The 42,054-nt window shown below is 69.9% G+C and carries 44 protein-coding genes and 2 tRNA genes; 21 read left to right on the forward strand and 25 right to left on the reverse strand.

Annotation, left to right across the window (positions count from 1 at the left end; translation table 11 throughout):
* Positions 1 to 55: 55 nt before the first annotated feature.
* Positions 56 to 141, forward strand: a tRNA-Leu gene (locus VG899_10015).
* Between the two features lie 185 nt (positions 142 to 326).
* On the opposite strand, the gene VG899_10020 is transcribed toward VG899_10015, so the two are convergent.
* The 3 genes from VG899_10020 to VG899_10030 all read right to left on the reverse strand — a co-directional run bounded on the left by VG899_10020 (position 327) and on the right by VG899_10030 (position 3,017).
* Positions 327 to 1,175 carry a hypothetical protein gene (locus VG899_10020; protein ID HWA66688.1) on the reverse strand — a complete coding sequence of 283 codons (849 nt, stop codon included), beginning with the start codon at positions 1,173 to 1,175 and terminating at the stop codon, positions 327 to 329.
* Between the two features lie 70 nt (positions 1,176 to 1,245).
* The gene (locus VG899_10025) at positions 1,246 to 1,431 is read right to left on the reverse strand and encodes a DUF6752 domain-containing protein (GenBank protein ID HWA66689.1); all 186 of its coding nucleotides are present in this window, start codon (positions 1,429 to 1,431) and stop codon (positions 1,246 to 1,248) included.
* The gene (locus tag VG899_10030) at positions 1,428 to 3,017 is read right to left on the reverse strand and encodes a class I SAM-dependent methyltransferase (protein ID HWA66690.1); all 1,590 of its coding nucleotides are present in this window, start codon (positions 3,015 to 3,017) and stop codon (positions 1,428 to 1,430) included. Before VG899_10030 ends, VG899_10025 begins: the two co-directional genes overlap by 4 nt.
* A gap of 93 nt (positions 3,018 to 3,110) precedes the next feature.
* Between VG899_10030 and VG899_10035 the strand changes: the two genes are divergently transcribed.
* The 5 genes from VG899_10035 to VG899_10055 all read left to right on the forward strand — a co-directional run bounded on the left by VG899_10035 (position 3,111) and on the right by VG899_10055 (position 7,042).
* A complete protein-coding gene (locus VG899_10035) occupies positions 3,111 to 3,803 on the forward strand; it encodes a methyltransferase domain-containing protein (GenBank protein ID HWA66691.1) in 693 nt (230 codons plus the stop codon).
* 130 nt (positions 3,804 to 3,933) lie between these two features.
* On the forward strand, positions 3,934 to 5,121 hold the full coding sequence (dcm, locus tag VG899_10040) for a DNA (cytosine-5-)-methyltransferase (GenBank protein HWA66692.1): 1,188 nt from the start codon (positions 3,934 to 3,936) through the stop codon (positions 5,119 to 5,121).
* Positions 5,122 to 5,171: 50 nt separating this feature from the next.
* A complete protein-coding gene (locus tag VG899_10045; GenBank protein HWA66693.1) occupies positions 5,172 to 6,020 on the forward strand; it encodes a hypothetical protein in 849 nt (282 codons plus the stop codon).
* Positions 6,020 to 6,481 (forward strand): very short patch repair endonuclease, encoded by a 462-nt coding sequence (locus tag VG899_10050; protein HWA66694.1) that lies wholly within the window; start codon positions 6,020 to 6,022, stop codon positions 6,479 to 6,481. Before VG899_10045 ends, VG899_10050 begins: the two co-directional genes overlap by 1 nt.
* Positions 6,482 to 6,559: 78 nt before the next feature.
* Entirely contained in the window at positions 6,560 to 7,042 is a 483-nt protein-coding gene (locus tag VG899_10055) for a DUF4262 domain-containing protein (GenBank protein ID HWA66695.1), read from the forward strand.
* A 20-nt stretch (positions 7,043 to 7,062) separates the two neighbouring features.
* On the opposite strand, the gene VG899_10060 is transcribed toward VG899_10055, so the two are convergent.
* Complete coding sequence (locus VG899_10060; GenBank protein ID HWA66696.1) at positions 7,063 to 7,524, reverse strand: GNAT family N-acetyltransferase; 462 nt, start codon at positions 7,522 to 7,524, stop codon at positions 7,063 to 7,065.
* Position 7,525: 1 nt separating this feature from the next.
* A complete protein-coding gene (locus VG899_10065) occupies positions 7,526 to 8,164 on the reverse strand; it encodes an alpha/beta fold hydrolase (GenBank protein ID HWA66697.1) in 639 nt (212 codons plus the stop codon).
* Positions 8,165 to 8,228: 64 nt separating this feature from the next.
* Between VG899_10065 and VG899_10070 the strand changes: the two genes are divergently transcribed.
* Positions 8,229 to 9,182, forward strand: coding sequence for a COX15/CtaA family protein (locus VG899_10070; protein ID HWA66698.1), 954 nt, complete (start codon positions 8,229 to 8,231; stop codon positions 9,180 to 9,182).
* On the opposite strand, the gene VG899_10075 is transcribed toward VG899_10070, so the two are convergent.
* A complete protein-coding gene (locus tag VG899_10075) occupies positions 9,141 to 9,680 on the reverse strand; it encodes a CAP domain-containing protein (GenBank protein HWA66699.1) in 540 nt (179 codons plus the stop codon). The two genes, VG899_10070 and VG899_10075, sit on opposite strands and share 42 nt — an antisense overlap.
* A gap of 10 nt (positions 9,681 to 9,690) precedes the next feature.
* Complete coding sequence (locus VG899_10080; GenBank protein ID HWA66700.1) at positions 9,691 to 10,182, reverse strand: CAP domain-containing protein; 492 nt, start codon at positions 10,180 to 10,182, stop codon at positions 9,691 to 9,693.
* Between the two features lie 99 nt (positions 10,183 to 10,281).
* Between VG899_10080 and VG899_10085 the strand changes: the two genes are divergently transcribed.
* The 6 genes from VG899_10085 (at position 10,282) to VG899_10110 (ending at position 15,026) form a co-directional block, all read left to right on the forward strand.
* Positions 10,282 to 11,142: a DNA-formamidopyrimidine glycosylase family protein gene (locus VG899_10085; GenBank protein HWA66701.1), complete on the forward strand. Its 861-nt coding sequence runs from the start codon at positions 10,282 to 10,284 to the stop codon at positions 11,140 to 11,142.
* Between the two features lie 256 nt (positions 11,143 to 11,398).
* A complete protein-coding gene (locus tag VG899_10090; protein ID HWA66702.1) occupies positions 11,399 to 12,757 on the forward strand; it encodes a cytosine permease in 1,359 nt (452 codons plus the stop codon).
* A gap of 7 nt (positions 12,758 to 12,764) precedes the next feature.
* Positions 12,765 to 13,226, forward strand: coding sequence for a hypothetical protein (locus VG899_10095; protein HWA66703.1), 462 nt, complete (start codon positions 12,765 to 12,767; stop codon positions 13,224 to 13,226).
* Positions 13,223 to 13,987, forward strand: a complete 765-nt coding sequence (locus VG899_10100) for a glycerophosphodiester phosphodiesterase family protein (GenBank protein ID HWA66704.1) — start codon at positions 13,223 to 13,225, stop codon at positions 13,985 to 13,987. The genes VG899_10095 and VG899_10100 overlap by 4 nt, the downstream gene beginning before the upstream one ends.
* Before the next feature lie 81 nt (positions 13,988 to 14,068).
* A complete protein-coding gene (locus tag VG899_10105; GenBank protein ID HWA66705.1) occupies positions 14,069 to 14,506 on the forward strand; it encodes a hypothetical protein in 438 nt (145 codons plus the stop codon).
* A gap of 82 nt (positions 14,507 to 14,588) precedes the next feature.
* Positions 14,589 to 15,026, forward strand: a complete 438-nt coding sequence (locus VG899_10110) for a hypothetical protein (protein ID HWA66706.1) — start codon at positions 14,589 to 14,591, stop codon at positions 15,024 to 15,026.
* Here the strand turns inward: VG899_10110 and VG899_10115 are convergent.
* Genes VG899_10115 through larB form a run of 6 tightly spaced genes read right to left on the reverse strand, consistent with a single transcriptional unit; the run spans position 15,023 to position 20,540 of the window.
* Positions 15,023 to 16,234 carry an arginine deiminase gene (locus VG899_10115; GenBank protein HWA66707.1) on the reverse strand — a complete coding sequence of 404 codons (1,212 nt, stop codon included), beginning with the start codon at positions 16,232 to 16,234 and terminating at the stop codon, positions 15,023 to 15,025. The genes VG899_10110 and VG899_10115 overlap by 4 nt on opposite strands.
* A gap of 7 nt (positions 16,235 to 16,241) precedes the next feature.
* Complete coding sequence (locus tag VG899_10120; GenBank protein ID HWA66708.1) at positions 16,242 to 17,285, reverse strand: alpha/beta hydrolase; 1,044 nt, start codon at positions 17,283 to 17,285, stop codon at positions 16,242 to 16,244.
* On the reverse strand, positions 17,264 to 17,968 hold the full coding sequence (locus VG899_10125) for a hypothetical protein (GenBank protein HWA66709.1): 705 nt from the start codon (positions 17,966 to 17,968) through the stop codon (positions 17,264 to 17,266). Before VG899_10125 ends, VG899_10120 begins: the two co-directional genes overlap by 22 nt.
* 15 nt (positions 17,969 to 17,983) lie before the next feature.
* The gene (locus VG899_10130; GenBank protein HWA66710.1) at positions 17,984 to 18,589 is read right to left on the reverse strand and encodes a TMEM165/GDT1 family protein; all 606 of its coding nucleotides are present in this window, start codon (positions 18,587 to 18,589) and stop codon (positions 17,984 to 17,986) included.
* The gene (gene larC / locus VG899_10135; GenBank protein HWA66711.1) at positions 18,586 to 19,770 is read right to left on the reverse strand and encodes a nickel pincer cofactor biosynthesis protein LarC; all 1,185 of its coding nucleotides are present in this window, start codon (positions 19,768 to 19,770) and stop codon (positions 18,586 to 18,588) included. The genes VG899_10130 and larC overlap by 4 nt, the downstream gene beginning before the upstream one ends.
* Positions 19,767 to 20,540 carry a nickel pincer cofactor biosynthesis protein LarB gene (gene larB / locus VG899_10140; GenBank protein ID HWA66712.1) on the reverse strand — a complete coding sequence of 258 codons (774 nt, stop codon included), beginning with the start codon at positions 20,538 to 20,540 and terminating at the stop codon, positions 19,767 to 19,769. The genes larC and larB overlap by 4 nt, the downstream gene beginning before the upstream one ends.
* Before the next feature lie 105 nt (positions 20,541 to 20,645).
* On the opposite strand from larB, the gene VG899_10145 reads away from it, so the two are divergent.
* The 4 genes from VG899_10145 to VG899_10160 all read left to right on the forward strand — a co-directional run bounded on the left by VG899_10145 (position 20,646) and on the right by VG899_10160 (position 24,315).
* Positions 20,646 to 21,146 (forward strand): DUF4446 family protein, encoded by a 501-nt coding sequence (locus tag VG899_10145; GenBank protein HWA66713.1) that lies wholly within the window; start codon positions 20,646 to 20,648, stop codon positions 21,144 to 21,146.
* A gap of 14 nt (positions 21,147 to 21,160) precedes the next feature.
* On the forward strand, positions 21,161 to 22,090 hold the full coding sequence (gene pheA, locus VG899_10150) for a prephenate dehydratase (protein ID HWA66714.1): 930 nt from the start codon (positions 21,161 to 21,163) through the stop codon (positions 22,088 to 22,090).
* A 160-nt stretch (positions 22,091 to 22,250) separates the two neighbouring features.
* Positions 22,251 to 23,516 carry a serine--tRNA ligase gene (gene serS, locus VG899_10155; protein HWA66715.1) on the forward strand — a complete coding sequence of 422 codons (1,266 nt, stop codon included), beginning with the start codon at positions 22,251 to 22,253 and terminating at the stop codon, positions 23,514 to 23,516.
* 4 nt (positions 23,517 to 23,520) lie between these two features.
* Entirely contained in the window at positions 23,521 to 24,315 is a 795-nt protein-coding gene (locus VG899_10160; GenBank protein HWA66716.1) for an HAD family hydrolase, read from the forward strand.
* A gap of 135 nt (positions 24,316 to 24,450) precedes the next feature.
* Here VG899_10160 and VG899_10165 read toward each other — a convergent pair whose 3' ends face one another.
* From VG899_10165 to VG899_10185, 5 genes are all read right to left on the reverse strand, one after another.
* Positions 24,451 to 25,362 carry an undecaprenyl-diphosphate phosphatase gene (locus VG899_10165; protein HWA66717.1) on the reverse strand — a complete coding sequence of 304 codons (912 nt, stop codon included), beginning with the start codon at positions 25,360 to 25,362 and terminating at the stop codon, positions 24,451 to 24,453.
* Complete coding sequence (locus VG899_10170; protein ID HWA66718.1) at positions 25,362 to 25,889, reverse strand: bacterial proteasome activator family protein; 528 nt, start codon at positions 25,887 to 25,889, stop codon at positions 25,362 to 25,364. The genes VG899_10165 and VG899_10170 overlap by 1 nt, the downstream gene beginning before the upstream one ends.
* Before the next feature lie 96 nt (positions 25,890 to 25,985).
* On the reverse strand, positions 25,986 to 27,194 hold the full coding sequence (locus VG899_10175; protein ID HWA66719.1) for a hypothetical protein: 1,209 nt from the start codon (positions 27,192 to 27,194) through the stop codon (positions 25,986 to 25,988).
* Complete coding sequence (locus VG899_10180; GenBank protein HWA66720.1) at positions 27,191 to 27,658, reverse strand: RNA polymerase sigma factor; 468 nt, start codon at positions 27,656 to 27,658, stop codon at positions 27,191 to 27,193. Before VG899_10180 ends, VG899_10175 begins: the two co-directional genes overlap by 4 nt.
* A 100-nt stretch (positions 27,659 to 27,758) precedes the next feature.
* Entirely contained in the window at positions 27,759 to 28,739 is a 981-nt protein-coding gene (locus VG899_10185; GenBank protein HWA66721.1) for an NAD(P)H-quinone oxidoreductase, read from the reverse strand.
* Between the two features lie 99 nt (positions 28,740 to 28,838).
* Between VG899_10185 and VG899_10190 the strand changes: the two genes are divergently transcribed.
* Entirely contained in the window at positions 28,839 to 30,053 is a 1,215-nt protein-coding gene (locus VG899_10190; GenBank protein HWA66722.1) for a helix-turn-helix domain-containing protein, read from the forward strand.
* Between the two features lie 10 nt (positions 30,054 to 30,063).
* On the opposite strand, the gene VG899_10195 is transcribed toward VG899_10190, so the two are convergent.
* From VG899_10195 to VG899_10225, 7 genes are all read right to left on the reverse strand, one after another.
* The gene (locus VG899_10195) at positions 30,064 to 32,034 is read right to left on the reverse strand and encodes a hypothetical protein (GenBank protein HWA66723.1); all 1,971 of its coding nucleotides are present in this window, start codon (positions 32,032 to 32,034) and stop codon (positions 30,064 to 30,066) included.
* Positions 32,034 to 34,052 (reverse strand): hypothetical protein, encoded by a 2,019-nt coding sequence (locus VG899_10200; GenBank protein ID HWA66724.1) that lies wholly within the window; start codon positions 34,050 to 34,052, stop codon positions 32,034 to 32,036. The genes VG899_10195 and VG899_10200 overlap by 1 nt, the downstream gene beginning before the upstream one ends.
* Positions 34,045 to 34,920, reverse strand: coding sequence for a hypothetical protein (locus VG899_10205; GenBank protein ID HWA66725.1), 876 nt, complete (start codon positions 34,918 to 34,920; stop codon positions 34,045 to 34,047). The genes VG899_10200 and VG899_10205 overlap by 8 nt, the downstream gene beginning before the upstream one ends.
* A gap of 43 nt (positions 34,921 to 34,963) precedes the next feature.
* Positions 34,964 to 35,509, reverse strand: coding sequence for a hypothetical protein (locus VG899_10210; GenBank protein ID HWA66726.1), 546 nt, complete (start codon positions 35,507 to 35,509; stop codon positions 34,964 to 34,966).
* 63 nt (positions 35,510 to 35,572) lie between these two features.
* Positions 35,573 to 36,526: an alpha/beta hydrolase gene (locus VG899_10215; GenBank protein HWA66727.1), complete on the reverse strand. Its 954-nt coding sequence runs from the start codon at positions 36,524 to 36,526 to the stop codon at positions 35,573 to 35,575.
* A 25-nt stretch (positions 36,527 to 36,551) separates the two neighbouring features.
* Positions 36,552 to 40,277, reverse strand: a complete 3,726-nt coding sequence (locus tag VG899_10220) for an ABC transporter ATP-binding protein (GenBank protein HWA66728.1) — start codon at positions 40,275 to 40,277, stop codon at positions 36,552 to 36,554.
* Between the two features lie 59 nt (positions 40,278 to 40,336).
* Entirely contained in the window at positions 40,337 to 41,167 is an 831-nt protein-coding gene (locus VG899_10225) for a hypothetical protein (protein ID HWA66729.1), read from the reverse strand.
* A 108-nt stretch (positions 41,168 to 41,275) separates the two neighbouring features.
* On the opposite strand from VG899_10225, the gene VG899_10230 reads away from it, so the two are divergent.
* From VG899_10230 to VG899_10240, 3 genes are all read left to right on the forward strand, one after another.
* Entirely contained in the window at positions 41,276 to 41,407 is a 132-nt protein-coding gene (locus VG899_10230; protein HWA66730.1) for a hypothetical protein, read from the forward strand.
* Positions 41,408 to 41,433: 26 nt separating this feature from the next.
* Positions 41,434 to 41,522, forward strand: a tRNA-Ser gene (locus tag VG899_10235).
* Between the two features lie 256 nt (positions 41,523 to 41,778).
* On the forward strand, positions 41,779 to 42,054 hold a 276-nt coding region (locus VG899_10240), incomplete at its 3' end, for a hypothetical protein (GenBank protein HWA66731.1).

Genomic DNA, 42,054 nt, shown 5'->3' on the forward strand with positions numbered 1-42,054 from the left:
GTGATCGTAACGGGAAGGCCTGATCAAACCTGCGTGCTAGCGTGAGCGTCCCCGCGGGCGAGTGGCGGAATGGCAGACGCGCACGGTTCAGGTCCGTGTGTCCGTAAGGACGTGGGGGTTCAACTCCCCCCTCGCCCACCAAATGCGATAGGCGACTACGCCGACCGAAGCGGCTCGATTCTGGCGAGGGCGTCAGCGAGCCGGTCGCGCTGGATTTCCAAGTCGTACCGTCCCTGGAGGTTCAGCCAGAAGCGGTCGGTCGTTCCGAAGAAGCGCCACAAGCGCAACGGTCACGCCGATGGCCGTCTGACGGTCGTAGAAGGTCGCTAGACGGCCGCCGGGTGAAGCGAGCGGGGTACCCGCACTGCCCGAAGCGCGATGCCGAGGGCGGGTCCGGCGGCGGCGACGATCGCGACCTGCGCCGACAGTACGACGGGCGACTCCATCCCGTCGTACTCCCAACCGGCGACTTGCGGCCAGCCGCCGCGATCGAGATAGACCAGCGCCATCAGCCCGATCGCGACCGCGAGCGAAGCGACGATCAAGGCACAGGTACGCCGGTTGGCATGCCGCACCGCGACGGTGCTTCCCGCTGCGAGCAAGGCCCAGCCGAGCGCCGGCAGTCCGCCGACCGACTCGAGCAGCGCCCACGAATGGTTCCAGCAGACGACGAAGCCGACCGCGGCAACGACGGTGAAAACCGCGGTGTCAGAGGCAAAGGCGAGAAGCGGCCGCGGCGGGCGCTCGCCGGCCGGCGGCGCCACGACCGCCAGCGTCCAGAGCAGCAGGAGGGCGAGCACGCAGCCCGCCACCACGACATGCCACCACCAGACGGTGTCCATTGATGTCGGCGCAACGAAGCTGCCCCGGATCGGGACGGCAACCAGCACCATCGGGCCGGCAGCCGTTGCGGCGAGCACCAACGCCGCCATCGCCGGATGCGCCTGGCGCCACAACGTCGCAGCCACCAGGACCGACGCGCAGCCGAGCAGCACCATCGCGGCGACGTGTCCGGTCAGGGAGTACGTCGGCAGTCCGGGAAACGCCGACACCGCAGTGTGCTGGGCGATCGCCGTGAGCGTCGCGACGTACGCCGCGAGCGCGAGCGCGCCAACGGGCCAGGCGAATGCGCGACGCTTGCTCACCCTCCCGGCGAACCAGCTATCCGTGCTCACGGCGACTCCTCTGCCTGCCCCTTCGGGTTATCGGAGGTTGCGGCAGGGTGCTTGAGCGTTGCGGAACTCCTCAGATCCGCTCGCGGTACTTCGCGAGGACTTCGTCGACTTTGTCCTGGTCGCAATCGTGCAGCGGGACGAGGAGCTCCGCGACGACGTCGGTGAGTTCGGCGATGCGCCGGTTGAGCGCGCGGTTTTCCTGCACCTCCTGCTCGAGCGCCTCGATGCGAGCCAGCAACTGCCGATGGCTTCTCATGCGACCGCCTTCCGGTTCGACTGCTTGGCCTGCCAGGACACGACCAGCCGGCAGACGTTGGGGTCGGGGTTGCCCCACGCGTCCGTGCCGGCAGCGACGCCGCGGTGTTCGATCGTGCCGCCGCGCTCAGTGATGTCTGCGCAGACCCGGTCGGCGTCGATGCGCCGCATCATGCCCTGCCGGAAGACCTTCGACGGGGGCAGGTTCTCTCCGGCGGCGGAGAACTCGAGGAACAGCTTGTTGTCGCGGCGCAGTCCCATCGCCGCGACGGTCCACAGCCACTCCCAGTGTTTCGGCGGCAGCGCGCCGAGCAGCTGTCGTACGTAGAGGTGGCGCGGGTCGCGGGCGAGTCTCGCACCGAGCCACATGGCGTGGCGAAGGTCCCCGACCTTGATGTTGAGGACCTCGTACGACCCGGGGAAGGTCTCGTCGAACTGGCTTGCGAGCGCGCGCAGCTGGTTGAGCGCCGAGCTCGCGAAGTCGGAGGCGAGCACCGGGTGTCCCTGTTCGACGAAGTAGGTCGCGTCGACGCCACGTGCCGACCCGAGCTCGACGATGCCGGCTCCCGCGCCGATGCGGTCATGAACCCAGCCGGCGAACTCCGATGGCGGCCGGGCTGCTTTGCCGGCGGGGGTGTTCCAGTGGTCGACCCAGGCCTGCACGTTGTGCTGAGCCCCGCGCAACCAGCCGTTGATCCGTCGTACGCCGGCCGGCGGGTTGTCGAACTGGAACGACGGGTCCGGCACCCGCCAGCCCGGCCCGTACAGGTATTCGAGCATCGCTTCGGGCCGCCGTGGTGCCGGGAACTCGCGGCCGAGCAACGTCACCGTGGTCGTCGGCAGCAGATCGTCACGGGTGAGGGCCCCGGAGCGGTTGGGCAACAGGTAGAAGATGCCGTCCACGAAGAACCCCGGGAAGATGTCGATCTGGCAGCGGCTGCCGTCGGCGAGATAGAGCGAGGCCTTGACGTCGTTCCCGCCCATCCGGATGACCGGCCAGCCCAGGTCCCGCAGCCCGCGTTCGATCCCGTACGACTCGAGGATCACGTCGGCAGGGCTGGCGTGCTTGGAGACGTAGGCGAGATCGACGTCGGAGTCGTGGCCGAGCATGCCGCCTTCGCGCACCGCGCCGAGCAGCGCGCCGAAGTTCAGGAACGCTTCGATCCCGCAGCGGTCGCGCAGATCGGTCAGGAGGCGCAGTACGCCGTCGAGGATCTCGCCGCGCTGGGTGTCGTCGCGTTCGCTGAACGCCCGCACCAGGTGGCCGGCCTTGTCGACCGACAGGGCGAAGCCGTCCTCGTCGACGAGGGCTACCCGGCCCTCGCCGTCGCCGAAGCTGATGTCGTCGTCGAAGTGGACGAGCCCGGCCACGTCGCGGACGAGCACGTGGGCAACGCCGTTCAGGTACGGCTTCATCACCGGTGGCCACGCGACGACGATCCGATCGCTGCGAGGGAGACGGTCACGCGCCGGGGTGAACGACCACGCAAAGCGCCCGTCCAGCTCGACGACGAGCGGATCGGAGCCTGCAACGTCGAGCACGACGCCGCGGTTGTTGACCGCCCGCACCGCACCTGCACCAGCCATCGGCAAGAAGGTCCTCGGTCGGGCCTGTCGGGAGCGGAAGTCGGGGAAATCGTTACGCAAACCAAAGATGACGCCGACATGAATAATAGGTAGATGGCAGTTGGCGCGCGGGATCTCGGCGTTCTCGCACCCGGATCGGAGCCCGACGCGAAGCGCGCCTACTGGGACGAGTTCTACGCAAGCAGCCGGCTGCGTGACGTGCCCGAGGAGCCGACGAAGTTCGCCCGGTGGGTGCGCAAGCGGATCGAGCCCGCGACGCGAATCGTCGAGCTGGGCTGCGGCAGTGGGCGTGACACCCTGTGGTTCGCCTCGAAGGGGTACGACGTCGAGGCCTTCGACTTCGCCTCCTCGGCGGTGGCCCGGGTCCGCGCTGCCGCCGCCGCGTTCGGCAGGACGATCCCGGTACGCGAGCTGGACCTCAGCCGGCACGACGACGTACACGACGCGGCGCAGGCCGTGTTAGCGGCGGGTGCGCCGCGCGTCGTCTACGCCCGCTTCCTGCTCCACTCCCTCGACGAGCGTGGCCAGGCGGGGCTTTTCCAGTTCGCGGCAACGGTGTTGCGGTCCGGCGGGCTGCTGTTCCTCGAGTTCCGTGCCCGTCAGGACGAGGCGGGACTGCACCTTTTCGGTGACGACCATTTTCGGACCTATCCCAAGGTCGAGGACGTCGTCGCCGCGATCGAGTCCCACGGCGGGCAGGTCCTCAAAGCCAAGACTCGGCAGGGGTGGGCGCCGTACCGCACCGAGGATCCGTTCGTGACGCGCGTCATCGCGCGATGGATCTGATCAGCCGCTCGACCGCATCCGGCGTGCAGGAGCGAATGCAACACGCCCACTGAGACTCTCGAGTTTGTCGGAGCTGGCAGCTACGGTCTGTTTCGAACGCGTGAGCGATACGGAACAGGCGGTGAGTTCGATGCGGGTCGTCGGCCTCTTCGCTGGTATTGGCGGCATCGAGCAGGGATTCGTCGAGGCGCTCGGCGGTGGCCTCGACACCCAGCTGTTGTGCGAGTCATGGCAGCCGGCGCAGGCCGTCCTGCGCGCCCGCTTCCCTGACGTCGAGATCCACCCCGACGTACGGGCGCTGTCCGCGCTGCCCGGTGGTTGCGACGTGGTGGCTGCGGGCTTTCCCTGTACGGATTTGTCGCAGGCGGGCCGCACGGCAGGAATCGAGGGGTCGCAGTCGGGACTGGTCTCCCATGTGTTCGACATCCTTCGGCTCGCTGCCACGCGTTCCAGGAACCTCCCGTGGCTTCTCATCGAGAACGTTCCGAACATGCTGGCGCTCGATCGCGGTGAGGCGATGCGCTATCTGACGGGCGAGTTGGCTGATCTCGGCTACCGCTGGGCCTACCGGGTGGTCGATTCGCGATCTACCGGCGTGCCTCAGCGTCGCCGACGGGTGCTGCTCGTCGCATCGAGGACGGAGGACCCGCGCGCGGTGCTTTTTGCTGACGACGCAGGCGCGCGCCCTCCTTCAGACCTCCATGACGATGCCTTTGGGTTCTACTGGACCGAAGGCCGAGGCGGACTTGGTTGGGCCGAGGATGCGGTCCCGACCCTCAAGGGCGGCTCCACGATCGGTATCCCGTCACCGCCGGCGATCTGGGTGCCCGGTGCGCCGGTCGGCCGTCAGCTGATCACTCCCGGCGTCGAGGACGCGGAGGTGATGCAAGGCCTGCCCCGCGGGTGGACGGCTTGCGCCGACCGTGAGGGTCTCAAGAACGGTCCGAGGTGGAAGCTGATCGGCAACGCGGTCACCGTTGGCGTGGCACGTTGGGTCGCCACTCGCCTCGCCTCTCCCGGGACATTCTGCGCGGAGTCACGCGAATGGACGGGGGTGGGGGCGTGGCCGAGAGCGGCGTGGGGTGAAGGTTGCTCGGTGAACGAGGTGGCGATCTCCGAGTTTCCACTCCGCGAGCCCTACCTGCACCTCCTCCAAGTCGTCTCAGCCGACGTTGCGTCGACCTTGAGCCATCGCGGGGCTTCGGGCTTCTGGCGACGGCTTCAGCAAGGCAACCTCGGACGAGCTCCTGGATTCCGAGAGGCCGTAATCGACCACATCGGTGCGACTGGCGCGGCGGTAGAGCCCGTTGCCGTCTAGAAAAGTCTGTACACACGCGCCCCTCACCCAGCGGCGTTAGCCTCGCGACCGTGAACGGTCCCGCCATTCTCGCCCGTTTCCTCACGGAGCCAGGGCCCCCCGACAAGTACGGGAACCGCTGGCAGTACCACTCTCGTTCGGACCGCCACTCGAAGGTCGGCTGCTGGGGCGTTGCCCTCGACCTTCTTGCCACGTCGTCATTGCTCAGAAGGCACGTCGAGGCCGGCAAGGTCATTTTGGGTGTGAACCACACGATGACCGACTTCGCGACGAGCCGTAAGAAGGACCTGGACCTCGTGATCGCGCGTCCTGCCGGCGATGTCGACGTACGGGCTCGAACGTTCGCCAGCTTGGCCGATCAGTATGGAATCGTGCTGACCGATCTCGAGCGGGGCGTGCTCGACGCGCTCCCGAGGTTTCCGGTCGGCCCGGCCGGCGCGGTGCTTGTCGCGCTCGAGGCGAAGGCCTGTATGACCGCGCACGTCAAGTCGTTGCCACGTCTTTACGACGAGCTCAACTCCTCCCACCTGTGTGTACACGGAGCATCGCGGCAGGCACTCGCCATTGGCTACGTCCAGATCAACAACGCGGACGAGTTCATTTCGCCGGTGCTGAACAACCGCGCGCTCGACGGGGGTGCGCCGGAGATCACCAGACACCGGCAGCCCGCCGATTCAGTCAGGGTCCTGACGAAGGTCGCTGAGATCCCGCGGCGGTCTGCATCGTCGGAGGTCGGCTTCGACGGTATCGGCGTGACATTGCTCGAACTTCGCAACGACGGAAGCCCGGTCGAGATAGTCGAACGCCCGCCGGCGCCGCCGCCAGGCGACTCGTTCCACTACGCAAGCATGATCGTTCGAATGGCCAATGAGTACGACACGACTTTCGCCAACATCTGATGCCTGACGTGACGGCACCCTCTTGCGCCGTTCAGAGTCGCATGCGGTCCCAGGCTCGGCGAGACACGAAGGCCGAGCTCGCATTGAGGCGTGAGCTTCATCGCCGGGGACTTCGCTATCGAGTCGATTGCGCGGTGATTTCCGGTTCGCGCCGGCGCGCGGATGTGGTCTTCATGCGCGCTCGGGTGGCGGTCTTTGTCGATGGGTGCTTCTGGCACTGCTGTCCCGTGCACGGCACATCACCCAAGGCCAACGCAGACTGGTGGTCGGCCAAGCTCGCGGCCAATGTCCGGCGTGACCGAGACACCGATGCGCGTTTGCGTGAGGAGGGTTGGACGGTCGTGAGGGTCTGGGAGCACGAGGACATGGCGGTCGCCGCCGAAGCGATCGGTGCGCGTGTGAAATCAGGTGCAACCCGCGACGCCTCGGCTGCGCTAGTTCTGTCCACCGCCGGCGGGTGACGATTCCGCCGTCCACCGGTTCCGAGGTCACAGTCTGCGTGATCGAGCCGCGTCGGTCCCGGCAGTCAGTCTCCCGGCATGAACGAAGCTCAAATCCAAGCCTGGCTCGACCAGGAGGATCGCCATACGTCGATACTCATTCGCAAGTACGGCTGGGCGCTGCAGCACGTCTGTGGCGGTCCTGACGACATCCCGTCGGCCTTCGCGTACACGATCGGGTTGTTCGGCTTCGGCCACCCGGAGCTTGTGGTGCTCGGATTGCCGACTGCGATGGCTGGAAGCCTTCTGAACCATCTCGGGGACCGGGTGCGCGGCGGTAACGACCTTGTGCCGGGCGAGTTGCTCAGCTTTCCGGCTTGGCCGCACCGGGTCATCGTCGAGGAGCTGCCCAATCCCGGCGACGTCGTGCTGGCCGCAAACCGTCACTACGGGCACCCTCCGTTCGCGTCCGTGCCGGCTTACCAACTCACCTATGACGACGAACAGGGTCGGTTTCCCTGGGAGGACGAGTACGCCGGATCGCCGAACGCGCAGCCGCGTCCTGGACGATGGTCCGCCTGATGCGTCACAGATGCAGGCGTCTACAGACGTCGCGTCATGAAGACGCTGTTCGGGTCCTCGACGTAGTCCCCGAACGGTCCGCACGGCTCGAAGCCGGCGCTGAGGTACAGAGCACGCGCGGGAGCGAAGAAGTCCATGCTGCCGGTCTCGAGCCACAGCTGTGTTACGCCTCGGCTGACTGCGTCGGCGATCAGGTGGTCGAGAATGCCTCGCGCGAGGCCTTCCCGGCGCCGAGTGGGATCGGTCCGCATCGATTTGAGTTCCTCGTGGCCAGGCTGAAGCCCGGCCAGTGCGCCCGTGGCGATCAACCGGTCGCCGTCGTACATGACCCACAACCGGACGTGGGGCGCCTGGAGCTTGGTGATGTCGAGTGCATGGCGGCTTTCCGCAGGAGCGGTGGGCGCGAGGTCGTCGAGGTGCGCCTGAAGGAACGCAGCGAGTGCCGGGTCGTCGAAATCGGCCCGCCCGATGCGCGTCGTCATGTCAGAGGTAAGACAGCGCGGTGCGCGTGGTGAGGCTGTGCCAGCGATGCGGCCGCAGCAGCATCGCGTGGCTGTCACCGTGCACGACCTTGTAGTTGATGTCGGCCCCGACGGACCTGGCTCGGCGGGCGAACCGACGCGACGCGCGCGGGCTCGTCACGAAGTCAAGGTTGCCGTGGGCGATCAGCGCGCGTACGCCGCCGAGATGGGCGACCGGCTCGTCCCCCGGCAGCCAGGGCGCCAAAGCGACGACCCCGACGACGCTGGGGTCGTCGGCGACGCGTAGCGAGGTGCGACCGCCCATCGAGTGGCCGACGAGGACGACGGGGATCCCTCCGTGCCGTTCACGGATGGTCTCCAACGCCCATCGCGCGTCGACTGTCGGCGACGCCTCGACCCCGTTCCAGCCGCGGTAGCGGTAGCGCAGCATCGAGACCGCGAGACCACGACCGACGCCCGCGCGGGACAGGTGCCGCGCGAACGGCCGCATCCGGACCGCGGTCAGCTGGCTGGGCACGGCGGCGTCGTAGCTGTCGGCCTTGCCGCCGGGCAGGACGAGCGCCACAGCCTTCACCGTGTCGGGTGTCGAGTACGCCGTGAGCGCCGCGTCGGAATCGAGAGGGGTCGACGACTTCGGCACACTTCGATTGTCGGTCACCGGGTGGTTCGTCGAGGACCCCAGGTCCGGTTCGTACGCTGGACGGGTGCGGCTTCCCCCTGCCCGTCAGGCGACGGTGTCTCCTTCGTTGTTTCGGAGGCTGACCGTCGTCGCAGCGGTGCTGCTCGGCCTCATCGTCGTCAGTGGCGCCGCAGTACGGCTCACCTCATCAGGGTTGGGCTGCCCCGACTGGCCTCGTTGCACTTCCACCTCGCTGGTCGCTCCCGCGACCTACCACGCGCTCGTCGAGTTCGTGAACCGCGTCATCACTTCACTCGTCGGCGTCTTCGTCGGGTTGGTCGCCGTCGCGTCCTTGCTCCGATCGCCGCGCCGGAAGGACCTGGTGTGGCTGTCATGGGCACTGGTCGGCGGCTTCGTCGGTCAGGCGGTCGTCGGCGGTCTGTCGGTGCTCTACAAGCTCTCGCCCGGCTGGGTGATGGCGCACTTCCTGCTTTCGATGCTGCTGGTCTGGGACGGCCTGGTACTCGTTCACCGCGCGGATCCGGCCTGGGAGCCGCGGCAGCCGAGCGTTCCGCGGGAGCTGGTGGTGCTCGGCCGGGTCCTCGTGGGTGTCGCGAGCGTCGTGCTGTTCCTCGGGACGGTGACGACCGGCACCGGACCTCACGCCGGGTCCGGCGGTCACGTCAAGCGGCTGCCGTTCCCGCTCGAGCGTGTGACACAGCTGCACGCCGATTCGGCGCTGCTGCTCACCGGGCTGATCGTCGCCACGCTGTTCGCCGTACGCCTCGCAGGAGCCCCGCCGCTCGTTCGGCGGCGTGCGTGGTGGCTCGGGTACGCCGTACTCGCGCAGGTGGCGATCGGCTACACGCAGTACTTCCTCAACCTGCCATCGAGTGTCGTGGAGCTGCACGTCGCCGGCGCGACCGTGCTGTGGAGCGCGACGTTGTGGCTTCAGCTCGGCTACACCGCACCCGAGCCGGCGCCGGAAGAGGTGCTGCTACCCGCAGTGGTTGGCGAAGTCCATCACGTTCACCTCTGAGAACGTCCCGTTGCCGTTCGGGACGGCGATCGTCGCGATCCCGACGTCGGTGTAGCCGGGCACGTTCGGGGCGTTGTACTTCGGGCTGAGGTTGTTGTCGCGATGGGCCGGGTCACTCATGTACAGCTCGAAGAGCTGCCGGGAGTTCGTCGAGCCCTGCTCTCCGACGTTCTCCCCGTCGGTCGTGGCCTTCCTGCAGCCCGAGGCGGCACGGAAGGTCTTGATCGAGAACGTCGCCGGGTTGTGCTCCAGGTTGCGCGTCGCCACGATGTGCTCAGCCCACTTGTGGGCCAGGCGGTAGAGCCGGTCGCTCTGGACGTACGGCTTGAGCCCGTTTTGCCGCCGGGCGCGGTTCACGTCGACGAGCAGCTGCTTGTCGTAGGGGCGCAGGTGCGCCGCCGGCGTGGAGTGCGCCGTCACACTCGGGCCGGCTGCGGCGCCGGCCGGGCACAGGAGCAGAGCAGCGCTCGCGACCAACGCTGGCAGCAGACGGCGCATCGTGGGCTCGCTACTCGCAGTTGGTCGCGACGTCGATGACGTTCCACCGGACCTGTGCGCCGTGCTGGTTGGTCGTGACGGTGTGGACACCGATGTCGGTCAACGACGGCTGCATGAGCTGCTGGCGCTCCGCGGTGTTGTCGTAGTAGTCGCGCCACAGGGCGAGCTCGGTGCTCTCACCGGCTTCATCCACGACTTCGCCCACCGCCTTCCAGTGCGGGCAGCTTGCGGTGACCTGGGCGCGCAGGTTCGGGTTGTCGTGCGACCGGCCGCTGGCCGCCATCTGGCGTGCCCAGCCGGTGGCGATGCTCGTCAACGGTGCGCTCACTTTCAGCACCGACAAGCCGCGCAGCTGGCGCTGGCCGTTGACGCTGTTCACCAGCTGCTGGTCGAAGCTGCTGAGCCGCGGCGAACCCGCTGGATGCGCGCCTGCAGCGCCGACTGGCACCGCGGTGAGCGCGCACATGCTCGCCGCAACAACTGCCGCCCGGCCAATCGCCATGGTTGAACCCCTTTGTCCGATCCGTGTGGCTCACTCTGCCCTACATTGCCCCGGAATCACCAGCAACCTCCGAGCTCGACAACGGGCAGAATCGAAGCCGTGCCCGAGCTGCCGGAGGTGCAGGCGCTCGTCGACTTCCTCGGCGAGCGGGCGGTGGGCCGCGTTGTAGCGCGCATCGACGTCGCATCAATCGCGGTGTTGAAAACCTTCGACCCGCCGATCACCTCGCTCGCCGGTCTCGAAGTGAGCGCCGCGGGGCGACGCGGAAAGTTTCTCGACCTCGACGTCAGCGGCCTGCACCTGGTCACCCACCTGTCGCGGGCGGGTTGGTTGCACTGGCGCGAGGAGCTGCCCGCCCTCCCGCCGAAACCTGGCAAGGGACCGATAGCGCTTCGAGTGCATCTCGATACGGGGGCGGGCTTCGACTTGACGGAGGCCGGCACGCAGAAGCGGCTCGCCGTCTACGTCGTACGCGACCTTCAGGAAGTGCCCGGCATCGCTCGGCTCGGGCCGGATCCGCTCGCCGAGGACTTCACGCTGGAGCGGTTCAGTGCCTTGCTCGACGGCAAGCGCACCCAGATCAAGGGACTGCTGCGCGACCAGGGGGTCATCGCCGGCATCGGCAACGCCTACTCCGACGAGATCCTGCATGTCGCGAAGATGTCGCCGTACCGGCTCGCGGCCTCACTGGACCCCGAAGAGGTGCGCGGCTTGTACGACGCGCTGCGTGGCACGCTCGCCGACGCGGTCCAGCGGGCCGGTGGATTAACGGCCGGCGAGCTGAAAGCCGAGAAGAAGCTGGGCATGCGGGTGCACGGCCGCGCCGGTGAGGCGTGCCCGGTGTGCGGCGACACGGTGCGCGAGGTGTCGTTCGCGACGACGTTCCTCGATTACTGCCCGACCTGCCAGACCGGCGGCAAGCCGCTGGCCGACCGCCGAATGTCCAAGCTCCTGAAATAGCCGCCCCATCCCCAGCAACGCTCCTTTACCCGGCCTATCGCCCCAGCAACGCAGCGTCGCTGGGGGAAAGGCCCGGCAACGGAGCGTTGCTGGGGGGAAGGGCCCGGCAACGGAGCGTTGCTGGGTACGCTGCGGGGGTCACGCGGGAGTCCGGCGTTCCGGGCTGAGAGGGCGGCAATCGGCCGCCGACCGCAGCGGCGACCGTGAGGTCGTCGCGGGACCTGACCCGGATCATGCCGGCGTAGGGAGTGGGCCGATGGCCACGACGATCGAGACCACCGCTGCACGTGGCGAGGTGCCGCTGACCCTCGACGAGCCGCCGCCGAAGGTGCTCGGCTGGCTCGACCAGATCGGGTTGTGGGGCAACCTCGGGGTCACGCTGCTGGCTCCGGTCGGCGCCGCGGGCGTCCTGATCCCGGTGGCCGGCGGCCCGCAGCTGGCGTACGACGCCGCGGCCTGCGCGGTCGTCGTCGGGACGGTTCTCGGGGCGGCCCTGCTCGCGGCCGCCGCCGTGCCGGGCGCCCAGACCGGCGCCCCGTCGATGGTCCTGATGCGTGGCCTGTTCGGCCGGCGACTGTCCTACCTGCCGACCGTGGTCAACGTCGTCCAGCTGCTCGGCTGGACGGTCTTCGAGATCGTGGTCATCGCTTCGGCGACCCAGCAGATGTTCCCGTGGCACGCCCATCGCTGGCCGTACGTCGTCGTCGCCGGGGGCATCACCGCCGCCATGACCATCCGCCCGCTGGGCGCGGTCCGGATCTTGCGGCGCTATGCCCTCGGCGCGGTCGTGATCGCCACGTGCTACCTGTACGTCGAACTGCTGCGTCATCCGATGGGGTCGCTGACGCACGGGTCGTGGGCCGGGTTCTGGCCCGCCGCTGACATCGCCGTTGCGGTCGCGGTGTCCTGGGCGCCGCTGGCCAGCGACTACACCCGTCACTCGAAGTCGGCCCGCAGCGCCTTCGGCGGGGCGCTCGTCGGCTACACCGTGACGCAGGTCGCGGGCTACGCGCTGGGCCTCGTGGCGCTCGCCACCGTCGTACGAGCAACCGACGCGAACCTGCAGCACGACATGTTCGCCGCGTTCCTCGCCGTACCGGTCGGCTGGCTGGCGTTCGGCGTGCTCGTCCTGCGCGAGCTCGACGAGTCGTTCGCCGACGGCTACTCCGCGGTGGTCTCGCTGCAGAACGTCTGGCCGCGGGTGGACCGCCGGTTGTTCACCGCCGTCGTCTGCGGCCTGGCGACCGTCGGCGCGCTCGCACTGAACATCGACAACTACTTCGACTTCCTGCTGTTGCTCGCCTCCGTTCTGGTTCCGCTGGTCGCGGTGTTCCTCGTCGACTATTTCTCCTCCCGCGGCGTCGCGGAGTGGGACGTGAGCGCGTCGGCGCCCATGCGGCTGGCGATGGTCGTGCCCTGGCTGCTCGGCTTCGCGGCTTACCAGCTGATCGACCCGGGCGGCATCGGCTGGTGGGCGAGCGGCTGGCGCCACGTCGACGGCTGGTTGCACCTGACCGTCGCGACGTGGATGAGCGCGTCACTGTTCTCGTTCCTGGTGGCGGCACTCGCGACCGCGCCGTCGGTCCTCCTCCGGCGTCGCGGCGCCGTTGGATGATGAGCCGGTGAACAAGCTCAATCGCGCGCAGCGGGCACTGGTCTTCGGGCTGGCCGGCTGGTGCAGCGAGGTCGTGACCACCGGAGTTCGCAGCCGCGGCCGCGACCAGAACTGGCGTCTGACCGGTACGACGTACCTGTGGATGTTGCCCGTGTACGGCTCGGCGGCGTTCCTGTTCGAGCCGGCGTACGCCGCCGCCAAGCGGGCGGGCACGCCGTGGTGGGGTCGGGCACTGCTCTGGACCGGCGGCATCTACGCCGTCGAGGCCGCCAGTGGCGAGGCGATCCGCGCGGTCACCGGCGAGGTGCCCTGGGACTACTCGCGGCCGCGCGGGAGCAAGCCGGTGCCGAAGCACTGGCGCGGTCTGGTCCGGCCTGCGTATGCGCCGGTCTGGCTGGCGGTCGGGCTCGGCATGGAACGCCTGCACGACCTGTTGCAGCGCGTGCGCATCACGCGACCCGGCGAGTGAGCGAGGCCGGGTTCCGGCCGCTGGTGATCGCTCACCGCGGCGCATCGGGGCTCGAGCCGGAGCACACGGCGGCCGCTTACCGTCGCGCGCTCGATGACGGCGCCGACGGTTTCGAGTGCGACGTGCGACTGACCCGCGACGGCAGGCTCGTCTGTCTTCACGACCGCAGCATGGAGCGGGTGGCCCGCCGTCGCGGGGTGGTGTCCCGGATGACGCTTGCGGAGCTGCAGCGACTCAACGTGGGCAGCCGCAACGGCCCCAGCGCGACGGTCCTCACGTTCGAGGAGCTGCTGGAGATCGCCCTGTCTGCCGGACGGCCCCTCACCCTGCTCGTCGAGACGAAGCACCCGGTGCGTTACGGCGGGCGGGTCGAGCGGGCAGCCGTCGACGTACTGCGCCGCTTCGGGCTCGCCGACCCCGAGGGCCGCGACGGCGTCGTCGCGCGCGTCATGAGCTTCTCCCCTGCGGCGGTGCGAACCGCGGGTCGTCTGGCCCCGGGGCTTCCCACCGTCGCCTTGATGTCGCGGCTGCGCGCGGACGCCGGAAGCAAGCCGCTGTTCGGAGCCGCCGCCATCGCGGGGCCGTCGCTCGCCGCGATCAAGGCCAACCCGGGGTACGTCGCGCGGGCCCACCAGCGCGGAAACCCGGTCTACGTCTGGACCGCCGACGAGCCGGACGACGTCGCGCTGCTCGTCTCACTCCAGGTCGACGCCGTCATCACCAATCGTCCCGACGTCGCCCGTTCCGTCGTCGACGGATAAGTCGGGATCCGGGCGTTACGTCGCGAAGATCCGCGCCCGATCGGTCCAGCCGCCGCCCGCAATCGCGCCGACGTCACTGGGGTGAGTGACGTCGGTGTAGTGCTCCGTCCCGGCGCGGTGCTGCCCCGCCTCGAGGCGATGTCGGTGGTCACGGCGCTGGTCGCGCTCGATGTGGCGAAGGGCGGCTACTGGAACGTCGCGCCAGGGTTCTGGCAGCGATACGACCGGCCGTGGGACGGGATAGCCGGCGCTCCCGGCTCGGCGAGACTGATCGGCTCGATCGCGTCGGCGTACGGCGCCCCGACCCGCTACGAGATCACGATCTACCGAGTGACCCTGACCCCGTACGGCGTGCACAGCGGTTGGTCGGTGGACTCGCTGTGCGATGACGCGCTGGGCCACGCCGGGTTGACGCTGGCCGGCTGTCCCCGGGCGGCGTCGCCTCACCGTCCCGATCACGACCCGTTCCGGGTCCGGATTCCGCTCCAGCCAGGCCCTTCGCAGGTGCTGCCGCATTGATCCGATTGGCGGTAACGACGGCTTCGCCGGCTGCCGACATCAGTCGTGACTGCGGTCCGGCCGCGGCGGGAGGAGTCGCGCGATGAGCGAGGTGGGGGTCGTCCTGCGTCCGGCCGCGGTGCTGCCGCGCACCGAGGCGGAGAAGGTCGTCGAAGCGCTGAGCGCGCTCGACGTCAGCAACGGCGGCATCTGGAACGTCAATCCCGGGCTGTGGCAGCGTTACGACCAGCCGTGGAACGGGCCCTCGGGCTCCGCCGGTACGGCGCAGCTCGTCGGCACCATCGGCTCGGCGTACGGATCACCGACCAAGTACGAGATCACGCTCTACCGCGTGACGATCACCGCGCACGGCGTGGCCGACGGCTGGACTGTCGAACGACTGTGTGACGACGCGCTCGAGCACGCGGGGCTCAGCCTGGCGAGCTGCCCGCGCGCTGCGCTCGCGCACCCACCCGAGCACGACCCGTTCCACCTGGCCGGCGACCACCTCGCGGAGGCCTCACAGCACCTGGCGTCCTAACGTCCCAGGCCCGCGACCGAGTCTCGGGCCACCGGGCAGGACATGCAGCGAGGTCCGCCACGCCCGCTGCCGAGCTCGCTGCCCGGGATGCGCACGACCTCGATGCCGGCCGCCTCCAGCTGGGCGTTGGTCGCCACGTTGCGCTCGTAGCCGATGGCGACGCGCGGCGCGATCGCCAGGGTGTTGTTGCCGTCGTCCCACTGTTCGCGTTCGGCCGTCACCGGGTCCAGCCCGGTGTCGATTACGCGTAGCTCGTCGATGCCCATCGCCGCGGCAGCCGCCGACAGGAACGGCTGCGGCGTACTCGCGTGCTGCGTGCCGTCCTCGCCGGGGGTCACGACGATCGCGGTGAGCGAGTCCGCCAGCGGCGGGTACATCACGACCGCGTCGACGTCGACCATCGTGCACACCGTGTCGAGGTGCATCGTTGCGCGTTGTGGGGCGATCGGGACGGCGAGCACGGTGTGGGCCAGGCCGCGGCTGAACAGCCGTCCGGCAAGCGTCTCGACCGCCTCCGGCTGGGTGCGCTGACCGACGCCGACCGCGACGACGCCGGGACCGAGCAGCAGCACGTCGCCGCCTTCCAGCCAGGCGTCGGTCGGCTCGTAGAGGATCGGCGTACCGGCGAATCGCGGGTGGTGGCGATACACCACCTCGGTCAGCCAGGCCTCGCGACGGCGCGCCGACGTGCTCGGGCTGGCGATCGCGACGTGGCCCGCGATCCAGACGGCGCAGTCGCGGGTGAACATCAGGTTCGGCAGCGGCGGTACGACGAGGTGGTGGCGGTGAAGGAGTCGGGCGACCACCCCCTCGCCGCCGCCGAGCTCCTCGTAGGACAGCCCTCCGATCGCCAGGTCGGTGAGCTCTTCGGCGCTCAGCCCGGCCAGATGGTCGGCGAGGGCCGACCGCAGCTGCGCTCCCACCCGGCAGCCGCGGACAGTGCGCTCGACCAGCGTGGCGCGCGCCTCTTCGACGGTGAGGGCCTCAGCGATCAGGTCGCGGAGCGCGAGCACCTCGACGCCGCGCTCGGCGAGCGTGCCGGCGAAGACGTCGTGCTCCTCCTGCGCCCGCTCCACCCATGGGATCGCATCGAAGAGCAGGTCGGCGGAGTTGCGCGGCGTGAGCCGCTTGATCTCCGGACCGGGCCGGTGCAGCACCACCGTACGAAGCGACCCGACCTCGCTGTCCGGCCCGCGGTCGGCGACCATCGGCGGATCAGCCGGCGGCGGCGAAAGCGCGGGTGAGGAACGCCGCCGCGAGAGATTCCACGTCGTCGGTGTACCCGATCGGGCGCTCGTTCTCGATCGTGGTCGAGTGCCCGTTTCCGCGAACGTGCACGGTCTGATGCGAGACGTGTTCGGCAGCCAGACGTGCCGTGAGCTCGCTGACCTGGACCGGCGGCACGAGCGGGTCGTGCAGGCTGATCGCCTGGAACGTCGCGGGGTCGCGCGAGCGGACGATCGACACCGGTGAGGTGAGGCGGTATCGCGACGATCCGCGGGCCGCTGCCTGTCGCGGTGAGAGGCCCTCGAAGCGGAGGACCGCGCCGAGGGCGGTCTCGGCAAGTGAGGAGAACTCGATCCGCATGTTGGTGGGGCCGCTGATCGACACGACGGCGTCGACGAGCCGAGTCGGGTTCATCGCGTCGCGGTAGGCGGCGAGCAGCGCGAGCTGTCCGCCGGAGGACTCGCCCCACAACGCGATCGCGTGCGGGTCGACGTCGTCGCGGCGGGCCAGGTGCTCCAGCGCCGTACGAATGGCGTGCGGCTCGACGGTGCGCTCGTGCGGGATCTTCGTCGGGTAGCCGATCACCGCGACCACCCACTGTTGTGAGGCGGCGAGGCGATGCGCGAAGCGGAACTCGTAGACGTTCGGAAGCGCCCGCCCCCACGCGCCGCCGTGAATGAACAGCACCGCGGGGTAGGGACCGGGCCCGCTCGGTGCGTAGGTCCGGATGGTGTCCGCAGGGTTCGGGGCGTAGTTGCCGCGACTGACCACGATGGGTCGCTTGGGCTGCGGCGTGACGGTGTCGGTGGGGGTGGGGGTCGGAGTGCTCGTGGGCGTGGTCGTGGTGGCGGTCGGCGCCGGGGTCGTGGTCGGCGACGGGCTCGGCGTCGCGGTCACGGTGGGCGTCGCGCTGGCGGTCGGATCAGGAGCCGGACCGTCTGCCGGGCTGGCGCTCACCGACGCCGCGCACAGCAGCGGCGCCACCGTCGCGACGGCGGCGATCAACGGCATCAGCCGCCGCGAGGTAGGCACTCAGACTCCTGGTCGCTCCGGTTGGGTCGCATCAAGGTTCGCATGCCGTCGGCAAACTGGCCCTTGACCAGGAACGACAGCGAGAACGCCAGGACGCAGGCCGTCTCCACCCAGAACAGCACCGGATGGTGGTGACAGAACCCGGGAAACGCGTTGCTCGCCACGGCGTACCCGGCGATGCCGCCCCAGATGACCAGGCCGCACGCCCGGTAGAACCGGCGTTCGTGAGCCCGCAGCTCAGCGGCGGACTGGGCGCTCGGGAAGAACTGAAACGCGATGTCGCCGAGGATCGCGAACAGCACGGCGGCGCAACCGAAATGGATGTCCGAGCGGACCCGGACCCCACTCGACACGGGGCCGATCGGGGCGGTGTGGAAGAACGCGACCCCGAGCGCGGCGAGGCCGGCGAGCTTGGCGAGCCACGCTTCGACGTGCGGCGCCCGGAACTCGTAGCAGAACAGGAACACTCCGATCACGCACATCGTCCCGGTGAAGTAGTCCCGCAGTCCGGAGTAGTAGTACGAACTCATCGAGTCCTTCAGGGTGCCGTCGTGGACGGCCGCGGCGCCCAGCACGAACGGCAAGGCGATGCCGGCCAGACCGATCACCCGGCGGATCGCGGCGTAGGACAGTGCGGTGTCCTCGCCGAGCGGGGTACGCCGGGCCGGCTCGTGATCGCTCACCCGTCACCCCTTGTCTCACACGACGCCGGCCGCGTCCAACGCGGTGATCACAGCGATAGCACCGAACGCCGCAGCGGCGATACGCCTGATCCACAGCATCGGTAGGACCCTGAGCAGCGCCTTGCCACCCAGCACCGCCAGGCCGTCGACGGCGACCAGGCCTGCCGCCGACCCGATGAACACCGAGATGGGCTCGTCGTACTTCGCGGAAAGTGAAGCGGTCAGCAGCTGGGTGAGGTCCCCCCATTCGGCGAGGAACAGGACGACGAACGTGGTGGTGAAGACGCGCAACGTGCTCGGCGCGGGCGGGACGTCGGCGAGCTCCTTGGCCACCTCTCGCTCTTCGGCGTGCGGGTCCTCGATCGAGCGGACCATCAGGACCGCTCCGAGGGCGAAGATCGCCGCACTGACCGCGTGGACGGGAGTCTTCGGCAGCTGCGCCACCGCGCTGCCCGCCGCGACGGCGATCAGCGCCTGCACCACCAGACCGAGCGCGGCTCCGAAGAAGACGGGAAGCGCGCGATACCGCGTCGAGAGGACGAGGGTGGCGACGAACGTCTTGTCGGGGAGCTCGGCGGGAACGATCAGCGCAAAGACCGTCGCGGTGATCGCGATGCTCACGCGGGCGGCTCCTGAAGCAGCGCGTTGCGGACCGCGCCGTTGGCGGCGGCCAGCATCTCCTTGACCGGTACGCCGAGTGCTGCCGCCGCGGCGGCGACGTCGTCGAACTCCGGCGTTGCGCTGACCACCCGGCCGTCGTCGAAGGCGAGCTTCACCCGGATCGTGAGGCCGTCGATCTCGACCGAGATCGTCTCCCGGTCGAGGGCGCGCTTGCCGACCGGGTACCACCGGGTGCCGATCGTCGAAGTCTCGGCGAACATCTGCTGTTGCACCTTTGGCAGCGCCGCTGCCGGGCACAGTGCGCTCACCGTGTGAGCCGGCCGGCCTTTCTTCATCTGGATGGGGGTGAGCCAGGCGTCGACGGCACCGGCGTCGAGCAGTTTGGCGATCACGCCGGGCCACAGCCGCGGGTCGAGGTCGTCCACGTTGGCCTCGACGACGAGCCAGTCCTGTGAAACGGCCGCGGTCTCGCCGACGACGAGGCGGAGCACGTTTGGCCGCTCGTGCGGGTCGCGGGCGCCGGCGCCGACGCCGGTGGCGGTGATCCGCATCGCCGGCAGGGGGCCGCTTTCGTCGGCCCACTCGGCGAGCACGGCGATGCCGGTCGGAGTGGCCAGCTCGGTCTGGCCGCCACCGGTCGCTTCGAGCGGCGTACCGGCGAGCAGCTGGAGCGCGGCGGGTGTCGGTACCGGCAGCTGACCGTGAGCGCTGTGAACCGTCCCGCCGCCGAGTGCGATCGGCGACACCACGAGGCGGTCGAGGCCCAGCACGTGCAGCCCGAGGCAGGCGGCGAGCACGTCGACGATCGAGTCGACCGCTCCGACTTCGTGGAACTCGACCTGCTCGACGTCGATCCCGTGAACGTGCGCCTCGGCGCGAGCGAGCCCGGCGAAGACGTTGCGAGCCCGCTCCTTGACCGGGTCGGGCGCAACCGCGGCGTCGATGACGGCGGCGACGTCCGCGAGCGAGCGGTGCGGTTGATCGGCGGTGGCCGTCACACTGACCGAGACCGCCCGCAGCCCGGCGCGAGTGGTCTGTGCGGTGTCGACCGCCACTGCGAGCGAGGACAGCGACTCGACGAGCTCGGGTAGCGCGTCGAGAGCCCCGAGGTCGCTCAGCGCGCCGAGCAGCATGTCGCCGCTCACCCCCGACCCGCAGTCGAGCCAGCCGATTCGGCTCATCGGTGCGGCTCGGCCCGGCGCCGGGCCACCCGCGCGGCGAAGACTCCCGCCCCGAACCCGTTGTCGATGTTGACCACGGTCACGCCGGGTGCGCAGGAGTTGAGCATCGCCAGGAGCGCGGCGAGGCCGTTGAAGGACGCGCCGTACCCGACGCTGGTCGGCACCGCGACGATCGGGGTTCCCACCAGCCCGCCCACCACGCTGGGCAGCGCGCCTTCCATTCCGGCGACGACGACCAGGCAGTCGCTGTCGGTCAGCGCTTCCCGCTCGGCCAGCAGCCGGTGCAGTCCGGCGACCCCGACGTCACAGATGCGGCGTACGCCGGCGCCGAAGCAGCCCGCGACGAACGCCGCCTCGGCAGCGACCGGTTCGTCGCTGGTGCCCGCGGACACCACCGTCACCCGGCCGGTCGACGGCGGCATCACACCGACTGCGGCGCAGCGCGCTGTGCCGTCGATCAGCGCAGCGGGATGCGCGTCACGAATCGCGGCGATCGCTTCGTCGGCGAGGCGGGTGACCAGCGCGGGCCGGGAACCCGACTCCTCACTCAGCGCGGCGAGCAACGTCACGATCTGCTCGGGAGTCTTGCCGGCGCCGTAGACCACCTCGGGGTCACCGGTGCGGATTCCGCGGTGCCCGTCGACCCGCGCGAAGCCGAGGTCCGTGTAGCCGCTCAGCGGCGCGGTGCCGAGCGCCCGCATCGCGGCGTCGACGTCCGTTGACCCGTCGGCCACGGCACCCAGCAGCCGCTGAAGTTCCGCCGAGTCCACGTCCGCGCCCTCGCCCACCACCCGATAGAGGCGTCGGCTTGGCCGACCCTGACCCGTCGACGATATGCCGGGCTCCGGCGGCCGCCGCCGGTAGGCTTCGCTGTTGTGCTTCCGCTCGACCGACCGCTGCTCGACGAGATCACTCTCGGCGCTGCCGGGGGTGCATTCCTCGCGCTGGTCGCGAGCGTGGCGGCGAACCTTCGGATCGGGAAGCTGCGTCGCAGCCTGAACGTCCTCGACGGGCCCGAAGGTCCGGAGAGCGTGCTCGACGCCTTGCGGCGGGCCAACGCCGACACCGACGCGTTGCGCAACGAGCTGGCCTACGCCAAGCGTGATCTCGACATCGCCCGTGGGGATCTGGCTGACGCGCTGCGCCACGTGTCGGTCGTGCGGTACGACGCCTTCGGCGACATGGGTGGCCGGTTGTCGTTCACCGCGGCTCTGCTCGACGACGCCGGTGACGGCCTGGTCATCACCTCGATCAACGGGCGTACCGAGTCGCGGGCCTACGCCAAAGGGGTGAAGGGCGGTCACAGCGACCAGTCGCTCTCGCCCGAGGAGACCCAGGCGATCGGCCTGGCGCTCGGCCGCAAGGTCAAGTCGTAGCCGGTCGCGACGCGATGTCTGCCCGCTACGCCTACCTCGGTCCGGAGGGCACCTTCGCCGAGGCGGCGCTTCGCTCGATCCCGCAGGCCGCTGACGCGCAGCGCCTGCCGTGTGTGTCGGTGGCCGACTCCCTCGACGCGGTACGTCGCGGCGACGTGCTCGCTGCCCTCGTACCGCTGGAGAACTCGATCGAAGGCTCGGTTTCCGAGACTCTCGACGAGCTGGCCTCCGGGGACGAGCTGCAGATCGTGCGCGAGGTGTTGCTGACCGTCTCGTTCGCGCTGCTGGCCAGGCCCGGGACCACCCTCGATGCGATCTCGACGGTGACGACGATGCCGCACGCCGAAGCGCAGGTCCGCGGCTGGCTTCGTCGTACGTTGCCGGACGCGAAGTTCATCGCGGCGGCGAGCACCGCCGGAGGGGCGAGTGCCGTCGCGGCGGGCGAGGCTGACGCGGCGGTCGCGGCGCCGCTGGCGGCCGAGCGCTACCAGCTCGAGGTGCTCGCCGACGACATCGCCGACAACCCCGGCGCGGTCACCCGGTTCGTGCTCGTGAGCCGGCCGGTCCCACCGCCGCCGGTCACCGGAGCGGACAAGACGACGGTGGTGGCCTACATCGCCGACGACCACGCCGGGGCGTTGCTCGAGCTGCTCACCGAGTTCGCGGTGCGCGGCGTGAACCTGACGCGCATCGAGTCCCGGCCGACCGGGGTCGGGCTGGGCCGCTACTGCTTCTCGATCGACGCCGAGGGCCACGTCGAGCAGCAGCGGGTCGGCGAGGCGCTCGCGGCGATGAAGCGACTGTGCGCCGACGTGCGGTTCCTCGGGTCGTACCCGGCCGCCGCACGCACACCGATCGCGGAGAAGTCCGGCACGAGCGACGGCGACTTCGCCGAGTCGAAAGCGTGGGTCGAGTCGCTGCGGGCGGGCACCGAGCGGCGCTAGCCACGTGCCGACGGCGGGTCGCGCTACCTGTGTCGACGCGGACTGATCATTTAAGGCATCGTTACTGCTGCAAGACCCCCGCGGCTGGGCGCGGGGGTCTTGCCTTGTCCAGCCCGACCGCCGCCAACCGGGTTGCGCCGCTTCCCTAGGCTGACTGGTTGTGATCGACCTTCGCGCGATGCGGGACGACCCCGACGCCTTCCGCGTCAGCCAGTCCGCGCGGGGCGCTGACCCGGGTGCCGTCGACACCGCCCTTGCGGCGGACGAGCGCCGCCGGGCTGCGGTGACCCGCGCCGACTCGTTGCGCGCCGAGTCCAACGCCGCGAGCAAGGCCATCCAGTCCGCGTCCGCCGCCGAGCGTCCCGCGCTGATCGAGCGCGCGAAGGAGCTCAAGGAGGCGGTGAAGGCGGCGGAGGTGGAGCAGGACGAGGCCGACGTGGCGCTTCGGGCGGCGGCGTATGCGATCGCGAACCTCGTGGAGCCGGACGCGCCGGTCGGCGGCGAGGCCGACTCCGTCGTCGTCGAAACCGTCGGCGAGGTGCCGGCGTACGACTTCGACGTCCGCGACCACGTCCAGCTCGGGGAACTGCTCGGCGCGATCGACCTCGAGCGCGGGGCGAAGGTCAGCGGCTCCCGGTTCTACTTCCTGACCGGGCCGGGCGCGCTGCTCGAGCTCGCGCTGGTCAACCTCGCGATGGAGCAGGCGGCGGCAGCAGGCTTCGTACCGGTCATCGCGCCGGCGGTGGTCCGACCCGAGGCGATGGAAGGCACCGGATTCCTGGGCGCGCACGCCGCGGAGGTCTACCGGCTCGAAGCCGACGACCTCTACCTCGTGGGGACCAGCGAGGTCGCGCTGGCCGGCATGCACGCGGACGAGGTGCTGGACGCCACCGGCTTGCCGCTGCGCTATGCGGGATTCTCGTCCTGCTTCCGCCGAGAGGCCGGCTCGTACGGCGTGGACACCCGCGGCATCATCCGGGTCCACTGGTTCGACAAGGTCGAGATGTTCTCCTACGTAACTCCGGAGGAGGCGGTCGCCGAGCATCGGCGCCTGCTGGCCTGGGAGAAGGAGTTCCTCACCAAGCTCGAGCTGCCGTTCCAGGTGCTCGACATCGCCACCGGCGACCTCGGGTCCAGCGCGGCGCGCAAGTTCGACTGCGAAGCGTGGTTCCCGTCGCAGGCCCGCTACCGCGAGCTGACGTCGACGTCGAACTGCACGACCTTCCAGTCGCGGCGGCTCAACATCCGCTACCGCACCGACGCCGGGCCGGCGCCGGTCGCGACCCTCAACGGCACGCTGTGCGCGATCGCCCGCACGATCGCCTGTCTGCTCGAGGTCCATCAGCAGGCGGACGGCTCGGTGCGGGTGCCGGCCGCGCTGCGTCCTCACCTCGGCGGCCGCGAGGTCCTCGAGCCCGTCGGCTGATCCGGTGACACCTGCAGTCGTCGCGACCGACCTCGACGGCACCGTCGTACGCAGTGACGGCACGATCTCGCCCCGCACCCGCGCCGCGCTCACCCGGGCGCGCGCGGCCGGCGCCCTTGTGGTCGTCGTCACCGGCCGACCGCCCCGGTGGCTCGCCGGGATCGGTGAGGCCCTCGGCCACGACGGCATCGCGATCTGCGCGAACGGCGCACTGACCTACGACCTGGCGACCGGGCGGGTCATCGCGTCGCGCCCGATCGGGCTCGACGTCGTACGCACCTTGATGGCCCAGCTTCGCGCGTCGGTGCCGGGCGTGGTGTTCGCGGTCGAGCGGGTCGACGGCCAGTTCGCCCACGAGTCGGCGTACCTGCCGAGGTGGGAGCCTGAGCCCACCACGATCGTCGGCGACCTGGAGCAGGTGTTCGACGTACCGATCGCCAAGGTGCTCGGTCGGGTGGAAGGCGTCGACTCCGACCGGCTGCTCGCGGCGGCACGGGCCTCGGTCGGCGACGGCCTGGCGACGCTGACCCACTCCTCGATCGACGGGTTGCTCGAGGTCATGGCGTACGGCGTGACGAAGGCCACGACGCTCGACCACTGGCTGGCGGCGCGGGGACTGAGCGCGGCCGACGTCGTCGCCTTCGGCGACATGCCCAACGACCTCGAGATGCTCACGTGGGCGGGCCGCGGGGTGGCGGTCGCCAACGCCCACCCGGACGTGCTCGCCGTGGCCGACGAGGTCACCGCCTCCAACGACGACGACGGGGTCGCCGTCGTACTCGAGCGCCTCTTCCCCTAGCGCCCCGGGCCTTGGGCCCTGCACGAAGTAGCACACAACCCGCTGCGGTATGCGCGGATTGCCCGATTTGTCGGGTCGCCGGGAGGTAGTTGTGTGCTACTTCGAACCCGTGGGGGTGGGGTGGCGGGTCAGGCGTCAGGCGAAGCGGGCGATGCTCGCTACGCCGGCGAGCATGCAGTAGACCGCGAACGGGTTGAGGCGGTTGGTCTGGAAGTAGCGGGTCAGGAACTTCGTCGCGATGAGGGCTCCGACGAACGCCGCGGCGGCGCCGGCCATGGCCTGCCCGCGGATGCCGTCGCCGAGCGGACCGGTGAAGTCCGGGATCTTCAGCAAGCCGGCGGCAAGGATGATCGGCGTCGCCAGCAGGAAGGCGAACCGAACCGCCTGCTCGTGGTCCAGACCGCGCGCCAGGCCCGTCACCATCGTGACCCCGGACCGGCTGATGCCCGCGAACAGCGCGAGCACCTGCGCGAAGCCGATCCACACCGCGTCCACCGGCCGCACCCGGGTGACGACCGCCTCGTCGAGCTCGTCGCTGCTCAGCGTCTCGGCGGGACGCGTCTCCGCCTCGGCGCGCGCGAGGGCGCGGCGGCGCAGCCGCTCGCCGGCCAGCAGGATGAAGCCGTTGACGGTCAGGAAGATCGCGGCGGCGAGCGGCTTGGCGAACACCACTCGCAGCTCGTGTTCGAGGACGAGCCCGGTGATGCCGGCGGGGATCGAGGCGATGACCAGCAGCCACGCCATGCGCTCGTGCACGGTCTCGACCTTGCGTTTGCCGATCGAGCGGAACAGGCCCTTCACGATCTCGACCCATTCGCGCCAGAAGAACAACAGCAGCGCCAGTGCCGTCGCGACGTGGAGTACGACGATGAAGGCGAGGTACGGCGACTCGCCGACGGACTCGTCTCCGACGGCCTGCGACCAGCTCCCGCCGAGCCAGTGCGGCAGCAGTACGGCGTGGCCGAGGCTCGACACCGGGAACAGCTCGGTGACGCCCTGCACGGCTCCGATGACGATCGCCTGCAGGAAGGTGAAGTGATGGTGCATCAGAGATAGAGCCCCGAGCCCGATCCGCTCTGCGGGCCGGAGTTGGGGCCCGACGGCAGCGCGCGTTGTCGCATCTCGTCCAGCTGCGCGCGGGCCGCCATCTGCTGGGCGAACAACGTCGCCTGGATCCCGTGGAAGAGCCCTTCGAGCCAGCCCACCAGCTGGGCCTGCGCGACGCGAAGCTCGGCATCGGAAGGCACCTCGTCGCCGGTGAAGGGCAGCGACAGTCGGGTCAGCTCTTCGCGGAGGTCGGGCGCAAGGCCGGTCGAGAGCTCTTTGATGGAGCTTTCGTGGATCTCCTTGAGCCGCATGCGGCTCGCCTCGTCGAGCGGCGCGGCCCGCACTTCCTCGAGCAGCTGCTTGATCATCGAGCCGATCCGCATCACCTTCGCGGGTTGCTCGACCATGCCGCCGACGTTCTCGCCGTCCTCGCGCTCGCCGTCGCCGTTCTCGTCTTCGATGGGTGAACCGTCGGGGCCGACGGTGACGATGCGGACCGGCTCAGCGGGATCGGCAGGGGTGCTCATGTCGCTATCGTCTCCTGGCCAGCGGCTGACCACACGCCCCGGGGTGGGTGAGGCCAGCGGCCTCGATCGGCATCACCCGTCCTTGCGCCCTGCGGGCTAACGGTAGGGGACCTCGCTCCAGGTACGGCCGCTGTCGTAGCTGGTGACGAACGCCGGCGAGGTGTCGCTGGTCACGCCGACGATGTGGCTGGGGCTGATGTAGGCCGCAAACGTGACGATGCCCGGCACGTCCGCACGGGTCCACCGGTGGCCGTGGACATAGGTGAGGTACGGCGCGCCCAGACCAGTGGTGACGAGCAGGTCGTCAGCGGTCCCGGCCGACAGCGTCCCGACGGCGGCGCGAACGTGCGGCAGGTTGGCGATGTTGGTCCAGTGCCGGCCGGAGTCGACCGACTCGAACAGGCTGCCGATTCCGCGGACCGGTGTGCACTCGGCGGCCAGCCCGTTCTGGCTCCACGCCGCAAAGGCCTGGCTCTCGCCGAGGCACGGGTTCGTCTCGTGCCGCCAGCTGTAGCCGTCGTCGTCCGTTGCCCACAGATCCTTGCCGCCGGTGACGTAGATCGCGTGGCCGCGAAGCGTCAGGGTCGCGTCGTAGCTGTCGACCGGTTTGACCGACGACACCCGGACGAGCTGCGGCGAGGTGAGCGTGGCCTGGAACAGTCGCAGTCGCGCGCAGCGGGCACACGAGCGGACCAGCGCCCAGACGACGCCGTGCGCGGTTTCGAGATCCGCGATGTAGCCGGGACTGGGCAGCGTGTGCCAGGTCAGGCCGCCGTCGTCCGTGGACTGGTAGTCGGCACCGAAGCTGAAGCCCTGGTCCGCGTCGGCGAACCGCACGGTGCCTTGGGGCGCGGGACGGGGAGTCTCGATCGACCACGTCGTCCCGCCGTCGGTGGTGCGGGCGAGGCCGCCGACGACGGTGCCGCCCGGGACTTCCAGGCCGCCGGTGACCCAGCCTTCGGACTGCGTCACGAAGCTGACGGAGGCAGGTACCAGCAGCGACAACGCCGGATGTACGACGAGGTCGCCCTCGCCGCCGTCGAGCGAGTCCGGGGTGTCGCTTTGCCTCGCGGCGGCGACCTGCAGCTTCTGGTCACTGCTGGACTTGTGCAGCGAGACGAGGGCGGGGGCTGCTGCGCCGACGACGACGAGACTCACCGCGCCCGCCAGAGCCGACTTCATGCGCCGACGCCGGCGGCCGCGGCGCCGGATCGCCTCCCAGGCGCCGGGTGGCGGGGCGAGCTCGTCACCTCGCCCGCGCAGCAGCGAGTCGAAGTCGAGGTCGGGCCCGAGGTCGTCGCTCATCGCGAGTCCTCGAGCAGCGCCTGCAGCCTCGCCCGTGCGTCGTACAGGTCGCGCTTCACAGTGCCCGGAGCGACGCCGAGCTGGCGGGCGATGCCGTCGACCGGGAGGTCCGCGAAGTAGTGGAGGACGACGACCTGTGCCAGCCGGCGGGGCAGGCTCTCCACGAGCATCCGGATCTCGGGCGCCGGCTCGGTGGGCGCGGTAGCGGTGGCGGTCGCCGTCTTGCGCAGCGCGACGCGCTCCCGCTCGCTGCGCCGCCACCGGTCACGGATCAGGTTCAGCGCGGTCGTGTAGAGATAGGCGCGGGGATCCTGGACTGCGCTCCAGCGGCCGAGGAGTCGCGCGAACGCTTCGGCGGCGATGTCGTGGGCCGCCTCGTCGTCACCGACCATCCGGCGACACCAGCCGGCGAGGGGGGCGTAGTGAGCTCGAAAGATCGCCTCACCGGTCGGCGCGGCGTCCACGGCACCCTCCACCACTGACCGGGGACACCCAGTATCGAGCACCGCGACAGCGACGTTCACGATCTTCAGACGGTCGAGGCGACGGTTCGGTTGGGGCCGACTACTGGACGGTCAGCACAACCTTGCCGATGTGCTGGTTGCTGGCGACGAGCAGGTGCGCTTCAGCCACCTGGTTCATCCGCAACGTCGTGTGTACGACGGGCTTCACGCGTCCGTCGGCGATCATCGGCCACAGGCCGTCGACGACCGCAGCGCAGATGTCGGCCTTCTCGTCGAGCGGCCGGGCGCGAAGCGATGTCGCGTGGATGGTCGCTCGCTTGGTCAGCAGGCTGCTGAGGTTGAGCTCGGCCTGCGTCCCACCCTGCAGCCCGATGATCACCAGCTGACCGTTCGCGGCGAGCGCGCTGACGTTGCGTTCGAGGTAGGCCGCGCCCATGATGTCGAGAATCACGTCGGCTCCGCGGCCGTTGGTGGCCTCGAGTGTGGCGTCGACGAAGTCTTCGTCGCGGTAGCTGATCGCGACGTGTGCGCCCAGCTCGCGGCAACGCTCGACCTTCTCCGCGGGGCCCGCGGTTGCAACGACGTTGGCGCCCAGGGCGCGGGCCACCTGAATCGCCATCGTGCCGATGCCGCTGGCGCCGCCGTGGACCAACAGGGTCTGGCCCGCGGTGAGCCGGGCGATCATCACCAGGTTCGACCAGACGGTCGCGCACACTTCCGGAAGTGAGCCGGCGGTGACGAGGTCGACCCCGGCGGGGACCGGCATCACCTGCCCTTCGGCGGCGACTGCGAGCTCCGCCTGCCCACCGCCCGCGAGCAGCGCGCACACCTCATCGCCCACCGCCCATCGATTGACGCCCTCGCCGACCGCGACCACACGCCCGCTGCATTCCAGCCCGAGCACGTCGGTGACCCCTGGCGGCGGTGGGTAGACGCCGAGGCGCTGAAGGAGGTCGGCGCGGTTCACCGCACTGGCGACCACTTCGATCAGGACCTCGCCCGGGCCGGCCTCGGGATCGTCGTGCTGGCTCCAGTGCAGGACGGCGATGTCGCCGGCGCCGCTGCAGTGCACCGCCTTCACGATCGTTACGCTACGCAGCGCAACGGCGGTGCGCGTGCGGAGGAGCAAGGTTCAGCCGTTTGGCGTTGTGAGCCGCTACAACAGGGGGATGATGTTGCTATGACCGCGGAGGAGTCGACGCTTTTCGCTCGCGTCGAGCGCGACATCCCCAAGATCGCGCGGCGGATGCTGGACCGGTTCGTCACCGAGATTCCGCTGTACGGCATGTTGCCCCGTGAGCAGCTCGAGGGTGAGATCGCGCAGATCACGACGGGTGCGCTCCGGCTGTTCTTCCGCTCGCTGTGCTCGACCGAACCGATCTACGACGACGAGCTGGTCGAGATCCGCAGCTCCGCTGCGCGACGCGCCGAGGAGCGGGTGCCGCTCGACGCGGTTCTCGCGGCCTACCACGTCGGCGGCCGGATCGGCTGGGAGGCGCTCGTCGACGCCGCCCGCCCGGAGGAGCGCGACCAGCTGGTCGTCGCCGCGGGCCGGGTGCTGGAGTTCGTCCACCAGGTCACCGGCGCGGTCGCCTCGGCCTACCTCGAGGAGCGGCAGAGCATCTACGGCGAAGAGCGCGACGCGTTGCGCGCGGTGGCTTCGGCGCTGCTCGCCGGTGAGCCCGCTGACAAGCTCGCGGCGCGGGTGGGGCTGACGGTCGCGCCGGCATACGTCGTCCTGGAGATCGCGATCGGTGATCATCCGGACGAGGGCGAGCACGGTGTCGGCGGCGCGGTCGCGGCTCGCCGCAAGCTACGACGGGTCCAGGGCCGGCTGGAGCGGTGGGCGGGCCAGCCGGTGCTCGGGTTGCTCGAACCGGCCGGAGGTCCAGCCCTGATCGCCACGATGCCGGAGGACGCCGACAAGGTCGTTCTCGGGCTGTCCGAGCTGATGGTCGACCTCAACGAGGCCGCCGGCGCGACGGTGACCGCGGGTGTGGCGGTTGCGTCGACCGTCTCCGATTTGGTCAACGCCGCGCAGCAGGCCGGCGACGTGCTCTCCCTCGCGACGGGTCTGGGGCGCGGTCCGGGCGCCTACTCGCTGTCCGACGTACTGCTGGAGTACCAGCTCTCGCGGCCCAGTGACGCGCTTCCCGAGCTCGGGCTGTTGCTCGAGCCGCTCGAGCGCAACCCGGACCTCGTGCTCACGTTGCAGACCTACCTCGAGCACGACCTCGATCGGCGGGGGACGGCGGCGGCGCTGCACGTGCACCCGAACACGCTCGACTACCGGCTGCGCCGGGTGGTCGACCTCACCGGCATCGACCCGGCGACTTCCCGCGGGTTGCAGCTCGTCGGGGCCGCGCTGGCTGCCCGCCGGCTGCGCGGCGACTAGCCAGACCAGCTCAGGAAGCCGAAGCCGGCAGCAGCTGCACGCTGTAGACCTTCGCCGTCGTGCCCGCAGGCAGGTAGACGCGCGCTTCGACGACCTGGCCGGCTGGCGGCGCCGGCGGATCGTCGCTGAACACCGAGTGACCTCGGAATACCGGCGTAGGTCCCGAGGAAGCGAGCGAGACGGGCACCGTCACCGTGGTGAGGCCACCGGTGGCAGGCAGGATGCGCCGCCCGATCAGCTGGGAGGTGCCGGCGTTCCACGCCTCGACGTTGATCGGCCCGTTGCTCATCAGCTGCACGTTGAGGGCGTAGTTGCCTGCTGGTTCGTTGAAGTAGGCGCCGTCGAGCAAGTAGCCGCCGACCGGGTCGGTCGTCGTCATGTTCCACTCGGGCGCGGGGCCCGTGACGAGCGGCCGCCCGATCTCGCTTCGCGCCGCCCAAGCGGGCACTGCTGAGTGTTGGCTCCAGCCCCCGAGAGCCACGGCGGTGGCACCAGGGGGCGGCGCCCATTCGAAGACCCACACGCCGCCGTCGTGGATCAGCAACTCGGCATTCATGTCGTCGGCGAGGTGGGCAATCAGGCGAAGCGAATCGGCCACCGAACTGGGCTCGATGCCTTGATAGGGCACCACGACGAAGAAGATCTCGCGCCCGAAGACGGGTGCGAGGACGGTCCGGCCCCCGCTCTCCGGACCGGTGTAGGCGTAGGTCACGTCGCGCGCGGCAAACCGTCCGACCACTCCGTTGGAGGCGATCACCTCGGCATTGCTGGGGATCAGCCGCTCTGCGTGGTCGAGCGCGTGCACGGCCGCTGAATCGACGCGGTCCCACTGCGTACTGAGATGAGGTAGCCAGACGCCGGCCCAAGCGACGGTGTTGGCCAGGCTTGCTACGAGCAGGACGGTGACGGCCGGCCCGCCCCAGCGACGTTGCACCAGCGTGCGAGCGGCAAGGATGCCCGCCACGACGAGCGGGGCCCAGAGCGCGGCGTATTGAAACCCTTGCGCCGAGAACACCGGTCCGCCGACGCCGTTTTCGACAGCGGTGACGGCGGCCAGAGGCAGCCCCCACGGCGACAACAGCCCGATGAACCCCGCCGGTGAGATGAGCGCCCAGTAGTTGCGAGGGTGCTGCGAGAGCGAACTGATCAGCGCGCCCGGATGCCGCGCCAGGTCGAGGATGCCGCTTGCCGCGTGATGCTTCTTGCCGGCGCCCAATCCGTTGGAGCGCAGAATGTCGCTGACAAGAGAGCCGGTGCCGGTCGCGCCGCCGACGTGAGACTCGACGACGAACCCGGCGGCGCCACCCAGAAGGAGCGCCAAGCTCGGTCGCAGCCGTCGACGATCGGCGCTCACGCTGGCGGCCAGCCCGCAAAGACCCACGGCCGCGAGGTAGGTCATCGCGATGTCGCCACACAGCGCGCAACACGTCGCCCACGCGATGAGCTGACGGAGGTGCCGGTAGTACAACGCGCGCAGCGTCAACACCACGAACGGCGCGGCGAGGGTGATGTCCAGATGGATGTCGAAGGAGATCGCCCAATAGATCCACGGGTTGCAGGTGAGGAGGACGAGGCTGATGGCTGCGACAGACCAGTCGGGCATCGGGAGGCCGAGCGACCGCTCGTGGAGGAGCCGCACGAGCCAGGTGAACGCAATCAGCTCGGCGCTCACCACGCCGAGGTCCTGCACTGCCAGCGGTGCGTAGCCCCCGAGACCGAAGTGGGTGATGAGCGCGATCGGCCACATCAGGAATACGGAGTGGTCGTGCCAGAACGGCTCATTGCCGAATGAGTCGGTCGGGTTCAGATGGCCGTGCGCGATGTGTGACCACGCCTGCCAGTACTGCGCGTAGTCGTTGGTCAAGCTGAAGTGCCGCCACAGCACGGAGCTCCACCACAGCATCACGCCGAGCTGGACGGCGAAGACAACGACGGCTACTCGGCGTACCCGGCGGAGCCCGGCCCCCTGCTCACCGGGCATCAGCCCGGCCCGAAGCGGATGGCGAGGATGGTCGAGTAGCCGAACGGGTAGCCACGCGATGCGCTGACCAGGTTGGCTTCGAAGTAGACCGGGTCGGAGTTGGCGTTGGTCGCGCGAAGGACGAAGGTGGCGGTGCCGTCGGCGTCTGTCGTCGCGGTCACAGGGGTCTGGCCTTGCGGGTGGCCGTTGATGCGCACTGTCGCGTACTCGAGTCCGGCCTGGGCGTAGATGATCTGCCCGAGCGAGATGGGAACGCCGCTGCGACGGATCGGCCGGTCGAGCCGATCCAGCAGCTGTGCGGTGACCGTGACCGGTTGACCGACCCGCACCGGATGGCTGATCGCGCTGGGATCGAGGGCGACGTGCAACGTCGACGGGTTGTACGCCGCGGTGTGGCTGACCGCCGCCGGGCTGTCGCTGAACGCGACGACCTGGAACCCGCCGCTGATCGGCGGCTGTGCGAAGAAGCTCGGCGACTGCAGCGTGTAGCTCGTGCTCGCGCCGGGGGCGAGCTCATGCGGACCGCGGATCACCTGCCAGAAGGTCGTGAGGTTGCCGCCCTCGTCCACGGAGAAGGCGGGCGTGACGGCATGGTCGGTGCGGTTGTGCACGGCGACGGTGATCTGGTCGACGGTCGCGAGTTGGCCCGTCGTACGAATCCCGATCACGTCGACCGTCAGGGGCGGCGCGGTCATGAGGGCTGCCGCAAAGAGCGCGGCACCGGCCGCGGCGGGAAGACCGACCGCGAAAGCGCGGGTCGCATACGACGGTAGCCGTTCGCCCTCGCGCGCCGACCAGGTCACCGTCACCGCCGCCACCACGGCGGCCGGGATGAGCGCGATGAAGTAGTTGCCGAACGAGCGCGACGCGAAGAACAGCACGATCGAGGGCAGCACGAAGATCGTCTGCTTCACTGCGGGCGGACCGATCGCGACGAGCGCGAGCAGGCCGATGAGGACCGCGAGCGACAGTGCGGCGAACAGCCGCAGGTCGCCGCCACCGACGTGCAGGAACAGGCTCAACCCCACGAGGCCTTGGCCGGCGGGGACGATGTCGCCCGCCATCGGCGTCGTGATGTGGTGCCACCAGGCGACCGGGCTGTGGATCAGGTAGTCGACGTTGGTCAGCGCGAAAGCACCTACGGTCCAGCCGAGGTAGCGCGCGGGCACGGCCAGCCCCCCGCGCCAACCGCGGATCGCCGCAGCCTCGCGCCACAACGCGACGAGCAGGAACGGTACGACGAACCACGGCGTCTGCTTGATCGAGACCGCAAGTCCGAGCGCGACCGGTCCGTAGGCGTAGCGCCAGCTCGGTGAGGTCGCGAAGCAGTCCCACCGGTACGCCGCGACGATGACGAACGGCACGAACAGCGCGTCAGTGACGCCACCGACCGCGAAGCTCACGTAGAACGCGAGGCCGCCGACGATGACCGCGAGTGGCGCAAGGCGTCGCGGCGTGAGCACGAACAGCAGCACGGTCGAGGCCAGCCATGCGATCACGTTGATGACCACGGCGAGCTGCGAGTGCACCCCGAGCATCAGCAATGGCAGGTAGAGCAGGAAGGCGAGCGCCGGGTAGGACAGCGAGGTGACCGGCGTCCCGTCGAGATGGAACGTGTAGCCGTTCGGCGAGACGTGGTAGGCCGCGAACGACGGCGCCATGCTGTGCAGATACGGGTTCGCGCCGTGGTGGGCGAGCACCGCGGCGTACTGGTCGAAAGCGATCTCGTCGGTGCCGTACGCCGGTGAGCCGTAGACCTGGGTGATGCTGGTGATCGCCACGGCGCCGAGGGTCAGCACGAGCAGGATCCACGGCAGCGCCCTGGGTGCGGGCGCGACTCGGGTCCAGGCGATGACGAGCGTGGCCAGTCCGGCAATCGCGAGCACGATCGACGCCGCGATCACCGCGGGGAACTCGGTCGCGGCCAGCGAGATCTGGATCGACAGCCCGAGCAGCATCAGCGCGGCGAGCGTCCACCAGGCTCGGTCGAGCGACGCGGCGCCGTCCAGGTCAGTCACCGGGAAGCTGGATGACTTGGACGTTGCCGATCTGCGGGGTGCCGACGAAGTCGTAGAGGTGCGTGTCGTCGAGACCGGGCGCGAGTGCGACGCTGTCGCCGGCCGCCGGCACGGCGCCGGTCTGCGAGTCGGTGCCGAGGTCGACCAGCGCGACGGCTCGCGCCGTCGGCGACCCGCCGAGCACGAACAGCGTCTGCCCTGACGGTGCCATCGCCAGACCGACGCCGTTCATGGTGAGAGTGAACTGCGCTTGGGTCTGGCCCGACGCCAGGGAGATCTCATTGATCTGCCCGGAGCGGGTGAGGACGTAGATCGAGGACTGGTCCGGCGTCGGTTGTACGCCGACACTTTCGTGGGGCACCGCGATCGTCTTCTGCACCTGGTGGGTCTGCAGGCTGACGACGGCCACGCTGTCCCCGCCGGTCAGCACGTACCCGGTGGTGCCGTCGTCGCCGGTCGCGACCGCAGTCGCCGGGCCGGCCAGCGGGATGGTCGCGACCACGGCGGCGGACTTGCCGTCACAGATTTCGACTGCGCCGGTCTTCGCCGTACCGAGGCCGACAGCTAGCTGACCGTTGACCGACTGGGCCACCGACGTGGCGTCGGCATCGGCCGGCGCGATGTCGAGCACCTTCCCGTCGCTCATCCGGATCTCGGTGAGCGTCTTGACCCGGCGCGTGCCGGCGAGCACCCAGACCCGACCGTCAGTGCTGGGGCTCGTACCCGAGATCGTGCCGGCGCTGGCCGGCACGATCCGCGGAGGTACGGCGGGGGCAGCGGGCGGCTTGCCGGACGATCCCGACGAGCACGCCGCTGCCACCACGGTCGTCCCGGCCAGCAGGACGGCCCAACGCGATTGCTGGTGCACCGGCTCGGCTACCGCCCGCACCAGTCGAACGCGGACGCCTGGTTCAGGAAGTGCTGCGAACGACCGCGAGCGCACGCGTGGTGCGCAGCGTGGAGGTCACGGCCCCTGCGGAGAACGTCGCGTGCTTGTGGGTCGACGCCCCGCCCGGGATCAGCCGGAACAGGTGATCGGTGGCGTGCACCGGCGTGCCGGTGATGGTGAGCTGCACCGACGGCCGGCCCTTGGCGACGTGGATCTCGTTGCCCTCACGGAAGAAGCCGACCCCGAAGGCGCACACCGACGCCTCGCCCTTGGCGAGGTGTTTGTCCGCCGAGACGTTGGTGACGCGGCTGATCACGACGTTGACCGGTCGCGCGAACGCGGTCGGCGGAACGACGACCTTCAGGTGGCACTTGTGGAAGACGCCGGCCGCGTTGCCGCCCGCCGCGTCGACGATCGTCGAGGAGATGGTCGCACCGAACCCGGGCGCCGTCGGGCCGCCGCCGCCCCCACCGGGACCGTAGGCGAAGCTTGCCGCCGGCGCCGCGCACAGCGCAGCCGCCGCGAAACCAGCGACCAGAGTCTTGCGTCCCCGCATTGCTGCTCCCATCCCCGCGAAGGTAGGTCTACCTTGATCGTTTTGGGAGTATATGGGGATGAACGCCAGATGACGCTAGGTGGTCGTTTCGGCAACGAGCGAGCGCAGCGCGGCGATCATGTCGGCGGCTGCAGCGCCAGCGCCCGGGGACAGCGCCGTGAAGCCGAAGAAACCGTGGATCATGCCGTCGTAGCACTTCGCGCGCACCTCGACTCCGGCGGCCTCGAGCGCTTTCGCGTAGGCCAACCCTTCGTCGCGCAACGGGTCGAACTCGGCGACGCCGATGACAGCCGGCGCGACCCCCGAAAGGTCGCTCGCCCGGATCGGGGACAGCCGGGGGTCGGCGTGGTCGGCACCCTCCGGGACGTACTGCGTGCTGAACCAGAGCATGTCGTCGGCGGTCAGGAAGTAGCCCTCGGCGTTCGCCACGCGTGACGGGTAGTCCGCGTCCGCCGCGAAGTCGACGCCGGGGTAGATGAGGAACTGCGCGGCCAGTCTCGGCCCGCTGTCCCGAACGGCCTGCGCGACGCCCGCCGAGAGGTTGCCGCCCGCGCTGTCGCCGCCGACGATGATCCGGTCCGGGTCGTCGCCGAGGGTGGCGACGTTGGCGGCGACCCACTTCGTGGCGGCGAGGCAGTCTTCGAAGCCGGCCGGGAACGGATGCTCTGGCGCGAGCCGGTAGTCGACGCTGACCACGACCATCTCGCCGTCACGGCAGATCAGCCGGGCCTGGTCGTCGTGGGTCTCGATGTCGCCGATCACGAAGCCGCCGCCGTGGAAGAACGCCATCGTGGGGACCGGCCCCTCGACGTCGGGTCGGTAGACACGTGCCGGTATCGGCCGGGCCGGGCCGGGGATCGTGATGTCCTCGACCGACTTCACCTGCGCCAGGGACGCGACGTTGCGTACGCCGACCGTCGCGGCGCGAAACCCGTCACGCGCCTGCTGCGCGGTGCCGGAAGAGATCGACGGTGCGCCCGCGGTGGCGATGAAGTCGAGGATGCTCGCGATGTTCGGATCGAGCGGCATGCTGCTGCCTCCTGTCGCGGCGTCGCTAGACGTGTGACGACGAGCTGAACGCCCGCCACATCATGGCGTACGGGCCGTCGGCGGTGATGAGGGTCTCGTGATCGCCGTCCTCCACGACCCGCCCGGCGTCGACGACGAGGATCCGGTCGGCGCCCTGGGCCGTCTGGAGTCGATGCGCGATCAGGATCGACGTGCGACCGTTCGCGACCACGTCGATCGCCCGCGTCACCACGGCTTCCGCGGCGAGGTCGAGCGTGGCGGTCGCCTCATCGAGAAGCAACACCGCCGGGTCGACCAGCAGTGCACGCGCCAGGCAGACGAGCTGGCGCTGGCCGGCGGACAGTGAGCGCCCCCGCTCGGCGATCGCGGTCTGGTAGCCGTCGGGCTGTGCCTCGACCCAGTCGGCGAGCCCGACCTGACGGCAGACTTCGGCGACCTCCTCGTCTGTCGCCTCGGGCCGGCCGTAGCTGACGTTGTCCCGCACCGTGCCGGTGAACAGGAAAGGCTCCTGCGGGACGTACCCGAGGCAGCGCCGGTAGTCGACCGGGTTGAACTGCCGGAGATCGCGGCCGTCGATGAGGACCGCGCCGTGCGTCGGGTCGTAGAAGCGGGCGGCAAGCTTCATCATCGTGCTCTTGCCGGCACCGGTGCGCCCGACGAGCGCGACGCGCTGCCCTGCCGGGATCGTGACGTCGACTCCGCGCAGGGCGTCGACACTCGCACGGCGGTAGCGGTAGACGACGCCGTCGAAGCGAAGCTCGCCGCGCACCTCGTCGAGCTCGGCCGGGAGTGCCGGCAGTGGGGTGCTCGTCTGCTCCAGCAGCAGTGTGTGGATCTTGCGCATGCCGGCGCGCGCCTGCTGATAGGAGTCGAAGACTTGGGAGAGCTGCTGGATCGGCGCGAAGAACTGGGACAGCCACAGCACGAACGCGATGAGTACGCCGGTGAAGGCCGGGTCGTGATGCAGCCGCCCGACGCCGAGCCCGAGAACCACCGCGGTCGCGATCTGCTGCATCAGCTCGGTGGCCGCGACGTACCAGATCTGGATCGACAGTGCCGACAGGCCGGCGTCGCGGGTGTCGGCGCACAACGCGGTGTAGTTGGCCAGGTCGCGCTCCTGCCGGCCGTGCGCGTGGGTGACCCGCACCCCGCCGAGGGACTCGGCGAACGCGGCGTTGACGATCGCGATCGTGTCGCGCTGATGGTCGTAGGCGACCGTCGAGCGTCGCTGGTAGATGGCGGTCGCGACCACCATGGCCGGCAGGACGGCCATCGCGGCAAGGCCGAGTCGCAGGTCGGTGACGAGCAGGAAGATCGCGATCCCGACCAGAGTTGCGAGCGAGACGACGGCGTTGAGCAGACCGTTCTGGACGAGGTTGGACAACGTGTCGACGTCGCTGGTCACGCGGGTGAGGATCCGGCCGGAGAGCTCGGTCTCGTAGAAGTCCATCCCGAGGCGCTGGAGGTGGGCGAACACCCGGACCCGCAATGCGGCGAGCAGCCGCTCGGAGGCCTGGCCGGTGGCGATGGCCGACGCCCACATGTCCCACCAGTCGAACAGTGAGACCGCCGCGAAGACCACGGCGACCAGCAGCAGCGCCGAGGTGGAGTGCCCCACGACACCGTGGTCGACGCCAAGGCGGATCAGCTCGGGCTGTGCGAGCGTCGCCAGGGCGTCGCCGACGACGAGTGCAAGGCTTGCCGCCAGGATCAGCCGCTGCCGGTGCAGGAGACGTCGCAAGGTGACGGCGGTCTCGTCCGCCGCGGCCTCCTCGATCAGGCCGGCGGGCAGCTCGTCGTCGGCAGGCGGGAGCGCGTCGAGCTGTGCCTGCAGCTTGGGGTTGAGGGAGAGCAGGCCGGCGAAGCGACCGCCGCCTCCGCCCATCCCGGCCCCCGGTGCCCAGGTGCGCGCGGTCGCGGCGGGGACGATCGGCCGGCGCTGGCGCGGTGCCGCGTCGGCCTTGGTGGTCACCGGACTGAGCAAGGCCTGTGGCTGCGGCGCCGCGTCGAGCAGCTCGCGGTAGCGCGGGTTCGTCTCGATCAGCTCGTCGTGCCGCCCGACGGCGGTGATCTTCCCGGCTTCGAGCAGGACGACCCGGTCGGCAAGGCGCGCGGTCGACTCGCGGTGGGCCACGAGAAGCGTCGTGCGGTCGGTGTGCCATGACCGCAACGCGTCGTGGATCTGGGCTTCGACCGCGGCGTCGACAGCGCTGGTCGCGTCGTCGAGAACGGCGACGTCCGGATCGGACAGCAGCAGTCTCGCGAGCGCGACGCGCTGGCGCTGGCCGCCGGACAGGGTGAGGCCGCGTTCGCCGACGACCGTGTCGTAGCCGTCCGGGAGCTCGTCGATGAACTCGGCCGCTTGCGCTGCCTCGGCGGCTGCGCGGATGTCGTCGTCGGTCGCGTCCGGGCGGCCGTAGGCGATGTTGGCCCGGATGGTGTCGGAGAACAGGAACGCCTCTTCGAAGGCGATGCCGACGCGGGAGTGCACCGACGCGAGCGTCGCGGTACGCAGGTCGGCGCCGTCGAGCGTGACCGTCCCGGAGGTCGGGTCGTAGAACCGCGGGATCATCATCGCGAGGGTTGACTTGCCGGACCCGGAGGGCCCGACGAGGGCGAGGACCTCGCCGGGCGCGATCTCCAGGTCGATGTGGTCGAGAATCGTCGGCCCGCCCTCGGCGTAGCGGAAGGAGACGTCGCGGAGACTGAGCGCGCCGGGTCCGGGCGGCAACGGTTGGGCGTCGGCGGCATCGACGATCGTCGGGGCGGTCTCGAGGATCGCGACGATTCGTTCGACTCCGGCGCGGGCCTGCTGTGACAGCGCCATGACCGCGCCGATCATGCGGGCCGGCGCGGCGAGCTGGACGAGGTAGGTCGTGCAGGCCAGGAAGGTGCCCAGGCTGATCCGGTGGTGAAGGGCGAGCCAGCCGCCGATCAGCAGGACTCCGAGCTGGCCGAGCGTCGGCACGCTCTGCAGCGTCGCGGTGAACGAGGCGCGCTGTCGGGCGGCCCGTAGCCGGCCGGCGTACATGCTGCGGGCAGCGGCCATGACGCGCCCGATCTCGGCGTCCTCTTGGCCGAACCCCTTCACGACCCGAACGCCGGAGATCGACTCCTCGACGGTGTTGGTGAGCTCGGCCTCGCGTTGCGAGGCGTCCCAGCTGGCCGCGAAGACACCGGCGCGGGTGTGGGAGCCGAGGTAGGCGGTGAGCGGCACGACGATGCTCGCGACCAGGCCGAGCGGCCAGGACAGGATGAAGATCGCCACCACGCTGGCGAGCAGCTGCAGGGCGTTGGCAAGCACCTGCGGGCCCCATGCGAGGAACTGCTGGACCAGCGAGAGGTCGGCGCTCGCCCGTGACACGAGCTGGCCGGTGCGCAGCTGCTCGGCGGCGCCGGGGTCGAGTGACTGGAGGTGGTCGAAGATCCGGGAACGGAGCCGGAACTGGACGTCGTAGCTGACCCGGCCGGCCCGCCAGCGCCGCGCGCGGGTCGCGAAGAAGCGCACGATGCCGAGCGCGAAGAGCGCGATCAGCCAACCGCGCACGTCGGGATGGGAAGGGTCGAGTCCGTGGTCGACGACGACGCGAGACACGAGCGGGGTCGCGGTGACGATCGCGGTCGTGAGCATCGCCGCGGCGACGCTGACGACGAGCATGCGCTTGGCCTCACCGACGAAGCCCCAGAGCAGTCGCAGCCAGCCCTCACTGCGGTCGGTGTCCGTCGCGGGAGTGGGAGCGGTCGAGGTCACGATCCCTCGATTGTTTCATCGCGCAACGACTGCTTTTGCCGGGTCGGCGTGTGCTCAGCTCAGCTCGTCGCGGCGAAGATGTTCGACAGGTGGCGTCGGCCGGCGGGGCAGAGCACGTCGTGGTCGCGTGGCCCGATCCACCACTGGACCATCCAGTCCGCTCCGCCGGATGGACCTCGGCTGCACTGGCGGTGTGCTGCCGGGAGACGACCGGCGCCGATCGTCGACCATGACGGCAGAGCGGGTAGTTGCCCGTTGCCGACGACCTCGGGCCAGCCGTTGGGGTTGGTGTAGATGCCGACCTGGTAGCCCGCGGACTGGTATGCCTTGACGACCGCGTCGACGACCTGCCGGTTCCTCGACAGGTTGTGGCTCCACGGCGCGACCGGGTAGGGCTCGACGTCCACCCAGATCATGGGGACGGTCAGGCCAACCGTGGACGCGGTCGACAGGTTGTACTGAGCCTCGGCGTACGCAGTGTTCTTCAGTGCCGAGCGGTAGGGCCCGGTGGCGCCGTACTCCGCGATCTCGGATCTCGTCGGGTAGGTCGTCAGCGCGTAGGCCGCGATCAGCTCGTGGTGGCGTCGCGCCCAACCGAGCTGGCTCGACAGGCACGGGTTCGGGTAGAAGCCCGGTCCGTTCGTCAGACCGATCACGACGAACTGCGCGGACGGCAGCGGCAATGGCTCGCCGGGGCTGCGGCGCGACGGGATGCCCTCGCCTTTGGGACAGTTCGGCCAGGAGATGTCCGCGCCCTGGATCACCGAAGTGGCGGCGCTTGCGCTTGCGCTCGCGCTTGCCGCGCCGCTTGCGGCCGCGCCTGCGGTCGGCGCGATCAGGACGGTCGCGCAGAGCAGGCTGCGCCAGGCTGCGACAGCTGGGACTCGCATCTGCCCAGTATTGCCAGCGACCTCAGTAATGGCGGAGACAGCCGCGGCGACCGCGCGTACGGTGGCGGAGGCGGCGCAGCTCACGGCGCGACTCGAGCGGAGGCACTGATGGGCAGCAAGGACAAGGGCGGGCGCGAAGCTCGCAAGCCGAAGGCGACGAAGAAGCCGAAGGGCGTCCCCGTGCCGAGCAGTTCGGCGATTCCGCAGAGCACGCACGGCAAGGATCATCCGGCGAAGTAGTCGGTTCGCCTAGCCTGGTCAGCCCAGGAGGGCTCGCCTAGCGGCCGATGGCGGCGGTCTTGAAAACCGCTATGGCGCGGAAGCGTCATCGTGGGTTCGAATCCCACGCCCTCCGCTGACCTGCAGTTTGCGCGTCTGGCGGGTCCCGATCGACACGTGAATCGCCGAGCCCAACGAAAATGGTCTTTCAAGGGGGTCCGAAGGACCAAGAACGTAGGGCTCGGTGAACCGAACCGCCGAACCCACACGAGCGATGCGACTACTGCGGAAAGCTGGAGCGATACCGATGTGCCATCCGCCACCCGCAGGATCGCGCCGTGCCGCCGCGAACTGTCGTTCGGACAGCTCGCTCAGGAGGGGTGATCGCTGCGGTGCGCGGTGGCAGAGCAAGGACGCTCGGTCTGCTCGTCGCGCTCACCACCGGCACGGCGGGCCTCGGCGGCGCCGCGGTGCCTTCAGCGGCTGCGATGCCTTCGGTGGCCGCGGCGGCGTCGCCGCTGCTGCCCTCGGCTGACTCGTTCTACGTCCCGCCCGCCTCCCTCGCGGGGTACGCCGACGGCGCCGTGATCCGCGAGCGGTCGGTCCAGCTGACCCTCGCCGGAGGCCTCCCGCTGACCGGGGCGTCGGCCTATCAGTTGCTCTACCGG

Source organism: Mycobacteriales bacterium, assembly GCA_035550055.1.
GTDB lineage: Bacteria > Actinomycetota > Actinomycetes > JAFAQI01 > JAFAQI01 > DASZTV01.

Bases quoted from the DNA above. Each gene is read 5' to 3' on its own strand.
- VG899_10025 (HWA66689.1), bottom strand. From the start codon at position 1,431: ATGAGAAGCCATCGGCAGTTGCTGGCTCGCATCGAGGCGCTCGAGCAG.
- VG899_10030 (HWA66690.1), bottom strand. From the start codon at position 3,017: ATGGCTGGTGCAGGTGCGGTGCGGGCGGTCAACAACCGCGGCGTCGTG.
- VG899_10035 (HWA66691.1), top strand. From the start codon at position 3,111: ATGGCAGTTGGCGCGCGGGATCTCGGCGTTCTCGCACCCGGATCGGAG.
- dcm (HWA66692.1), top strand. From the start codon at position 3,934: ATGCGGGTCGTCGGCCTCTTCGCTGGTATTGGCGGCATCGAGCAGGGA.
- VG899_10050 (HWA66694.1), top strand. From the start codon at position 6,020: ATGCCTGACGTGACGGCACCCTCTTGCGCCGTTCAGAGTCGCATGCGG.
- VG899_10055 (HWA66695.1), top strand. From the start codon at position 6,560: ATGAACGAAGCTCAAATCCAAGCCTGGCTCGACCAGGAGGATCGCCAT.
- VG899_10060 (HWA66696.1), bottom strand. From the start codon at position 7,524: ATGACGACGCGCATCGGGCGGGCCGATTTCGACGACCCGGCACTCGCT.
- VG899_10075 (HWA66699.1), bottom strand. From the start codon at position 9,680: ATGCGCCGTCTGCTGCCAGCGTTGGTCGCGAGCGCTGCTCTGCTCCTG.
- VG899_10080 (HWA66700.1), bottom strand. From the start codon at position 10,182: ATGGCGATTGGCCGGGCGGCAGTTGTTGCGGCGAGCATGTGCGCGCTC.
- VG899_10090 (HWA66702.1), top strand. From the start codon at position 11,399: ATGGCCACGACGATCGAGACCACCGCTGCACGTGGCGAGGTGCCGCTG.
- VG899_10110 (HWA66706.1), top strand. From the start codon at position 14,589: ATGAGCGAGGTGGGGGTCGTCCTGCGTCCGGCCGCGGTGCTGCCGCGC.
- VG899_10115 (HWA66707.1), bottom strand. From the start codon at position 16,234: ATGGTCGCCGACCGCGGGCCGGACAGCGAGGTCGGGTCGCTTCGTACG.
- larC (HWA66711.1), bottom strand. From the start codon at position 19,770: ATGAGCCGAATCGGCTGGCTCGACTGCGGGTCGGGGGTGAGCGGCGAC.
- pheA (HWA66714.1), top strand. From the start codon at position 21,161: ATGTCTGCCCGCTACGCCTACCTCGGTCCGGAGGGCACCTTCGCCGAG.
- VG899_10165 (HWA66717.1), bottom strand. From the start codon at position 25,362: ATGCACCATCACTTCACCTTCCTGCAGGCGATCGTCATCGGAGCCGTG.
- VG899_10170 (HWA66718.1), bottom strand. From the start codon at position 25,889: ATGAGCACCCCTGCCGATCCCGCTGAGCCGGTCCGCATCGTCACCGTC.
- VG899_10175 (HWA66719.1), bottom strand. From the start codon at position 27,194: ATGAGCGACGACCTCGGGCCCGACCTCGACTTCGACTCGCTGCTGCGC.
- VG899_10190 (HWA66722.1), top strand. From the start codon at position 28,839: ATGACCGCGGAGGAGTCGACGCTTTTCGCTCGCGTCGAGCGCGACATC.
- VG899_10195 (HWA66723.1), bottom strand. From the start codon at position 32,034: ATGCCCGGTGAGCAGGGGGCCGGGCTCCGCCGGGTACGCCGAGTAGCC.
- VG899_10210 (HWA66726.1), bottom strand. From the start codon at position 35,509: ATGGGAGCAGCAATGCGGGGACGCAAGACTCTGGTCGCTGGTTTCGCG.
- VG899_10215 (HWA66727.1), bottom strand. From the start codon at position 36,526: ATGCCGCTCGATCCGAACATCGCGAGCATCCTCGACTTCATCGCCACC.
- VG899_10225 (HWA66729.1), bottom strand. From the start codon at position 41,167: ATGCGAGTCCCAGCTGTCGCAGCCTGGCGCAGCCTGCTCTGCGCGACC.
- VG899_10230 (HWA66730.1), top strand. From the start codon at position 41,276: ATGGGCAGCAAGGACAAGGGCGGGCGCGAAGCTCGCAAGCCGAAGGCG.